At 64.5% G+C, this 55865-nt stretch carries 55 protein-coding genes (1 of these 55 running past the window's edge); 13 read left to right on the top strand and 42 right to left on the bottom strand.

Annotation, left to right across the window (positions count from 1 at the left end):
- The 3 genes from acs to pip form a co-directional block, all read right to left on the bottom strand.
- Entirely contained in the window at positions 1-1974 is a 1974-nt protein-coding gene (gene acs / locus ACP150_RS07850; protein ID WP_424966029.1) for an acetate--CoA ligase, read from the bottom strand.
- Between the two features lie 398 nt (positions 1975-2372).
- A complete protein-coding gene (locus ACP150_RS07855) occupies positions 2373-3761 on the bottom strand; it encodes an ABC transporter substrate-binding protein (RefSeq protein ID WP_424966030.1) in 1389 nt (462 codons plus the stop codon).
- Between the two features lie 49 nt (positions 3762-3810).
- A complete protein-coding gene (gene pip / locus ACP150_RS07860) occupies positions 3811-4797 on the bottom strand; it encodes a prolyl aminopeptidase (protein ID WP_424966031.1) in 987 nt (328 codons plus the stop codon).
- Between the two features lie 64 nt (positions 4798-4861).
- On the opposite strand from pip, the gene ubiG reads away from it, so the two are divergent.
- A complete protein-coding gene (gene ubiG / locus ACP150_RS07865) occupies positions 4862-5611 on the top strand; it encodes a bifunctional 2-polyprenyl-6-hydroxyphenol methylase/3-demethylubiquinol 3-O-methyltransferase UbiG (RefSeq protein WP_424966032.1) in 750 nt (249 codons plus the stop codon).
- A gap of 127 nt (positions 5612-5738) precedes the next feature.
- Here the strand turns inward: ubiG and ACP150_RS07870 are convergent, their stop codons facing one another.
- The 19 genes from ACP150_RS07870 to bchF all read right to left on the bottom strand — a co-directional run bounded on the left by ACP150_RS07870 (position 5739) and on the right by bchF (position 26458).
- The gene (locus ACP150_RS07870) at positions 5739-6329 is read right to left on the bottom strand and encodes a VPLPA-CTERM sorting domain-containing protein (protein WP_424966033.1); all 591 of its coding nucleotides are present in this window, start codon (positions 6327-6329) and stop codon (positions 5739-5741) included.
- A gap of 154 nt (positions 6330-6483) precedes the next feature.
- Positions 6484-7716, bottom strand: a complete 1233-nt coding sequence (locus ACP150_RS07875; protein WP_424966034.1) for a glycerophosphodiester phosphodiesterase family protein — start codon at positions 7714-7716, stop codon at positions 6484-6486.
- Between the two features lie 89 nt (positions 7717-7805).
- Positions 7806-9629 carry an ABC transporter ATP-binding protein gene (locus ACP150_RS07880; RefSeq protein WP_424966035.1) on the bottom strand — a complete coding sequence of 608 codons (1824 nt, stop codon included), beginning with the start codon at positions 9627-9629 and terminating at the stop codon, positions 7806-7808.
- A gap of 74 nt (positions 9630-9703) precedes the next feature.
- Positions 9704-10111: a c-type cytochrome gene (locus tag ACP150_RS07885; protein ID WP_424966036.1), complete on the bottom strand. Its 408-nt coding sequence runs from the start codon at positions 10109-10111 to the stop codon at positions 9704-9706.
- Positions 10112-10194: 83 nt separating this feature from the next.
- Positions 10195-10635 (bottom strand): c-type cytochrome, encoded by a 441-nt coding sequence (locus ACP150_RS07890; RefSeq protein ID WP_424966037.1) that lies wholly within the window; start codon positions 10633-10635, stop codon positions 10195-10197.
- Between the two features lie 92 nt (positions 10636-10727).
- A complete protein-coding gene (hemA, locus tag ACP150_RS07895; RefSeq protein WP_424966038.1) occupies positions 10728-11942 on the bottom strand; it encodes a 5-aminolevulinate synthase in 1215 nt (404 codons plus the stop codon).
- 207 nt (positions 11943-12149) lie between these two features.
- Positions 12150-12935, bottom strand: coding sequence for a putative photosynthetic complex assembly protein PuhE (gene puhE / locus ACP150_RS07900; protein WP_424966039.1), 786 nt, complete (start codon positions 12933-12935; stop codon positions 12150-12152).
- Positions 12935-14056 (bottom strand): magnesium-protoporphyrin IX monomethyl ester (oxidative) cyclase, encoded by a 1122-nt coding sequence (gene acsF, locus ACP150_RS07905; RefSeq protein ID WP_424966040.1) that lies wholly within the window; start codon positions 14054-14056, stop codon positions 12935-12937. Before acsF ends, puhE begins: the two co-directional genes overlap by 1 nt.
- Positions 14053-14349: a hypothetical protein gene (locus tag ACP150_RS07910; RefSeq protein WP_424966041.1), complete on the bottom strand. Its 297-nt coding sequence runs from the start codon at positions 14347-14349 to the stop codon at positions 14053-14055. The genes acsF and ACP150_RS07910 overlap by 4 nt, the downstream gene beginning before the upstream one ends.
- A gap of 2 nt (positions 14350-14351) precedes the next feature.
- Positions 14352-14831: a photosynthetic complex assembly protein PuhC gene (puhC, locus tag ACP150_RS07915; RefSeq protein ID WP_424966042.1), complete on the bottom strand. Its 480-nt coding sequence runs from the start codon at positions 14829-14831 to the stop codon at positions 14352-14354.
- Positions 14832-14843: 12 nt separating this feature from the next.
- Positions 14844-15512, bottom strand: coding sequence for a photosynthetic complex putative assembly protein PuhB (puhB, locus tag ACP150_RS07920; protein ID WP_424966043.1), 669 nt, complete (start codon positions 15510-15512; stop codon positions 14844-14846).
- A gap of 24 nt (positions 15513-15536) precedes the next feature.
- Positions 15537-16307, bottom strand: coding sequence for a photosynthetic reaction center subunit H (gene puhA, locus ACP150_RS07925; RefSeq protein ID WP_424966044.1), 771 nt, complete (start codon positions 16305-16307; stop codon positions 15537-15539).
- A gap of 24 nt (positions 16308-16331) precedes the next feature.
- Entirely contained in the window at positions 16332-17777 is a 1446-nt protein-coding gene (locus ACP150_RS07930; RefSeq protein WP_424966045.1) for a PucC family protein, read from the bottom strand.
- Complete coding sequence (gene bchM, locus ACP150_RS07935) at positions 17774-18457, bottom strand: magnesium protoporphyrin IX methyltransferase (protein WP_424966046.1); 684 nt, start codon at positions 18455-18457, stop codon at positions 17774-17776. The genes ACP150_RS07930 and bchM overlap by 4 nt, the downstream gene beginning before the upstream one ends.
- Positions 18458-18539: 82 nt before the next feature.
- Complete coding sequence (bchL, locus tag ACP150_RS07940) at positions 18540-19439, bottom strand: ferredoxin:protochlorophyllide reductase (ATP-dependent) iron-sulfur ATP-binding protein (protein WP_424966047.1); 900 nt, start codon at positions 19437-19439, stop codon at positions 18540-18542.
- A 31-nt stretch (positions 19440-19470) separates the two neighbouring features.
- Positions 19471-23058 (bottom strand): magnesium chelatase subunit H, encoded by a 3588-nt coding sequence (locus ACP150_RS07945; RefSeq protein WP_424966048.1) that lies wholly within the window; start codon positions 23056-23058, stop codon positions 19471-19473.
- Positions 23048-24631: a ferredoxin:protochlorophyllide reductase (ATP-dependent) subunit B gene (gene bchB / locus ACP150_RS07950; RefSeq protein WP_424966049.1), complete on the bottom strand. Its 1584-nt coding sequence runs from the start codon at positions 24629-24631 to the stop codon at positions 23048-23050. The genes ACP150_RS07945 and bchB overlap by 11 nt, the downstream gene beginning before the upstream one ends.
- Positions 24632-24689: 58 nt before the next feature.
- On the bottom strand, positions 24690-25973 hold the full coding sequence (locus tag ACP150_RS07955; protein ID WP_424966050.1) for a ferredoxin:protochlorophyllide reductase (ATP-dependent) subunit N: 1284 nt from the start codon (positions 25971-25973) through the stop codon (positions 24690-24692).
- Positions 25970-26458, bottom strand: a complete 489-nt coding sequence (gene bchF / locus ACP150_RS07960; protein WP_424966051.1) for a 2-vinyl bacteriochlorophyllide hydratase — start codon at positions 26456-26458, stop codon at positions 25970-25972. The genes ACP150_RS07955 and bchF overlap by 4 nt, the downstream gene beginning before the upstream one ends.
- 125 nt (positions 26459-26583) lie before the next feature.
- Between bchF and ACP150_RS07965 the strand changes: the two genes are divergently transcribed.
- The 6 genes from ACP150_RS07965 to ACP150_RS07990 all read left to right on the top strand — a co-directional run bounded on the left by ACP150_RS07965 (position 26584) and on the right by ACP150_RS07990 (position 33087).
- Positions 26584-27576: a cobalamin B12-binding domain-containing protein gene (locus tag ACP150_RS07965; RefSeq protein WP_424966052.1), complete on the top strand. Its 993-nt coding sequence runs from the start codon at positions 26584-26586 to the stop codon at positions 27574-27576.
- A gap of 43 nt (positions 27577-27619) precedes the next feature.
- On the top strand, positions 27620-29050 hold the full coding sequence (ppsR, locus tag ACP150_RS07970) for a transcriptional regulator PpsR (RefSeq protein ID WP_424966053.1): 1431 nt from the start codon (positions 27620-27622) through the stop codon (positions 29048-29050).
- A gap of 104 nt (positions 29051-29154) precedes the next feature.
- Positions 29155-30060, top strand: coding sequence for a chlorophyll synthase ChlG (gene chlG, locus ACP150_RS07975; protein ID WP_424966054.1), 906 nt, complete (start codon positions 29155-29157; stop codon positions 30058-30060).
- Between the two features lies 1 nt (position 30061).
- Complete coding sequence (locus ACP150_RS07980; RefSeq protein ID WP_424966055.1) at positions 30062-31363, top strand: BCD family MFS transporter; 1302 nt, start codon at positions 30062-30064, stop codon at positions 31361-31363.
- Between the two features lie 12 nt (positions 31364-31375).
- Positions 31376-32560, top strand: a complete 1185-nt coding sequence (locus ACP150_RS07985; RefSeq protein ID WP_424966056.1) for a geranylgeranyl diphosphate reductase — start codon at positions 31376-31378, stop codon at positions 32558-32560.
- On the top strand, positions 32557-33087 hold the full coding sequence (locus ACP150_RS07990; RefSeq protein ID WP_424966057.1) for an isopentenyl-diphosphate Delta-isomerase: 531 nt from the start codon (positions 32557-32559) through the stop codon (positions 33085-33087). The genes ACP150_RS07985 and ACP150_RS07990 overlap by 4 nt, the downstream gene beginning before the upstream one ends.
- Before the next feature lie 136 nt (positions 33088-33223).
- On the opposite strand, the gene dxs is transcribed toward ACP150_RS07990, so the two are convergent.
- From dxs to ACP150_RS08060, 14 genes are all read right to left on the bottom strand, one after another.
- On the bottom strand, positions 33224-35152 hold the full coding sequence (gene dxs / locus ACP150_RS07995; protein ID WP_424966058.1) for a 1-deoxy-D-xylulose-5-phosphate synthase: 1929 nt from the start codon (positions 35150-35152) through the stop codon (positions 33224-33226).
- A 192-nt stretch (positions 35153-35344) separates the two neighbouring features.
- Positions 35345-36451, bottom strand: a complete 1107-nt coding sequence (pufC, locus tag ACP150_RS08000; RefSeq protein ID WP_424966059.1) for a photosynthetic reaction center cytochrome PufC — start codon at positions 36449-36451, stop codon at positions 35345-35347.
- Positions 36451-37443, bottom strand: a complete 993-nt coding sequence (gene pufM, locus ACP150_RS08005) for a photosynthetic reaction center subunit M (RefSeq protein WP_424966060.1) — start codon at positions 37441-37443, stop codon at positions 36451-36453. Before pufM ends, pufC begins: the two co-directional genes overlap by 1 nt.
- Positions 37444-37446: 3 nt before the next feature.
- Entirely contained in the window at positions 37447-38286 is an 840-nt protein-coding gene (gene pufL / locus ACP150_RS08010) for a photosynthetic reaction center subunit L (protein ID WP_424966061.1), read from the bottom strand.
- 141 nt (positions 38287-38427) lie between these two features.
- Positions 38428-38577, bottom strand: coding sequence for a light-harvesting antenna LH1, alpha subunit (gene pufA / locus ACP150_RS08015; protein ID WP_424966062.1), 150 nt, complete (start codon positions 38575-38577; stop codon positions 38428-38430).
- Positions 38578-38591: 14 nt separating this feature from the next.
- Positions 38592-38741 (bottom strand): light-harvesting antenna LH1, beta subunit, encoded by a 150-nt coding sequence (gene pufB / locus ACP150_RS08020; protein WP_424966063.1) that lies wholly within the window; start codon positions 38739-38741, stop codon positions 38592-38594.
- A 122-nt stretch (positions 38742-38863) separates the two neighbouring features.
- Positions 38864-39088 (bottom strand): cytochrome PufQ, encoded by a 225-nt coding sequence (pufQ, locus tag ACP150_RS08025; RefSeq protein WP_424966064.1) that lies wholly within the window; start codon positions 39086-39088, stop codon positions 38864-38866.
- A gap of 14 nt (positions 39089-39102) precedes the next feature.
- Positions 39103-40569, bottom strand: coding sequence for a chlorophyllide a reductase subunit Z (gene bchZ / locus ACP150_RS08030; RefSeq protein WP_424966065.1), 1467 nt, complete (start codon positions 40567-40569; stop codon positions 39103-39105).
- 76 nt (positions 40570-40645) lie between these two features.
- A complete protein-coding gene (gene bchY, locus ACP150_RS08035; RefSeq protein WP_424966066.1) occupies positions 40646-42235 on the bottom strand; it encodes a chlorophyllide a reductase subunit Y in 1590 nt (529 codons plus the stop codon).
- Positions 42228-42407 (bottom strand): hypothetical protein, encoded by a 180-nt coding sequence (locus ACP150_RS08040; protein WP_424966067.1) that lies wholly within the window; start codon positions 42405-42407, stop codon positions 42228-42230. Before ACP150_RS08040 ends, bchY begins: the two co-directional genes overlap by 8 nt.
- On the bottom strand, positions 42394-43401 hold the full coding sequence (locus tag ACP150_RS08045) for a chlorophyllide a reductase iron protein subunit X (protein WP_424966068.1): 1008 nt from the start codon (positions 43399-43401) through the stop codon (positions 42394-42396). Before ACP150_RS08045 ends, ACP150_RS08040 begins: the two co-directional genes overlap by 14 nt.
- Positions 43398-44336, bottom strand: a complete 939-nt coding sequence (bchC, locus tag ACP150_RS08050) for a chlorophyll synthesis pathway protein BchC (protein WP_424966069.1) — start codon at positions 44334-44336, stop codon at positions 43398-43400. The genes ACP150_RS08045 and bchC overlap by 4 nt, the downstream gene beginning before the upstream one ends.
- Before the next feature lie 138 nt (positions 44337-44474).
- Complete coding sequence (locus tag ACP150_RS08055) at positions 44475-45599, bottom strand: methyltransferase (protein WP_424966561.1); 1125 nt, start codon at positions 45597-45599, stop codon at positions 44475-44477.
- 9 nt (positions 45600-45608) lie between these two features.
- A complete protein-coding gene (locus tag ACP150_RS08060; RefSeq protein WP_424966070.1) occupies positions 45609-46487 on the bottom strand; it encodes a polyprenyl synthetase family protein in 879 nt (292 codons plus the stop codon).
- Between the two features lie 112 nt (positions 46488-46599).
- On the opposite strand from ACP150_RS08060, the gene crtD reads away from it, so the two are divergent.
- Both crtD and crtC read left to right on the top strand, forming a co-directional pair.
- Positions 46600-48171: a 1-hydroxycarotenoid 3,4-desaturase CrtD gene (gene crtD / locus ACP150_RS08065; RefSeq protein ID WP_424966071.1), complete on the top strand. Its 1572-nt coding sequence runs from the start codon at positions 46600-46602 to the stop codon at positions 48169-48171.
- Positions 48168-49010, top strand: a complete 843-nt coding sequence (gene crtC, locus ACP150_RS08070) for a carotenoid 1,2-hydratase (RefSeq protein ID WP_424966562.1) — start codon at positions 48168-48170, stop codon at positions 49008-49010. The genes crtD and crtC overlap by 4 nt, the downstream gene beginning before the upstream one ends.
- Here crtC and ACP150_RS08075 read toward each other — a convergent pair.
- A complete protein-coding gene (locus tag ACP150_RS08075; RefSeq protein WP_424966072.1) occupies positions 49007-49621 on the bottom strand; it encodes a LysE family translocator in 615 nt (204 codons plus the stop codon). The two genes, crtC and ACP150_RS08075, sit on opposite strands and share 4 nt — an antisense overlap.
- A gap of 123 nt (positions 49622-49744) precedes the next feature.
- Between ACP150_RS08075 and ACP150_RS08080 the strand changes: the two genes are divergently transcribed.
- On the top strand, positions 49745-49930 hold the full coding sequence (locus ACP150_RS08080; protein ID WP_424966073.1) for a PLD nuclease N-terminal domain-containing protein: 186 nt from the start codon (positions 49745-49747) through the stop codon (positions 49928-49930).
- Here the strand turns inward: ACP150_RS08080 and ACP150_RS08085 are convergent.
- The 4 genes from ACP150_RS08085 to ACP150_RS08100 all read right to left on the bottom strand — a co-directional run bounded on the left by ACP150_RS08085 (position 49874) and on the right by ACP150_RS08100 (position 53620).
- Positions 49874-50383, bottom strand: coding sequence for a MarR family winged helix-turn-helix transcriptional regulator (locus ACP150_RS08085; protein ID WP_424966075.1), 510 nt, complete (start codon positions 50381-50383; stop codon positions 49874-49876). The genes ACP150_RS08080 and ACP150_RS08085 overlap by 57 nt on opposite strands.
- A 79-nt stretch (positions 50384-50462) precedes the next feature.
- Complete coding sequence (gene tspO, locus ACP150_RS08090) at positions 50463-50951, bottom strand: tryptophan-rich sensory protein TspO (protein WP_424966076.1); 489 nt, start codon at positions 50949-50951, stop codon at positions 50463-50465.
- A gap of 6 nt (positions 50952-50957) precedes the next feature.
- On the bottom strand, positions 50958-52046 hold the full coding sequence (crtB, locus tag ACP150_RS08095; protein ID WP_424966077.1) for a 15-cis-phytoene synthase: 1089 nt from the start codon (positions 52044-52046) through the stop codon (positions 50958-50960).
- Positions 52043-53620 carry a phytoene desaturase gene (locus ACP150_RS08100; RefSeq protein ID WP_424966078.1) on the bottom strand — a complete coding sequence of 526 codons (1578 nt, stop codon included), beginning with the start codon at positions 53618-53620 and terminating at the stop codon, positions 52043-52045. Before ACP150_RS08100 ends, crtB begins: the two co-directional genes overlap by 4 nt.
- A gap of 113 nt (positions 53621-53733) precedes the next feature.
- On the opposite strand from ACP150_RS08100, the gene grxC reads away from it, so the two are divergent.
- Genes grxC through ACP150_RS08115 form a run of 3 tightly spaced genes read left to right on the top strand, consistent with a single transcriptional unit; the run spans position 53734 to position 55261 of the window.
- Entirely contained in the window at positions 53734-53991 is a 258-nt protein-coding gene (grxC, locus tag ACP150_RS08105) for a glutaredoxin 3 (RefSeq protein WP_424966079.1), read from the top strand.
- Positions 53991-54824, top strand: a complete 834-nt coding sequence (locus tag ACP150_RS08110; RefSeq protein WP_424966080.1) for a carbon-nitrogen hydrolase family protein — start codon at positions 53991-53993, stop codon at positions 54822-54824. Before grxC ends, ACP150_RS08110 begins: the two co-directional genes overlap by 1 nt.
- Entirely contained in the window at positions 54821-55261 is a 441-nt protein-coding gene (locus ACP150_RS08115; RefSeq protein WP_424966081.1) for a MarR family winged helix-turn-helix transcriptional regulator, read from the top strand. Before ACP150_RS08110 ends, ACP150_RS08115 begins: the two co-directional genes overlap by 4 nt.
- Positions 55262-55264: 3 nt before the next feature.
- Here the strand turns inward: ACP150_RS08115 and bchO are convergent, their stop codons facing one another.
- Positions 55265-55865 carry the 3' portion of an alpha/beta fold hydrolase BchO gene (bchO, locus tag ACP150_RS08120; protein ID WP_424966082.1) on the bottom strand. Its footprint extends 281 nt past the window's final position, so only the last 601 of its 882 coding nucleotides appear in the window; its start codon lies beyond the right edge, outside the window; it ends in the stop codon at positions 55265-55267.

Consider the following 55865-nt stretch of genomic DNA (forward strand, 5'->3'; position numbering starts at 1 on the left):
TCACCCCTTATTCATTCTGTTTTCGATGAGGTCGTCGACGACGGAGGGGTCTGCGAGGGTTGATGTGTCTCCGAGGGCGCCGAAGTCGTCTTCGGCGATTTTGCGCAGGATGCGGCGCATGATCTTGCCGGAGCGGGTTTTCGGCAGGCCCGGGGCCCATTGGATCAGATCCGGCGCGGCGATCGGGCCGATCTCGGTGCGGACCCAGGTGCGCAGCTCCTTGCGGAGCTCCTCGGAGGGCTCTTCGCCATTCATCAGGGTCACGTAGCAATAGATGCCCTGGCCCTTGATCTCGTGCGGGTAGCCGACCACGGCGGCCTCGGCGACCTTGGCATGGGCCACCAGCGCGCTTTCGACCTCGGCGGTGCCCATCCGGTGGCCCGAGACGTTGATCACGTCATCGACCCGGCCGGTGATCCAGTAATAGCCATCCGCGTCCCGGCGGCAGCCATCGCCCGAGAAGTAGTAGCCCTTGTAGTCCGAGAAGTAGGTCTTCACGAAGCGCTCATGGTCGCCGTAAACCGTGCGCATCTGGCCCGGCCAGCTGTCCTTGAGGCAGAGCACGCCCTCGCATTCGGTCGCGGTGATCTCTTCGCCCGTGGTGGGCTCGAGCACGACGGGCTGGACGCCGAAGAAGGGCGTGGTGGCCGAGCCGGGCTTCAGGGCCGTGGCCCCGGGCAGCGGCGTCAACAGGTGACCACCGGTCTCGGTCTGCCACCAGGTGTCGACGATCGGGCATTTGCCCTTGCCCACATGGTCATTGTACCAGTTCCAGGCCTCGGGGTTGATCGGCTCGCCCACGGTGCCCAGCACCTTGAGCGTGCTCAGATCGCATTTCTCGACAAACTCCGGCCCCTTCGCCATCAGCGCGCGGATCGCGGTGGGGGCGGTGTAGAACTGGGTGACCTTGTGCTTGTCGCAGACCTCCCAGAAGCGGGACGCGTCCGGATAGGTGGGCACGCCCTCGAACATCACCGTGGTGCCGCCATTGGCGAGCGGGCCGTAGACGATGTAGCTGTGGCCGGTGACCCAGCCCACATCGGCCGTGCACCAGTAGATATCGCCCTCATGCACGTCGAAGACGTATTTCTGCGTCATCGCCGCATAGAGAAGATACCCGCCCGAGCTGTGCACCACGCCCTTGGGCTGACCGGTGGAGCCGGAGGTATAGAGGATGAACAGCGGATGCTCGGCCTCGACCTCGACGGGCATGTGGTGGTCCGAGGCCTCCAGCGCCATCTCGTTATAGTCGAAATCGCGCCCGTCGACCCAGGTGGTCTGACCGCCGGTGCGCTTGACCACCAGCATCTTGACGCTGTCCTTGGTGTGCAGCAGGGCCGCATCCGCATTGGATTTGAGCGGGGTCTGACGGCCGCCACGGGGGGCGTAATCGGCCGTGATGACAACCTTGGCATCCGCACCGTTCACACGGGCGGCCAGGGCGTCGGGGGAGAAGCCCGCAAAGACGATCGAATGGATCGCGCCGATCCGCGCGCAGGCGAGCATCGCATAGGCCGCCTCGGGGATCATCGGGAGATAGAGGATGACCCGGTCGCCCTTGCGCACGCCCATCTCTTCAAGAACATTGGCCATCTTGCAGACCGAAGCGTGCAAGGCCTTGTAGGTGATGTGCTGGGCCGGCTCGGCGGGATCATCGGGCTCGAAGATGATCGCGGTCTGATCCCCGCGCGTGGCCAGATGCCGGTCGATGCAATTGGCCGCCACGTTCAGCGTGCCATCCTCGAACCATTTCACATGCACATCATCATGCGCAAAGGACGTGTCCTTCACCTTCGTATAGGGCTTGATCCAGTCCAAAGACCGACCATGCTCCCCCCAAAACCCCTCAGGATCAGAAACCGACGCTGAATACATCGCGTCATATTTGGCGGCATCGATGTGAGCCGACGCGGCGAACTCCGCCGGTACGGGTTTCAAGATTTCACCGCCATCGATTGGTTTTTGCTCGGTCATCTGGCTCATCCCCTCCTGAGACACTGCGTCCACAATTCCTGACACAGGCGTAACATGGTTTTGAAGCTCACAACAAGCTCCTGTTTTTGGTCAGTTTTTCTGTGAATAAATTCCGGCCTTTCACCCGTTTTTGTAAATTATTTTGCGCAGCTGTGAATTTGGCTGCAATTCGAAGGGCTTGGAAGAAAAGTAAGCGCGGCGAAGGCTTTGCAGGCTCGGATCGAAATACGGCGCGTTGCCGCAGTTAGGGCTAACGCGTCGGGCGATTAAGTCGCACGTAAGGATTTCTGGGTATGCCGCCTGACGGAAACGAGGTTGATTTCAATCAATCGATTTCAGGCTGGAAACAGTTCCGAGACCGGGGAAAAGCGAATCTGTCAGGTTCGCGAGACGGCCGCTCAGGCTCGCCACCAGCGTTGGCCCATGCGGGTGTGACCCGTGGCCCAGGGCTGCGCCTGCGGTTCAGGCCGACCGATCCAGTCCGCAACCACCAGATTGGCCTCCGACAGGATCGGGACGTATTCCTGCGCCGCCGCTGCGGGTCCGCAGGGCGCCGATATCGGCTGCGCCGCCCCGCCGAACAAGGACAGCAAGGTCCAGGCATGGGTCGCTCGCGTGGTCAGCCGCGCCACATGGAGATCCGCGACCTCCCCTGACGTGGCAAGCCGCATTGGCACTCCGAGCTCGGACATCTGCTGACCGATCCGGGCGACAAGGCGCGCGCCCTGCTCCCCCAGATCGCCATCAATCGAGAGGGTCAGCCCCTCGGGTGTCAGCGCGCCCAGCGCTTGCCTCGTCGCCTCGGGATCCGCACTCTGCGGACCGGGCATCGCTGCAAGAGACAGACCCGGGTCGCCCGCGATCAGGGCTTGGCGGTCGATCCCAGCATGGAGCGCCTCCATGACCGGGCGCACCCGCGCCGGGGCGCAGCCCGCGCCGGGCGAAAACCGCAGGGCATCCGTCGCCGGGATCGCGATGGTCTGGGCGCGATGGGTCCGTTCAAGCCGCTCCGACAGCCGCGCGGGCAGGCGGTCGACCACATCCACGCGGCCCTCGGCAAAGGCCCGCGCCCGGTCTTCGGCCCGCGGCAGAACGAGGATCTCCACCGTATCGAACCAATTCCCCTGCGCAGTCCGCGGATGGCCGGGGACACGTTCAACCAGCAGCCGTGCCGCGCCATCAAAGCTCGCAACCCGGTAAGGACCGGTGCCGGCGCCCGTGCGGAACACCTCCGCCGCGCCGCTGCGGGGACCCATGATCAGGGCGGGATCGCTCAGAAGATAGGGGAAATCCGCGTTCGCCCGGTGCAGCCGCACATCGAACCGGTGCGGCCCGCGCAGGCGCATCTCGGCGATCAGACTGCGGATACCGTGGCCCGCATCCCCGGGCGTCTTGTGCAGATCCAGCGACGCGATGGCGTCGGCAGCCTCGAAGGGCTGCCCCCCATGGAACCGCGCCTCGGGGTCGAGATCGAGGGTCCAGACACGGCCCGCCTCGGACGGGGTCCAACCGGAGGCCAGCGCGCCGCGCAACAGGCCATCGGGCGCGATCTCTGTCAGGGTGTCGAAGACCAGCCCGGCGCCGGAGACCATCTGGAACAGGCCCGGCCCAAACCGCGGATCCCAAAGCTCGGGCGCGGGCCCGCCGCTCAGCCCGATCCGCAACCGCCCGCCGTGCCGCGCGCCCGCAGCCACGGGCATCCCCCCCGCCGCCAACAGGGCAGCGGCAAGACCGGTTTGCAGGAGTTTGCGTCGGGTGCTGTGATCCATCTCTACCAGGCCAGGCAATCGTTACCGGGACATATAACGCCTTTTCAAACGATTCCGATAGATCACTTCAGCCCGCCGGGCGTCGCCCGTAGCGCAGGCGGTCCATCACGCGGACCAGCTCGGCACTGATCCCGGCCTCGGACAGGGCATGTCCGGCCAGCGGGATCATCCGCAGATCAGTCTGCGGCAGGGCATCGGCGATCTTCCAGGCCGAAACAGGCGGGCAGATCATGTCGAACCTTCCCTGCACGATGGTCAGGGGCACATTGGCGATCCTTGGCAGATCCCGCAGGATCTGACCGTCTTCGTCCAGAAAGCCCTTGTTCAGGAAATAGTGGTTCTCCAACCGGGCAAAGGCGCGGGCGTATTCCGCGGGGCTCTCGCCTGTCAGGCCCTCGGAATGGATCGAGGCCAGGGCATTCTCCCAGGCCGACCAGGCGCGGGCGAACTTGGTCTCTTCCATCATGTTGCCGCTGAAGAGCCGCTTGTTATAGGCCGAGATCAGATCGCCCCGCTCCTCTTCGGGCACGAGCGAGACGAACCGTTTCCAGACATCGGGCCAGAACTGCGCTGCCCCGCCGCCATAGAACCAATCGAGTTCCGCCTGCGTCATCAGGAAGACGCCCCGCAGGATGAGTTGGGTCACCCGCTCGGGGTAGGTCTGGGCATAGATCAGCGCGAGGGTCGCGCCCCAGCTGCCGCCGAACACGTCCCAGCCAGGAATCTCGAGTGTTTCGCGGATCGCTTCGATATCATCGACCAGATGCCAGGTCGTGTTGGCCTCGACCGAGGCATGGGGCCGTGAACGTCCGCAGCCGCGCTGGTCGAACAGGATGATGCGATAGGTGTCGGGGTCGAAATAGCGCCGCATCGCCGGGCTGCAGCCACCACCGGGCCCGCCATGGAGTACAACCACCGGCACGCCCTGAGGATTGCCGCACTGCTCCACATAGATCCGATGCCCGCCCGAGACCGGCAATACTCTCTGGTCATAGGGGTCGAGGGGCGGGTAGAGGTATTCCGCCGCGCGTTTTTGGCTCGCCGCTCTCGTCATTGCTGCCCTATATACTAATCGTCTCCACCCGACCCATCCTTCGCAAGTTGCAACAGAGAAGTCCATGACAACCGTGACAGATACCGTCGATGCCTCCGAAGTCGCCAAATTCGAGGCCATGGCTGCGGAATGGTGGGACCCGATGGGCAAGTTCCGCCCGCTGCACCTAATGAACCCGATCCGGCTGGATTACATCACCCGGCAGATCGCGGCGGAGTATGGCTGTGATCTGAGCACGCCCGCGCCGTTCAAGGGGTTGCGGATTCTCGATATCGGCTGCGGCGGCGGGCTTTTGTCAGAGCCGATGGCGCGGCTCGGGGCGACGGTGGTCGGGGCGGATGCGGCTGCGGGCAACCTGCCGGTCGCGCGCCTGCATGCCGAGCAATCCGGGCTCGAGATCGACTACCGCCACACCACGGCGGAGGATCTGGCCGCGGCGGGAGAGCAATTCGATGCGGTGCTCAACATGGAAGTGGTGGAGCATGTGGCCAACCCGCTCAGCTATCTCACCGCCTGCAATCGCTTGTTGAAACCCGGCGGGATCATGTGCTGCTCAACCCTGAACCGCACCCCAAAAAGCTTTGCCCTGGCCATTGTCGGGGCGGAATACATCCTGCGCTGGCTGCCCAAGGGCACCCATGATTGGCGCAAGTTCATCACGCCTGACGAGCTGTTCAAACTGTTATCCGAGGCCGGGTTCCAGCCCGTGGACAAGAAGGGGTTCGTGTTCAACCCGGTTGCCCAAAGCTGGTCCATGTCCGAACGGGATCTGAGCGTGAACTACGTCACCGCCGCGCTGCGCCCGGCTGATTGACCGCGCGAGGTGCGCGCCCTGGCGAGGCCAGTTTGGGGTCCGATGCGCGCGACACAGTAAAGACCGAGAGCTGCGCATAACCGGTTGCCTGACCCCGGAACGGGATCAGGCCGTTTTCCAAGGGGCTTTAGCCGCGTTTGCGACGCAGCAGGCCCAGCGCCAGAAGCCCGGCCGCCAAAAGCGGCAGACCCGCAGGCAGTGGGACCGGCGCGACCTCTTCCCCGTTGAACAGAACCTCGCGGATCTCGATCCGCGAATTGTTCAAAAGGCTCAGCACGTCCAGCTCCACCTTGCTGACGCCGAGAACCTCACCAGCGAAGTCATAGGTCTCGCCTGCCACCTGCCCGACCGGCGCGTTGAACACGGCGGAGGTCGAGATCAGCGCATCCGTCGCATCGAAGAAGCGCAGCTGAAAGGTCTCGACTCCTTCGGCCAGCACGTTCAGGTCGTTGAAGAGGGTGAAGCTTTCCAGATTGTAGGTCCCGATCAGGTCCAGTGTGATGGTGCCCGTAACACCCGTCCGCCCGGCAAAACCGTTGAAGTTGGAGCTATCCCCGTCGACGATGTCGGCGATATCTGCACCGAACCCCGCGCAGATGGCCTCACAAACGGGGACATCGGTGGAGGCGGTGATCTGGCTGGGACCCTCGATCGTGGCCGCGCTGGCGGCTCCGGAGACAAGTATCAGCAAGGCGGCGGCAATGGGGGCGAAACGCATGAAGAGACCTCCTAAAATCTTCTACGGGCGATTCTAGGGCTCAGCCACAAACCTGACAAGAATCAGGCGCCGCACCGCCACGATAGGCAAGCCTGGCACAGACAATCCCTCGCCTGTCGCCAAGCAGGGGATGATCTGGAAACGATGGCGTCGGTCAGTCGAGCCCCATGCAGCTCGCGTAATAGGTCACCGTCGCGGGCCAGTCGGAGAAGATCCCTTCGACCTTCACATCCTGCGCCAGCACATCGATCAGCTCGTAGATCACACCATCGCTCGTGGTGAGATCGGAGATGGACTGGTAGTACCAACCGCCTCCTGCTGCCAGCGGGCCAGAACGTTCAAGGGTCCAGGTGATGATCTTCAGCCCGGCGGCCTTGGCCTCCAGCGCGAGGGTGGACGGGACAATCCCATCATCCTCGGAAGAGGTCACAAGCATCCAGGTCGGCGGGGCAATGTAGGTGATGCCCATCGCCTTGAGCTCTTCCATGGTATTGGGCCAGGTGGCCGGATCCATGGGCGAGTAGCCATCCAGCCTGTATTCATCCATCAGATAGACCGCCTGTGCGCCGAACTCGGGCTCGGCCTCGATCCAGTAGAGGATATCCGACAGGTTGAAGCTCTGTAGCCAAACATCCGAGGGCGGGATCCCGGCCGCCTTGTACGCGTCCACCAGCTTCTGTGCGTAGGCCTCCTGGGTGAAGCCCTTGAAGGGCATGTCCACCGACGGGCTCTTGAGTTCGGGCGTGAACTTGGCACCGAGGCTCTTGAACAGCGCGATGGAATCCGCATGGGTCATGATCCCCGTATCCTCGCCCGCATAGAGATCCGTCCGCCATCCCGCAGTGCCGTCGAGATACTCCTCGACCGTGGTGGCGGCAGGATTGGCCGCGTCCATCTTGGGCGTGAGCTTGCGGAACTCGGCCAGCGTGATCTCCGACGTCCGGCATTCCGCCGCCGCCGGGGCCTCCCCCCGGGCCGGGGTGAACGGGACGACGCAGGTCTCCGCCAGCGGTGTCGCGAGGATGTTGGTGGTGGTGTGCAGGTCGTTCTGCGCATGGCGGCAGACAAGCTCGAGATCGCGGGTGAAGGTCACATCGCATTCGAGGATCCCCGCCCCCATCCGTGCGGCGGCCACATTCGACGCCACCGTGTGCTCGGGGAACTGCAGGGGCGCGCCGCGATGCCCGATGGAGAACAGCGTGCGCCGCGGCGTCTGCCCCATGCAGGCCATCAGCTCTTGCTTGAGCGGACCCTCGACCATCTGGTCGATCAGGTAAAAGGGGCGCGGGCCGAGCTCGATGACATCGCCCTGCCCGGTTGCGGCCCTCTCGGCGGCGGCCGAACCAGCCCCCAGCATGGCGAAAAGAAGTGTTGCGCTGCGCAGCATGTGAACCCCCGGTCTGGATGCGTTGCCCCGGTTTGAACGCTTGGCTGTGACGCTGGGGTGACGCCCCGGTGACGTCTGCGCGACAGGCGCTATTTCGAATAGCTCTGCTTTTGGCTTTCGAAGAGTTGCGCATAGAGGCCGCCCTCGGCCAACAGGTCTTCATGGGTGCCCTGCTCGACCATCGCGCCGCTTTCCAGCACATAGATCCGGTCCGCATCGATCACAGAGGACAGACGGTGCGCGACCATGATTGTGGTCTTGCCCTTGGCCAGACGTCCGAGGGCGCGCTTCACCCGGTCCTCGGTCTTCTGGTCCAGCGCCGAGGTGGCCTCGTCCAGCAGGATGATCGGCGCATCGCGCAGGAAGGCCCGGGCGATGGCGATCCGCTGCTTCTGCCCACCGGAGAGCTGCGAGCCCTTGGGCCCCACGGGCAGGTCACCGCGCTCGGCGATGATCTCGGTCAGCTCGGCCGCATCGGCGGCAGCCTGCACCTCGGCATCGCTGGCCATGGGTTTGACGTAGCGGATGTTCTCGAGGATCGAGCTGTTGAAGATCACGATGTCCTGCGCCACCACCGAGAACGCACCGCGCAGGGATTCGATCCGGATTTGGTCCACCGGGAGACCGCCGATCTGCACGCTGCCCTCCGCCGGATCATAGAGCCGCCCCAACAGGCTGAGCACCGTGGTCTTGCCGGACCCGGTCGGCCCGACAATCGCTGTCACCTCGCCCCCGCCAAAGGTCAGGGAGAGATCCCGAAAGAGCGGGCGATCCGGCTCGTAGCCGAAGGTCACCTTGTCGAAGACGAGATCGCCGCGTGTGTCGAAACTGTCCACGGCGTCGGGCGCATCGACGATCGTCGGGCGTTCCTCGTAGAGCCCGCGCACCCGCGCCAGCTGCACCAGTGCGGCCTGCAACGACACGGTGAACTGGGCGATCCGCCGTCCCGGATCAAAGATCAGCACGAGCCCGATCAGGAAGGCGATGATCCCGGCCCCGTCCACATCGAAATTGGCGCTGAGCGCCATGTAGCCACCGCCGCCGATCACCAGCACATAGGCGAAGGCCGCCGCGAAATCGATGCAGGGCAGGATCACCGCCTGGGCCATGTTGCGTCGGATGGTCAGGCGGCGCAGGCGCTTGGTCGAGCGCAGCAGGCGCTCCTGCTCGACCCCTTCCTGCCCGGCGATCTTGACCGTGCGCATGCCGGACATGGTCTCGTCGATGGTGGCAAGATATTCCTGCATCGCGGTCTCGGTCTCGGCCTGCACGATTTTGACCTTGCGGGACACGAACTGCATCGCACTGATGATTACAGGCAAGACAAGGGCCGCACTGAAGAACAGCAAGGGCTGCTGCCAAGCGAGATAGGCCGAGACAATCACCACCGTCGCCAGATCGCGTCCGGCCTTCACCGAGGTCTGGCCAACGAAACGTCCGATACTCTCGACCTGGCCCACAAGCTTCTGGATCAGGTTGGCGGAGGGTGTTTTCTCGAAAAAGGCGAGGTCGAGCTCCATCAGGTGTTCGATCAGGTCCTGGCGCAGCTTGGCCACCGCATCGGCGGCGATCCATGTGCTCATCCGGGGCACCACGTAGCTCATGACACCGCGAAAGACGAAGACCCCGAAGACCGCAAGGCAGACCATTACCAGATCGCGGACCGAGCCGCTCTCGAAGATCACGCGCAGCCCGCTTTCGGTGAGGCGGAGGAACTGCTGATAGACCGCGCCCTGCGCGATGACCATGAAGAAGACCAGGATCAGCCAGGGCAGCTTTTCCCGCAGATAGCCCGTCCAGAACCAACGGATATTGGCCTTGTCCTGAGGGGAGAACATCTTTTCCTTCGGCTTGCGGGACTTGGGGGTCCCGCCGGAAGGCGCTGGGTGCTGTGTCGGACTGGGCTCTGCCATGGATCGGCTATCGCCAAGGGGGCCTCAACTGTCAAGCCGCGCAAGGTCGCGCCCGGCCTCCGGCAGTGCCCTGCTCATTGGGTGGAGAGATAGGCGAGGATGTCCCGCGCGTCTTGCGGGCTGCGCACGCGGACGAGCATCCGGCCCCGCGCGGTCGGATCCCCGAGATAGGCGCGCAGGAACCCCACCGGGTCCTGCAGATAGGCGGTGAGGGTTTCCGCGTCCCAGACAAGGCCAGCCGCCCCGGCGGCCCGAAGCGCGTCGGAATAGGCCACACCCTCCTGTGCGGCGGCCCTGCGGCCCAGCACGCCGTGCAGGTTGGGCCCCGCACGCGGGCTGTCGACCCCGGGCTCGGCGATGTGACAGGTAAGGCAGGGCCGAAAGGCCCGCTCCCCGGCCTCCGCATCACCCTCCATGGCCCGGATCGGGGCCGCGGTGATGGCCAGCATCATAACAAGCGCGGATCGAATGAGGGTGACCAAGGGGCTCTCCACCGGCAGGGGTCCCAAATGCAACACGCCCGGCGCAAGGGCCGGGCGTGCAGTCTCGGATCAGGTCGCGGCGATTACTCGGCGAGCGACTTGAGATAGGCGTAGAGGTTGATCGCGTCTTCTTCCTTACGGACCTTGAAGGACATCTTCGAGCGCGCCTTGGAGTCGCCGGAGACTTCGCGGATCTTCGCGGTGGGGTCCTGGACATAGGCGACAAAGGTCGCTTCATCAAAGACCAGACCGCCTTCGCCCGCAGCCACATGGCCGTCGGAGTAACGGAAGCCTTCGACCTGACCGGCGGTCGCACCCGCGACACCGTAGAGGTTCGGGCCTGTCTTGGCCGCGCGGCCTGCCAGGGTGTTGCCGTCGGCATCCTGAACAACGTGGCAGGACTGGCACTGGCGGAACGCCTTCTCACCGGCGGCGGCGTCGCCGCTGGCGGCAGTGTGTCCGTCCGCAAACGCCGGAGCGGAGAGCAGGGCCAACGTGGCGGCAGCTACGAAAGTCGTTTTCATGTTTCCCTCCCGAGGGGCAATTAAACCGTATGGCGGCAATACGCCCGAAACAGGCGTAAAGTTCAACCACACTTATGGACTATAGCCCGGCCCTAGGCGACGGCCTGTGCAATAGCACATTGCTTCCACAAAATTTCGAGAGCGCTCACCAAGTGCTGCAAATCCGCCTCGGTGTGGTTCGGCGACGGGGTGAAGCGCAGGCGCTCGGTCCCCTTCGGCACGGTGGGATAATTGATCGGCTGCACGTAAATGCCGAACTGATCCATAAGGATATCCGACAGTTGGCGGCATTTGACCGGATCCTTGATCATCACCGGAATGATGTGGCTCGGATTGTCCAGATGCGGGATCCCCGCCCGGTCGAGCATGGCGCGGAACTGGGCCACGCGCTCTTTCTGCATGTCGCGCTCGACGCTGCTTTCCTTGAGATGCCGGATCGAGGTCTGGGCGGCCGCCGCAACCGCCGGAGGCAGCGCGGTGGTAAAGATGAAGCCGCTGGCAAAGGACCGGATGAAGTCGCACAGCAGGGTGGAGCCGGTGATGTAGCCGCCGACCACGCCAAAGGCCTTGCCCAGTGTCCCTTCGATCAGGGTGACACGGTCCATCACGCCATCGCGCTCGGCGATCCCGGCGCCACGCGGGCCATACATGCCCACCGCGTGCACCTCGTCGAGATAGGTCATCGCGCCGTGCTTGTCGGCCACGTCGCAGATCTCGGCGATGGGCGCGATATCGCCATCCATCGAGTAGACGCTTTCGAAGGCCACGATCTTGGGACAGTTCGCCGGCAGGGCCGCGAGCTTGGCGTCCAGATCCGCCACGTCGTTATGTTTCCAGATGACCACCTTGGCGCGCGAATGGCGCATCCCTTCGATCATCGAAGCATGGTTGAGCTCATCCGACAGGATCACGCAATCCTTGAGACGTGCGCCCAGCGTGCTCAGGGCCGCCCAGTTCGAGACATAGCCGGAGGTGAACAACAGCGCGGATTCCTTGCCGTGCAGATCCGCGAGCTCGTCTTCCAGAAGCCGGTGATGGTGGTTGGTCCCCGAAATGTTCCGGGTGCCGCCCGCGCCCGCGCCGCACTGGCCGATCACCTCTTGCATGCGGCCCACCACCTTGGGGTGCTGGCCCATGCCGAGATAGTCGTTCGAGCACCAGACGGTGATCTGCCGCTTGCCATCTTGGCCATGGCACTGGGCTTTGGGGTGTTGACCGCATTCACGCTCTAGCTCGGCGAAAATCCGGTAGTTGCCTTCGTCCTTCAGCTGATCGAGCTGCTCGGCAAACAAGCGGTCAAATTCCATGGGCGTCCTCACTCCGTCTTACCCGAAAATCTTACAAGTTGGACACTTTTAGTGTCAATTAAAACTTACACACCCAAAGGTACCGGTTTCACGGAAAAAATCGCGACCACTCTGGCCGCGCCCCGTCAGGCGCGTGTTAGGCAGGATGTCAGAAGGGGTGGACCGGACCGGGGCGGCGAATCGCGCTCGGGCGTCAGGGCTGTCGGATCAGCCCTGCTTTTCCTTGGCGGCGGGCATGAGCCAGCGCCAGAGCTTCTCGTCCGGCAAAGGCACGACCATCAGCCAATGTTCCAGAAGCGCCAGCGCCGTGAATACCGCCAGCAGGGTAAACCCGACCGCGGCGGCAGCAGTATCGGCCGCGTAGAGCCGCTCGATCCAGCAGGTCATGGCGAAAGTCAGCGCTGTCACCGAATAGGGAAAGAGCCAGTTGATCGGACGAATCCGGAAATGACTGGGCAGATGCGCCAGCGGCTCTGGCAGGAACTCCGTATTGATCTTCTTGACCCCCAGAAACAGGTTCAGCTTGGCGCTGATCCGGGCCACGAAGAGCACCGCGAAAGTCCAGAAGCCGAACTTGTTCTCGGCCCCCCAAGCGGTGATCCCCATCACGATGACCACCGTCAGTAGCAGCATCTCGTGATAAGCGATGGTGCCCCAGGCGCGGAAGAACCGCTCCCATTCCGGGCAGCCCTTGGGGCAGACATAGCTGTTCGGGCCGGTGATCACCCCGGCCAGAAAGGCATGCTCGATCCAGCCCCACAGGAGGAGGGCCGAGCCAAAGGCGATCCAGACCCCGGCCACGCTGGGCTGCGTGAGGGTGCTGGAAAACCCGTAGATCCCGACAAAGAAGGCCGGGGCCGTCAGGATGACCGACCGCAGATGGGCGTGAGGCCCCCTGCGGTCAGCGTTCTTCACGATGCACAGGATCGCCCCGGTGGCGAACCACCAGACAAACATGGCGCAGAGCGCGACGATCCAGGGCGATGCGAACATCAGTAGGCGGGCTCGAGGCGGGTTTCGCTCGGCACGTCATGCTTGATCGCCGGGATGGTGTAGAGAGACACGAAGGCCAACGCGGCCCGCGCGCCCGCCGACGCCTTGCCGAGCAGCCCCCCAAGGCCGCCCTTGGCATTCGCCGCCGCCATATCGCGGGAGGCTTTCTCCATGCGCTTGAGGTTGGGCATCCAGCGCGGGTGATCGATATCCAGCGTGATCGGATAAATCTGCTTGGAAATCTCGGAGGTCTTCTTGAACACCTCCTGCCCGTACCAATCGGTGTCCACGCCCAGTGCCTCATGGAAGGCGGGCCGCTGATGGTCGCGCACATACATGGTGGAATAGACCGCCGTCAGGAAGAACTTGATCCACAAGACATTGCGGCCCCGGGTCAGTTTCGGATCGCTCTTCATGAGCAGGGCAAAGGCCTCGCCATGGCGGAACTCGTCATTGCACCACTCTTCGAACCACTTGAAGATCGGGTGGAAGCGCTTGTCCGGGTTCTCCTGCAGGTGGCGGAAGATCGTGATGTAGCGCGCATAGCCGATCTTCTCGGACAGGTAGGTCGCGTAGTAGATGAACTTCGGACGGAAATAGGTGTATTTCTTCTGCTGGGTCAGGAAGCCGAGATTGACCGCGATGCCCGCCTCGCGCAGCGCGTCATTGATGAAGCCCGCATGGCGTGCCTCATCCCGGGCCATCAGTTGGAAGAGCTGGGTGATGTCCTTGTTGGACCCACGGCGCTTCATCTCCTTGTAGAGCACGCAGCCCGAGAACTCGGCGGTGCAGGAGGAGATCAGGAAGTCGATGAACTCCTTGCGCAGCTCCGGCTCCATCCCGTCCCAGTCCACCGTGTCCCAGTCGGCGTTCTTCTTGAAATGGCCCTTGTTCGGGTCGGCCACCATTTCGGCGATGAGCGGATCCCACTCGTCGCGAATGCTCTCAACCGAGATCGCATCCATCTCGTCGAAATCCGTGGTGTAAAAGCGCGGTGTCAGCAGCGTGTCCTGCATGGCCACATCGGTGGCCTTTTCGGACGTCATCTGGTCGTCGACGACACCGTGATTGGAGACGGGGGAGTGGTGGCCGTTCAGGCGCTCCGGGGTCTGGACGTTCATAGCGTGACCTCCTCAGAGAATGAAAATTCGCAAAGTTCGATAAACTCGAGATCGCCGGTCATCCGCGTCCACAGACGCTCCAGACCGCTGGCGCGGGTGATGACGGCTGTCCGGTCCTCAGAGACGATCTCGCCATAGGGCGCCATGATCTCAGGGCCCTGAACCAGCACCGCGTCGCCGGGATAGACCACGGCGCCATTGTTGAACTTCACATGCGCCGACAGCTCTTCGAAGCGGTGGCTGATGGACACCGTGCAGGGTGCCGTTTCGCGTGTCTTGGTGAACAATCCCATGATCAACCCTCCTGGATCGGGGTGTAGAGCAGCCGCTCGAACGCGGCGGTGTTATCCTTGCCAAAGCCGATCAGCTGGGCTTCCCAGCCGGTGGCCTCGTCGATCAGCGCCAGGTGACCGTCCTCGTAGCGGACGATGCGCACGGGCGCGGTCTCGGAGACGCCGACCTTCATCCGCTCGCGGGCGAGCGCACGGGTCATGCCGGCGATGAAACCACCCTCCTGCGGGCTGAGATCGGCAATCAGGCGACCTTCGCCGTCGAGCACGCGGGCTGCGCCGCTCATCTCGCCGAAGATCTGGATTTCACGCTCTTCAAGGATCGGTTGATCCGGGAACTGGGCCTCAAGAGGCCTGTCCGTCACGCGCGCATAGGCGACGATCGCCAGGCACGCGAGCACCAGAAAGAGCATGGCACGCAAGAGCAGCGTCGGGATCATCTCCCGGTCGCGCCTCGCAAGCTCATGGGTTGCGGGGTCGTTCATCGCGAAGGGTCCTTATTCTGCGGGCATCGCAACCGCGCCCGATGCGGTCTGCGCATCAGCGGTTGTCGAGCCGGTTTCAGAGGAGGTCTTGGAGAAGACAGCGGATTCCGCTGCCTCGGCGATCAGGCCCGCGACACGGGCCGCCTCCGGAATGCAGCGCAGGGCCGGTTCCGGATTGCGGATATGCCAGGGGCGAATATGGGGCCAGCAGTTGATATAGCTCATCCGCGTCTCGCCCGTGAGTTTCAGGGCGATGGTCCCAGTGCCGGATTTGCGCAGGTCGAGGTCGGCCGACCCGATCCAGCGATAGGGAAAGTTGTAGGTGATCGTCAGGGCCGCGCCGATCCGCATCGCGATCCGGCGGTTGGTGACGGTGTAGACGGTGGTCACCGCCTGGGCCCATGCGATCGCGGTCAGGATCGCACAGACGATCAGGCCAAGGATCAGAAACGGAACGGACCCCTTGATGCTCGTCAGCGTATCGTATTGCGCCATCAGCGCGACCGAGCGCCAGGCGCCGAGGAACACGAAGTACCCCATCACCCATTTCAGCGCGAGGCTTTCCTTGGCGAGGGCCCACCAGTTCGGCTTGCCCTGCCAGAGGATCGTCTCCCCCTCCGGGGGGAGCTCAGGGAGCCCTTCAACAGGCTCGACATGGAAATCGTCGTGATGGTCTGTCATCGCGAGAGGCTCCCTTCGTTGGTCCTAGATTTGCGGCTCGAGGCGGGACTCGTCGGCATAAAGGGTGCCGCCCGCGTAGTAGCCCATGATCTTGTCTTCCTCGAGCAGGGTGACCTGATGCGAGGATTTGGTCTTGGGCACGCCCTTGAAATGCTTGCCATAGATCGAGCGGATCTTGACCCGGTCGGACTTGATCCGGACCATCTCGCGCGGGACGAGGCGCTTGCCATCCCCCCAGGCGCCGTCGAGCTCAATCTCGAGGAAGCGGACGAGCTGCTCTGCCTCGTCGATCCACATGTCCGAAATCAGGCCCACGATCTCGTCATCACCGGCCTGAACCGGCAGGCCGCGCGGGTCGATCCCCGCAGAGACGCTGAAGCCTTCTGCGGCGGACATAGGCACGATTTTCGGATGGCCATGGGCATCAAGCTCGGGCGTGTCGCGCCGCGCCGCCCAGCTGGCCGGACCCACACCATCCGTGAGGGGATCGCCCGTGGGCTCCATCGGAAACCCGTTGCCCTCGGCGGTCTTGCGCAGGGCAAGTTTGTCGCGCTTCTGGGCGTCGGGACCCGGCAGGGTCACCTCGCCCCGGCCATGCTGCAGCTTGAAGGTCTTCTCCTTCGGCAGCGGGAACGGGCCCTGGTTCGCGGCGGTCTCGCCATCGTCATCCTCGAGGGGGTAGCCCTCGCGCATGTTCTCGGTCTGCAGATAGTAGATCAGCAGCGCGAAGAACCCGTAGAACAGCCAGATGGACAGGCTGGCGAGGTCAAAATTGCCGAAGAATGTCTCTTCCATGGAGGTATCCTTTCGTATCCGGCGTCAGGTCGGGAAATCGGCGAGCCCGATCTTGCCGGTCTCCCCTGTTGGATGGTCGTTACGGGTCGGTGCCCGGGTCCGCACAAGCGGGCCGAGCGCGATGAGAGTGATGAAGATCAGGCCGATCTCGATGTGGTAGACCACCGAGTAGCCCGTGGCCGGGTCGTTGAGCGCCTCGCCCCAGGCCCCGGTGGTGACAGCTGCGTTGATCGTGTCCCGCAGGGTCCCGCCCAGCGCGACACCGACACCGGCCGCCGTGGCCTGCGCCGCACCCCAGGCGCCCAGCGCGAGGCCGCGTCCGGCGATCCCCTCGGCGGGCAGGGTCATGGCTGCCGTGAGGGTTGCGACCGAGAACAGCCCACCGCCGAGACCAATAAGGCCCGCGCCTGCGAAGAACAGCGCGTCGGAATTCATCGGCGCCGAGAAGATCACCGCCGAAAAGGCCAGGAGCCCCATCAGAAGCCCGCGCCCACCCATACGGAACGGGTTGATCCCCGCCGCAAGCCAGCGCGCCGCCATGGCAAAGCCGATCAGCGCGCCCGCGGCCCACATGGCCGTCAGGAAGGTGGTGGCCGAAACGCTGAGGCCGAGGATCTCGCCGCCATAGGGTTCGAGCAGCACGTCCTGCATGTTGAAGCCCAGCGTGCCGAGGAACACCACGACGAGCAGGCGTCCCGCCCGCCCTCCGGCGGCAAAATCGTCCCAGGCATCGCGGAAGGACGGGCGCGGCTCGGCGCGCTCCTCCGCGCTCAGCGGGATGACGATCTCCTGCTTCCACAGGGCAATCAGGTTCAGGATCAGCGTGGCCCCCGCCGTGGCCTGCACGACCTGGATCAGCTTGATCGGGGTGAAATCGCGCAGAAGCCAGCCGATCACCACCGCCGAGACGCCCATGCCCACAAGGAACATCACATAGAGCAGCGCAACGACCCGGGGCCGGGTTTCATCCGTGGCCCGATCAGATGCAAGCGCAAGCCCCGCCGTCTGGGTCATATGCAGACCCAGCCCGGTCATCAGGAAGGCCAGCGCCGCCAACACCTCGCCCGCGAAGGGGATCTCGATATAGACGTCGCCGCCCAGCACCAGAAGGCAGGAGGGCATGACCGCCAGCCCCCCGAACTGCCACAGGGTGCCGAACCACATATACGGCACCCGCTTCCACCCGATGGCGGATTTGTGGGTGTCCGAGCGAAAGCCAAGGATCGCCCGGAAGGGCGCGACCAGCACCGGAATGGCGATCATGATCGCCACCAGCATCGCCGGCACCGACAGCTCGACGATCATGACCCGGTTGAGCGTCCCAAGCAGCATGACCGTGGCCATGCCGACCGAGACCTGAAACAGGCTCAGGCGCAGCAGCTGACCGAGCGGGAGCTGATCGCTCGCCGCATCGGCAAAGGGCAGGAACCGCCCTGCCAGCCGCTTTGTCTGTGCCTTGGTGATGATCATGCCCGGTACTCCAGACAGGTGGAAATGTAGAAGCCCGAGGTCACCCGTTCGACCTCGCGCAGCGCGCCCGGTGCGCCCTTCTGCGCGGCAGCCTTTGACAGCTTGGCAGGGGCGTGCGGGATCATGGTCGGGGAGCGGTCGCCCCGCGGGAAGAGCTTGCCGACCCCCCAGAAGGTCATCAGGAAAGGCGTGCGCGGGGCCACGGTGAAGATCACCGAGCGGCGCACGCGGGGGCAGAACCGTGCCAGCGAGGATCCGATATCCTCCGCTTCGTAGTAGATCAGACTGTCCATCGCGACGACATGATCGAAATCACCCAGCTCGGGATTATGCATGTCCCCGGACGTGAACATGACCTGGTCGCGATAGGCGTCGGGCAGGCGTTTCTCGGCGATCTCCACCAGGCTCGGCGAGATGTCGATGGCCACGACCTCGGCCCCGCGCGCCGCCAGCTCGGCGGTCATCTGACCCGCGCCGCAGCCCGCATCGAGTACGCGCTTGCCCGCAAGATCGTCGGGCATCTGCGCCAGCATGATGTCGCGCATCCGGTCCCGGCCCGCGCGCACGGTGGCGCGCACCTTGGAGACCGGCGCGTCCGAGGTCAGACGCTCCCATGTCTTGGTGGCGGTCCGGTCGAAGTAATCCTCGACCCGGTCCAGAGTCTGTTCGTAAGCCGCCATTACCGGTGCCTCCGCAGGGGGCTTTGGGCGCGCGAAAGGGGGGCGATCCCCCCTTGGTGCAGTTTCATGCAGACGTCAGGCATCAATCGAACCCCAGAAGCTCAAAGATCTCGCGATCGGGCAGCGGCGCAGGGGCCAGCGGCTCGGTCCCGTTCCACAGGGTCTCGGCCAGACGGATATACTCCTTCTGCACCGCGACGATGTCTTCCTCGGCATCCATCTCGAACAGGGTCTTCTTCTTGAGCCGCGAGCGGCGGATCGCGTCGAGATCGGGCATATGCGCGATCCGGTTGAACCCGACCGTCTTGCAGTAGCGATCGACCTCGTCGGTCTCACGGGACCGGTTGGCCACGCAGCCCGCCAGACGCACCGAGTAGTTCTTGGACTTCGCCTGAACCGCCGCGATGATCCGGTTCATCGCGTAGATGCTGTCGAAGTCGTTCGCGGTCACGATCAGTGCGCGATCAGCATGTTGCAGGGGGGCCGCGAATCCACCGCAGACCACGTCACCAAGCACGTCGAAGATCACCACGTCGGTGTCCTCGAGCAGGTGGTGTTGCTTCAGAAGCTTCACCGTTTGCCCCACCACGTACCCTCCGCAGCCTGTGCCGGCGGGCGGCCCCCCTGCTTCCACGCACTTCACCCCATTGAATCCTTCAAAGACGAAGTCTTCGGGCCTCAGCTCCTCTGCGTGGAAATCCACCTCTTTCAGGATGTCGATCACCGTGGGGACCAGACTTCCTGTGAGGGTAAAAGTACTGTCATGCTTGGGGTCGCAGCCGATCTGCAGCACGCGCTTGCCAAGCTTGGAAAAAGCCGCCGACAGGTTCGAGCTGGTGGTCGATTTGCCGATCCCGCCCTTGCCATACACGGAAAAAACCTTGGCGCCCTCGATCTTCATCGAGGCGTCCTGATGCACTTGCACGGACCCTTCGCCGTCCTGACCCTTGAGGACCGGGGGAGCTCTATCCAATGGACTCATGTCGTCGTCCCTTTCTGTTGCGGCCGCGTGGTCATTCCGCCGCGATGTTGATGCCTTCGAGCGCGTCCTCGATCTCGTCCGCTGCATCCTGCAGGGCGGCGAGCGTGTCGGCGTCCGGTTGCCAGTAGTCCCTCTCGAACGCCTCGATGAGGCGGTTCGCCATACGGGCGCTTGCCTGCGGGTTCAGGTCCGCAAGTCGTTTGCGCATCGCGTCGTCTAACACGAATGTCTCGCTCAGCCGCTGATAGACCCAGGGCTCCACCTGACCGGTGGTGGCCGACCAGCCGAGCGTGTTGGTGACCTGCGCCTCGATCTGGCGCACGCCCTCATGGCCATGCTTGAGCATGCTCTCGAACCATTTCGGGTTCAGGCTGCGCGAGCGGGTCTCGAGCGCGACCTGATCCTTGAGCGTGCGGACCTTGGCCGAACCGCGGGTCTGATCGCCGATATAGACCGCCGCCTCGTCGCCCCCCTTGGCGCGCTTCACCGCGCGGGCGATGCCGCCCAGCGTGTCGAAATAGTGATCGACCGTGGTCACGCCGAGCTCGACCGACTCGAGGTTCTGATAGGCGATGTCCACATCGCGCAGGGTCTTTTGGAGCAGCGCCGGGTTTGCCGCCGACTTGCCCGAGCGGCCATAGGCAAAGCTCTTGCGCGCCTCATAGGCATCGGCCAGTTCGTCTTCCTCGCCAAAGGCCGAGCTGTCCACCAGCGCGTTCACATTGGACCCGTAGGCCCCTTCGGCATTGGAAAAGACCCGCAGCGCGGCGGTTTCCAGATCGCAGCCCATCTCTTCGGCATAGGCCAGCGCATGGGCGCGGATATAGTTCCACTCGACCGGCTCATCCTCGGCGGAGGCACAGAGATAGGCCGCCTCGGCCAGCATCTTGGTCTGCAACGGCAGAAGATCGCGGAAGATCCCCGACAGGGTCATGACCACATCGACGCGCGGGCGTCCCAGCTCGATCAGCGGGATCAGTTCCGCGCCACAGAGACGGCCATAGCCGTCGAATTTCGGACGTGCGCCCATCAGCGCCAGCGCCTGGGCAATCGGGCCGCCGTCGGATTTGATATTGTCCGACCCCCAAAGCACCAGCGCGACCGAGCGCGGCAGGGTGGCATGGGTCTCGAGCAGCAGTTCCGCCTGTTTGGCGCCGTCCTGCATGGCGAAGAGCGTGGGCATCCGGAACGGATCAAAGGCGTGAATGTTGCGCCCGGCGGGCAGCACCTCGGGCGCCCGGATCAGGTCGCCCCCCGGCACCGGCGCGATATAGCGTCCGGACAGCGCCTTCATTAGCCCGTCCAGCTCCGCATCCTGCTTGAGAAGCTCAGCAATCCGCGCCCGCGCCTCGGCATCCTGACCAGGCATCACGTCCAGGTGGGCATTGATCTCGGCATCGGTGGGCACGCGCCCGACCACATGTAGACCATCGGGGATCAACGCATCCTCGGTTTCCAGCAGCTTGAGCCAGAGCGTGTCCGGATCGGAGCCGTCCAGATCCACCGCCTCGGCCTGCTGCGCGATCAGCGCGGCAAGCTCTGCGCGGTCATCCTCGTCAGGCGCCATGGCGCGGAAGCGCGCGAGGCTGTCCTTGAGCTCCGCCAACCCCTTATAGAGGCCGGATGTCGCCAGGGGCGGGGTCACATGGGTGACCGTCACCGCGTTGGACCGGCGCTTGGCCAAGGTCGCCTCGGACGGGTTGTTCGACGCATAGAGATAGACATTCGGCATCTCGCCGATCAGCCGGTCGGGCCAGTCGCGCGCCCCAAGCCCCGCCTGCTTACCCGGCATGAACTCCAGCGCGCCGTGCATCCCGAAATGCAAGACCACATCGGCCTGGTAGGTGGACTTGAGCCACATGTAGAACTGGGTAAACGCGTGGGTCGGAGCAAAGCCGCGCTCGAACAAAAGGCGCATCGGGTCGCCCTCGTAGCCGAAGGTCGGCTGGACCCCGACGAAAACATTCCCGAACTCCTGCCCGAGGATAAAGACCCCGCGCCCGTCCGACTGGATCTTGCCCGGGGCGGGGCCCCAGACCTCTTCGATCACCGAAAGCGGCGGCGTATTGGCGACGATATGATCGGCGCTCACATGGGCGGCGACATTCGCCTCCTGCCCGTATTTCTTGGCATTCCCCTCGAGAACCGCCGCGCGCAGGGCGTCGACATTTTCTGGCACCTCGACGCTGTAACCCTCGGCCTTCATGCGGATCAGGGTGTTGAACAGGCTCTCGAACACGCTCAGATAGGCTGCCGTGCCCACCGCGCCCGCATTGGGCGGGAAGCCGAACAGCACCACGGCCACCTTCTTGGCGGCATTCTCGCGGCGGCGCAGGCGCGCAAGGCGCAGGGCCTTCTCGACCAGCACGTCGATCCGTTCCAGGCAGGGGGCCATGGCCTTGACGTCATTGGGCGCGGCACAGCGGTACTGACAACCGGTGCAGCGATCCTCGCCATGGCGGCCCGCAAAGACCGTGGGATTGGTCGCCCCGTCGATCTCGGGCAGGGCGATCAGCATGGTGGTCTCGACCGGGCCAAGCCCGCTGGGGGCGGCGGCCCATTGGCCAAGCGTCTGAAACTCCAGCGGATGAGCCGCGAGATAGGGAATATCGAGCCCCGTCAGAACCTCGATCGCCGCATCGCTGTCATTATAGGCGGGCCCCCCGATCAGCGAGAACCCGGTGAGCGAGACCATCGCATCGATCTGGGTGGCGTCCTCGGGGCGGAAATAGCGCGAGATCGCCGGGCGCGCGTCGAGCCCCCCGGCAAAGGCCGGGATGACCCGGATGTTGCGCGCTTCGAACGCATCGATCACCGCCTCGTAATGGGCGCTGTCCCGGCTCAGGATATAGCTGCGCATCATCAGCAGGCCGACCGTCGCCTCAGGCTGCGCCGGACCGGGCAGCTCGGAAATGTCGGTGAAGACGCGCTCCGGATGGGCCGGGTGGAACAGACCCACCTCCGGGTATTCGACCGGCGGCAGGGCCTTGATCTCGGACCAGCCGGGCCGGGCCGCATAGGCGCTGATGAGCATGCGCAGCATTTGCTCGGTATTCTCATCCGAGCCATCCAGCCAATACTGCATGGTCAGGAAATAGTTGCGCAGATCCTGGGCCTTGCCCGGCAGAAACCGGAGGATCTTGGGCAGGCGCCGCAGGATCTTCATCTGCCCCTCGGAGGACGAGGTCTTCTTGGTCTTCGGCTTGAGCTTCTTGAGGATCGCCATGGCGCCCGAGGCCGGCTTCGACAGATCCACATCGCCCATGCGAGTGAGGTTCACCAGCGCCTGATCCGCGATCACGCAGACCATGGCGTCGCAATGATCGCGCCGTGCTTGCAGGTCCGGCAGGATCGCCTGGATCTGTTCGTCGAGGAAGATCAGGTTCACCACCACGATATCCGCCTCAGCGATGGCCGCGCGGGTTGCCGCTAGGCTGGCGGGGTTCTCGGACCACTCTCCGGCCGCATGGACAGACACTTTCAGTCCCGGGAAATCCACCTGCAACGCGGCATTCACCCGCGCAGCAGGGCCCAGCACATGGCTGTCCAGCGTGATGATCACGAAGCGGTAAGGCGTCGGACCATCGGGCTGAGGGGTCAGGGAACCACTATCGAGCATAATGCGCCTTGGCCTCATAAAGGGTATCGACACTGATCTCGGTCACACCCTGTTCGAGCGCGTATTTCTCGGTGTTGCGCTTGGCCTTGCCCCGCACGAAGAACGGGATCTTCTTGAGCTCTTTCTCCGCATCCGCGAGCCAGACCGCGACATCGCTTCCCGTGGCCTCGGGTGCCCGTTCCTCTGTCATTGTTCCCGAAATACTCCGGGGGGTCTGGGGGGCTGGCCCCCCAGCCGTCTCAACCTCATCCAACGGTTTCGGCGCATGGCCTCCATGGTGGGACGGACCCGCCGCATCATGGAACTCGAAGTCCTCGCGGAACATTGCCAGCAGGTGCTCTTCGAGCCCCATGACCAGCGGATGGATCCATGTGTCGAAGATGACGTTTGCGCCCTCGAAGCCCACTTGCGGCGAGTAGCGCGCCGGGAAGTCCTGCACATGGACCGGGGCCGAGATCACCGCGCAGGGGATGCCCAGACGCTTGCCGATATGACGCTCCATCTGGGTGCCGAGGATCATCTCGGGCGCGGCCTCTTCGATGGCGGCCTCGACCTCGAGGTAATCATCGGTGATCAGCGGGGTGATCCCTAATTCCTTGCCCAAGGCTCGGATATCGCGGGCAAACTCGCGGTTGTAGCAGCCAAGACCGACGACCTCGAACCCCATCTCGTCGCGGGCGATGCGGGCGCAAGCCTTCACATGGGTCGCGTCCCCGAACAGGAACACGCGCTTGCCGGTCAGGTAGGTGCTATCGACGGATTTGCTCCACCAGGGCAGGCGCAACCGGCTCTCATCCGGGCGCGTGGTCAGGCCCGTGAGCGCCTGAACCTCGGCGATAAAATCGCGGGTCGCACCGACACCGATGGGCACGATCCTGGTATAGGGCAGACCCAGCTCCCGCTCGAGAAAGCGGCAGGCCGCTTCGCAGGTCTCGGGGTAGAGCATGACGTTGAAATGGGCCGCGCCCAGCCGGGCGATATCGGACGGGCTGGACCCCATGGGGCCCACCACATTCACATCCACACCCATCTCCGAGAGCAACCCGGTCAGCTCCTCGACATCATCGCGATGGCGAAAGCCGAGCCCCGTGGGGCCCAGGATATTGCAGGACACCCGTGCGGTCTTCTCAACCGGCTTTGCGAGCGCGCGGACAATCTGGAAGAAGGTCTCGTCGCAGCCGAAGTTTTCCTTGCGCTGATAGCTTGGAAGTTCCAGCGGGATCACCGGCACGGGTAGGCCCATGGTCTCGGCCAGACCACCCGGATCATCCTGGATCAGCTCGGCGGTGCAGGAGGCCCCGACGATGATCGCCTCGGGCTTGAACCGCTCATAGGCATCGCGGCAGGCATCCTTGAAGAGATAGGCGGTATCCGCTCCCAGATCGCGGGCCTGAAAGGTGGTGTAGGTCACCGGCGGGCGGTGGTCGCGCCGCTCGATCATCGTGAAGAGCAGATCGGCGTAGGTATCGCCCTGGGGTGCGTGCAGCACGTAATGCAGCCCCTTCATCCCCGTGGCGACGCGCATGGCCCCCACATGGGGCGGGCCCTCATAGGTCCAGACGGTGAGCTTCATGACAGGCCTCGCGTCGTGAGTATTTGAAGAACAATGAGGGAGGGGGTGCCGCGCAGGATCATTCCGCAGCCTCCAGCTTGAGCAGGTCACGCCGCCGGATCGGCCGCGCGAAGAGCCCGGCGAGATCGCCCGCCTGCTCGTAGAAATGCACGGGCGAGAACACGAGCTCGATGGCCCATTTCGTCGTCAGCCCCTCGGCCTCGAGCGGGTTGGCAAGGCCCAGCCCGCAAACCGTCAGGTCCGGGCGCGCGGCGCGGCAGCGGTCGAGCTGCTTGTCGACATCCTGGCCTTCCGAGATGGTCGGCCCGCCTGCGAGCAGATCGAGATCCGCCCCGACGAGGCCCTTATGAATGTAAGGCGCGCCCACCTCGATGGCGGTCATGCCGCATTCGCGCGTCAGGAAGCGCGCGAGGGGAATTTCGAGCTGACTGTCCGGGAAGAAGAAGATCGATCTGCCCTTGAGCGTCTCGGCCGCCGCCGCGATGGCCTTGCGGGCGCGGGCGCGGGGGGCCGCGGTGACGGCCTCGAAAGTCTCGTCCGAGACGCCAAACTCATCGGCGATCGCGCGCAGCCACAGGGTCGTGCCCTCTTCGCCAAAGGGGAAGGGCGCGTCGATCCGGCGGGCGCCGCGCCGTTCGATGGCGGCGCAGGTTTCGCCCAGGAAGGGCTGCAGCGGCGCATAGACCGTGTTCGGGCCCAGTCCCGGCGTCTCATCGGCGCGATGGGCGGGCAGGACGCGGATCGGGCCGATCCCCATCTTGGTCAGCAGGCTGAGCGCCTGATCTTCGACCACATCGGGCAGCGCGCCCACAAGCAGCAACTCGCGCGCCTCGGTCTCCGGCAGGACCGGCACCATGGATTCCAGACAGGCATCTTCGCCTTGGGTGAAGGTCGTCTCGATCCCGGAGCCGGAATAATTCAGCACCCGCACATGGGGCGCGAATTTCTGGGTCAGGCGCTCGGCGGCGCGGCTCAGGTCGAGCTTGATCACCTCGGACGGGCAGGAGCCCACGAGGAAGAGCTGGCGGATATCCGGACGGCGCGAGAGCAGGCGTTCCACCTCGCGGTCGATCTCGTCCTGGGCATCGGCGAGTCCGGCCAGATCGGTTTCCTCGAGGATCGCCGTGCCAAAGCGCGGCTCGGCGAAGATCATCACGCCGGCGGCGGATTGCAAAAGATGCGCACAGGTCCGCGACCCCACCACGAGGAAGAACGCGTCCTGCATCTTGCGATGGAGCCAGATGATGCCCGTCAGGCCACAGAAGACCTCGCGCTGGCCGCGCTCCTTGAGGACCGGGGTGTCCCGGCAGCCGGGAGAAACCTGAGAAACGGGTTTGTTCATGCCATCGCCTCCGATTGCAGGCGTGCCATGCGAAGCTTCCAGAGAAACTGCCCCGCATTCACGACATAGGTGACATAGGCCAGCAGCGCGATGACCATCTGCCCATCCGGGGAGACGGAACCGCTCAGAAGCGCCCATATATAAAGTGTGTGAAGGGCGATGACGACGAAGCTGACGACATCCTCCCAGAAGAAGGCCGGGGCGAGCAGGTACTGTCCGAAGACCACCTTTTCCCAGATCGCGCCGGTCACCATGATGGCATAGAGGAACGCCGTCTTGATCAGGATCGAGACCGTGGCGATCACGTATCCCTCGCCGGTCAGCATGAAGCGCAGCACGAATGCCAGCGAGACCGCGAAGGCGACGAACTGAAGCGGCGCCAGAATCCCCTGAATCAGTGTCCAGACGGTTTCATCGCGGCGTTTCTTCTGCTCGGGCGTGTAGAGCCCGCCCTTGTTTTCTTGGGTGTTCGGACCGGTCTGCATCCGACGACTCCCCCTCCGGCAAACGATTGTTCACCCGAATTTACATATGGGGAGTTGCAAGTGTCAACTTAAACTTACACAATGACAGACAACCGGTGAGATGAATGACTGGAAGCGATTCGCCCATGAAGGATCATATATTCAAAGGAAAAAATGCCAGCGACTCGGGCGTGGACGCCGAAGTCGCCGCATTTCGCGCGCTGGTGTCCAGAAACTTTGACAATTCCGGCGTTCTGACAGATACTGCCCCTGGGTTAGCGTCTGCCCCAGATGCGCTTAGGGACGATCTCGAAACCGAGGGGCAGAGCGGGGTTGCTGTGGACAGCGCTTTCGACATTGCAGGACCGGCACAGACCGGGTCCAACATTCACCTCTCGCCGGCCGAGGTTCAGGCGCTCGCGTCGCAAGCCTTGGACGTTCTGGCGAATGACACCGATGACTCGAATGGCGGCGCACCGCTTGCGCAACTTCTGGCCCTGACCGAAGCCTATATCGCCATGGACGAGCAATCCCGGCACGACCTTCTGGCCCGCATCATGAAACGGGGGGTCAGCTCTCAGGATGTGATCGAGGCGATCATCCCGGCCGCTGCCCGCTATATGGGTGAGCTTTGGGCGTCGGACAAACTGAGCTTTGCGGATGTCACCATCGGCGCCGCCCGGCTGCAGGAAACCGTCCGCACCATCGGCGTGCGCCGGGTGGAACGCGTCGACCCGGATCCCGAAGGCCCGTCGATCATGCTGATCGTGCCGCGAATCGAACAGCACACCCTCGGCGTCTTTGTCGTGGCCGAGCAATTCCGCCGCATGGGCGTACGCGTGCATATGACATTGGGAAACAACCAGGCCGAGATTCTGCGGCTGGTGCAGATACATCACTTTGCCATGGTCGGCGTCACCGCTTCTTGCCGCAGAACGCTTGCATCGGTACGCGATTTGGTCAAAACAATTCGGACTGGCGTGCCGCGCATCGTGCCAATTGTGGTGGGTGGTCCTGTTACAGAATCTGGCCTCGATATCATTGCGATGACCGGGGCCGACTACGTAGCTGCAAGCGCCGAAGAGGCGCTACGGCTTTGCGAGATCGAGACGAACCAACAGCGAAGACTTGAATCGTAACCGTGCAGATCCCGGAGAGGACCCGGGGCGACAGGAGAGATTGATGAACACGCGGGAAAGAGATTTCTGGGATGACCGGTCGGCGCCGCGCATTGCGCCGGAGCATTTCAATGAAATCGTCGCCACCGCAGCAGACCTCGCCATTGTTCTGGACCTGAAAGGCACGGTCCAATCGCTCGTCGTGAACCCGCTGAACCCGACAATCGGACGGCTCGATCATTGGCAGAAACGCGATATTCGGGACTTTTTGGCCGAGGACAGTCTGTCCAAACTGGAAAAACAACTGGCCGCCTATCGCGAAGGCGAGGCGCCGGCGACCGATGCCATCGAGGTCAATCATTTCGACAATGCGAATTGGGAATTCCCGATCCGCTATACCCTGCACCGCACGGGCGACAATGATCTGATCCTGATGCTGGGCCGCGACCTGCGCCCGGTGGCCGAGCTGCAGCATCGTCTGGTCAAGGCGCAGCTGGCGCTGGAAAAGGATTACGAGAACCACCGCGATTACGAGACCCGCTACCGGGTCGTAATGGAATCGACCCGTGACCCGCTGGTCATGGTCGATGCCTCCAGCGGTCGGATCACGGATATGAACTCCGCCGCGGCCCAGGCTCTGGGTGCGGATGCGGATGCGCTTGTGGGCAATCTCTTTGGCCACGAGTTTGACGGGATGAAACGCGGCGAGCTGCTGGACCAGATGATGTCCTCGGCCACCTCGGAAAACCGCAAGCAGGTGCGCGCCACGACCAAGCGCTCTGGCAAGGAGCTGGAAATTCAGGTGCGCCTCTTCCGCGCCTCCGGTGACAAAACGTTGCTGTGCCGCCTCGAAGGATCCGGCACGCAAGAAGTCATTGGCGAGGAGCTGAGTGAGATCTTGTCCCTTCTTTATCGCGAGGGGTCGGACGCGGTGGTCTTCACCGACCCGACCGGCGTCATCCGCAACGCCAATGAAGCCTTCCTGAACCTCACCGATGTGGGGCAGGTCGGGGATATCAAGGGCAAGTCGCTGGGCGATTTCCTCGCGCGCGGCTCGGTCGATCTCAAGGTCATGATGGACAATGCCTCGCGCCACGGCGCGATGCCGATCTACTCGACACGACTGGAGAGCGCCTATGGCTCGCAGCTCTCGGTCGAGATGTCCGCCACCCATCTGGAGGCGCGTCATAATGGTGGCTTCGCCTTCGTGCTGCGCGATGCCTCCCGGCTCGAAGTGGTGCGGGACGCGACCCCGATGGCGGGCGCCGTCTCGGGTGAGGCGATGCAGAACGTGATGGAACTGGTCGGCTCCGCGCCGCTCAAGGACATCGTGTCGGCCACCACGGATGTGGTGGAGAAGATGTGCATCGAAACCGCCGTGGGCCTGACCCGCAACAACCGTGTGGCCGCGGCCGAGATGCTCGGGCTGTCGCGCCAGAGCCTTTACGTCAAGTTGCGCAAATACGGTTTGCTCAACAAGGGCGGCGAAGACTGAGCGGGCGGCACGCGCCCGCCACTTCTCGAAAAAAACTGGTGTAAACCCTGCCTGACAGTCTGTCCGGGCTTGCTGCGACTCGCGTTGTCGTGTTTGATTGACACATGAGTGTCAGCGTCGATTTACAGCCCCGCAAACTGCCCGAGCCCTCGGCCGCTCTGGAGCTGATCAAACCCATCACGTGGTTTCCGCCCATGTGGGCCTATGCCTGCGGTGTGGTGGCCAGCGGGGCGTCGGTCACGGATCATTGGGGCCCGCTCGTTCTGGGCGTGCTGCTGGCCGGGCCGATTGTCTGTGGCATGAGCCAGGCCGCGAATGACTGGTGCGACCGCCATGTGGACGCGATCAACGAGCCGAACCGCCCGATCCCGTCGGGACGTGTCCCGGGCCGTTGGGGTCTGTGGATCGCCCTTGCCATGTCAGCGCTCGCGCTGCTGGTCGGGCTGACCCTGGGCCCCTGGGGGCTCGGTGCCACGGTGGTCGCCGTTCTGGCCGCCTGGGCCTATTCCGCCGAGCCGGTCCGCCTGAAGAAATCGGGCTGGTGGGGGCCGGGCCTTGTCGGGCTCAGCTATGAAAGCCTGCCCTGGTTCACGGGCACGGCGGTGATGGTCACCGGCGCGCCGAGTTGGCCTATCGTCATCGTCGCGATCCTCTATGGGATCGGCGCTCATGGCATCATGACACTCAATGATTTTAAGGCGCTGGAGGGTGACCGCCAGATGGGCGTCAACTCCCTGCCCGTCACGCTCGGCCCGGAGCGCGCGGCCAAGCTGGCCTGCGTCGTCATGCTGATCCCGCAGCTCGCGGTGATCGCGCTTCTCTTCCACTGGGGGCTCGGCAACCGGGCGCTGGTGGTCACGGGCCTCGTGGTGCTGCAGCTTTGGGCGATGCGCGAGATGCTGGCCGACCCCAAGGGCAAGGCGCCCTGGTATAACGGCACCGGCGTTCTGTTTTACGTGACGGGGATGATGGTCACGGCCTTCGCCCTGCGCGGGATCGGGGGCGTCTGACATGCTCGGCTGGATCTCGATCATCCGCATGGGGCTGGTGCAGCTCTGCCTCGGGGCGATAGTCGTACTGACAACCTCGACCCTGAACCGGCTCATGGTGGTGGAGCTGGCCTTGCCGGCTGTCCTTCCCGGTCTGCTCGTGGCGCTGCATTACGGCATTCAGATCACCCGCCCGCAATGGGGCTACCGATCGGACACGGGCGGCAAGCGCACCCGCTGGATCATCGGCGGGATGGCTGTTCTGGCCGCCGGAGGGCTGAGCGCGGCCTATGGCGTTGTCCTGATGGAGACCGCCTTTATCGCCGGTCTGCTGGTGTCGATCCTCGCCTATGCGCTGATCGGCGTCGGTGTCGGAGCCTCCGGCACCTCGCTGCTGGCCCTGCTGGCCACGGCCACAGATCCACGTCGGCGGGCGGCGGCGGCCACGATCACATGGCTGATGATGATCGCCGGAATTGCGGTGACGGCAGCCACGGTCGGCAGCTTCCTCGATCCTTATTCTCCCGCGCTCCTGCTCAGGATCGTGGCCATTGTCACGATCGGCGCTGTCCTGCTCACCAGCCTTGCGGTCTGGGGGATCGAAGCGCGGGTCACGGTCCCGCCCGTCGAGAAAGCCCCCCTGCCCTTCATGGATGGCATGCGCGAGGTCTGGGCCGAGCGTAAGGCCCGCAATTTCACGGTCTTCGTTTTTCTGTCGATGACCGCCTATTTCATGCAGGAGCTCATCCTCGAGCCCTATGCCGGGCTCGTCTTCGCCTTCACGCCGGGGCAGTCGACCTCGCTGAGCGGCGCCCAGAACGGGGGCGTGTTCCTCGGGATGGTGCTCGTGGGGGTTTGCGCCACGGGGCTGCATCTCGGCTCGCTCCGGGCCTGGGTCATCGCCGGGTGCATCGGCTCTGCCGGAGCGCTGGCCCTGATCACCGGGCTCGGCCAGATCGGCCCGGCCGCACCATTGGTGCCCGCCGTCGTGCTGCTGGGCTTTTTCAACGGCATGTTCGCCGTCGCCGCCATCGGATCCATGATGCAGCTCGCCGGAGAGGGCCGCGAAGCCCGCGAGGGCACGCGCATGGGCCTCTGGGGTGCGGCGCAGGCCATCGCCGCCGGGTTCGGCGGTCTGGTGGGCGCGGCAAGCGCCGATCTCTTGCGGCAGATCCTGCCCAATGACGCCGCAGCCTTTGGCTCGGTATTTCTGTTCGAAGCAGCCTTGTTCCTCGTCTCGGCCCTGATGGCCTGGCGTGTGGTGGACAAGGCACGCAAGACACGCGCCCCGCAGACCGGCGGCGCCTTGGTTCCCGGGGAATGAGGGGGAGATGGAATGACCTATGATGTGATCGTTGTGGGCGGAGGCCCGTCGGGCGCGACCGCGGCCGAGGACCTGGCACGCGCCGGCAAGAAAGTCGCGCTGATCGACCGGGCTGGGCGGATCAAGCCCTGTGGCGGGGCGATCCCGCCGCGCCTGATCGAGGATTTCGACGTTCCGGACAGCCAGATCGTGGCCAAGATTAACACCGCGCGCATGGTGTCGCCCACCGCGCGCCACGTGGATATCCCGATCGAGAACGGCTTTGTCGGAATGGTCGATCGAGAGTTTTTCGACGAATTCCTGCGCGAACGCGCGGCCAAGGCCGGGGCGGACCGGCACACGGGCACCTTCGTGCGGATCGAGCGGTCCGAGCAGGGCACATGGGTCGTCTATCGCGACAAGGCCACGCGCGAAGAGGTGTCCTTGCGCACCAAGCTGATCATCGGTGCCGATGGCGCGCGCTCGGACGTGGCTCGGGCCGAAGTGCCCGGCGGCGACACGATCCCCTATGTCATCGCCTATCACGAGATCATCAAAGCCCCCGAGGGCATCTCCGAAAACTACGACCCCAAGCGCTGCGACGTGATCTATGACGGCGTGGTCTCGCCCGATTTCTATGGCTGGGTCTTCCCCCATGGCAAATCCGCCAGTGTCGGCATGGGCACCGGGGTGGATGGCACGGACCTCAAGGCCGCGACGAAGCTGCTGCGCGAGAGCGCGGGCCTGATGGAATGCGAGACCATCCGCAAGGAAGGCGCGCCCATCCCCCTCAAACCGCTGGACAAATGGGACAATGGCCGGGACCTCGTGCTTGCCGGGGATGCCGCGGGCGTGGTTGCCCCCTCCTCGGGCGAGGGGATCTACTATGCCATGGCCGGGGGTCGGGTTGCGGGGGAAGCCGCGCTCGAATGCCTGCGCACCGGGCAGGTCAAGGCGCTCGCCAAGGCGCGCAAGCGCTTCCTCAAGGAGCATGGGACAGTTTTTCGCGTTTTGGGCGCGATGCAGGACGCCTATTATCGGTCGGACGAGCGCAGGGAGCGTTTCGTGTCGCTCTGCCATGACGTGGATGTGCAGCGCCTGACTTTCGAGGCTTACATGAACAAGAAACTGGTGCGTGCCCGGCCCATGGCCCATCTGAAGATCGGGGTGAAGAACCTGGCCCATCTGAGCGGGCTGATCTCGCCGGTGTCGGTATGAGGGACTTCGTCCCCGCCTGGGTCGATGGGGCGCTGAGCCCGGTGGGCAAGCTGGAGGCGCATCAACGCGGCCTCAAGCACAAGGCCGTGTCGGTTTTCGTGATGCGCGGGACCGAGACGCTGATCCAGCGGCGCGCCCTGTCGAAATATCACACGCCCGGGCTTTGGGCGAATACCTGCTGCACCCATCCCTTGTGGGATGAAAGCCCGGTGGATTGCGCCATGCGCCGCCTGAAGGAGGAGCTGGGGATCACCGGGCTCTATCCGGCCCATCGCGACCGGGTGGAGTACCGCGCCGATGTGGGCAACGGGTTGATCGAGCATGAGGTCGTGGATCTCTTCATCGCCGAGGCGACCCCGGATCTGGTGGTGGCGCCCAATCCCGACGAGGTTTGCGATTATGCCTGGATCGATCTGTTCGATCTGAGTGCCGAGGCCAAGCGCCGGCCCGAGAAGTACACGCCTTGGCTGCGGATCTATCTCGAGGAGCATTCGGAACGGATCTTTGGCGCGCTCAGCCCGAGCTGAGCCAATCGCCTCTGACGGCAGATCAAAGCCCGGTGCGTCTTTCGACACACCGGGCTGATTTTTTGCCTCCGGCGGGGATATTTAGAGACTTAAGAAAGCCAACGCGCGGGGGGATCCTGCGCGCTGTGTTGTCGCGTCAGGCGGAGGTCGCTTCGAGCAGCGCGGTCTCCGCCCCCATCAGGTGCAGCGCCTGTCCGGCGATATGACCTGCGGTCAGCTTGGCATCCGCGTACATGTCATCCGGGCTCGCCTGATCGATGAAACGGTCCGGCAGGGTCATGGTGCGGATCTTGAGCTTGCCATCGAGACGCCCGGTTTTCGCGAGCCAATGCAGGACCATGGCGCCAAAGCCACCCTCAGCCCCCTGTTCGACCGTGATGAGCGCCTCGTGGCTGTCGGTCAGATCGGCGATCAGCTGCGTGTCGAGCGGTTTGGCGAAGCGCGCATCGGCGACGGTGACTGAGATGCCTCGCGCGTCGAGCTCTTCGGCGGCCTTCAGGCATTCCGAGAGATGCGCGCCCAGAGACAGGATCGCGACCGAGCTGCCTTCGCGGATCACCCGGCCCTTGCCGATCTCGAGGATCTGGCCCCGCTCCGGCATTTCCGTGCCGACCCCCTCGCCGCGCGGATAGCGGAACGCGATGGGGCCTGCGTCATGAGCCGCGGCGGTGGCGACCATATGGACAAGCTCGGCCTCGTCGGCGGCGGCCATCACGGTCATGTTCGGCAGGTTCGCCAGATAGGCCACGTCATAGGCGCCCGCATGGGTCGGGCCATCGGCCCCCACGAGGCCGGCGCGGTCGATGGCAAAGCGCACGGGCAGGTTCTGCAGCGCCACGTCATGGACCACCTGGTCATAGCCGCGCTGCAGGAAGCTGGAGTAGATCGCGCAGAAGGGTTTCATGCCCCCCGCCGCAAGCCCCGCCGCGAAGGTCACCGCGTGTTGCTCGGCAATCCCTACATCGAAGACGCGCCCCGGAAAGCGCTTGCCCATGATGTTCACGCCCGTCCCGCCCGGCATCGCCGCCGTCACCGCGCAGATCCGCGCGTCGCGCTCGGCCTCGGCGGTCAGGGTCTCGCCGAACACCTTGGTATAGGCGGGCGCGTTGGGGGCGGATTTCTTCTGTTTGCCCGTGGCGACGTCGAACTTGGCCACCCCGTGGTAGCAATCATCGGACAGCTCGGCGGGGGAATACCCCTTGCCCTTCACCGTGCAGGCATGGATCAGAACCGGGCCGCTGGCCTTGGCCCGGGCGGCGCGCAGCACCTGCAGGAGCTGCGGCACGTCATGCCCGTCGATCGGGCCGATATAGTCAAATCCCAACTCTTCGAACAGCGTCGCGGAAGAGCCATGCTCCCCGGTCACAAGTTCCCGGGCCCGTTGAGCGCCCTCGCGCAGGGGGCCGGGCAGGCTGCGTTCGAACCCCTCGGCGATGTCCTTGAGAGCGTGGAGCGGACCGGTCGAGGCCAGATCGCTGAGATAGGTGGACATGGCGCCCGTGGGCGGCGCGATGGACATCTCATTGTCGTTCAGGATCACGAAGAGGCGGCGCCCCTCATGCCCGGCATTGTTCATCGCCTCATAGGCCATGCCGGCGCTGATCGAACCATCGCCGATCACGGCAATCGCATCACCCGTGGCCCCGCCGAGGTCGCGCGCCGTGGCAAAGCCCAGCGCGGCGGAGATCGAGGTGGAGCTGTGGGCAGCACCGAACGGGTCATACTCGCTCTCGCTGCGCTTGGTGAAGCCCGACAGGCCCCCCTTCTGGCGCAGGGTGCGGATGCGGTCGCGGCGCTCGGTCAGAACCTTATGCGGATAGCATTGGTGGCCCACATCCCAGATCAGCTTGTCGAAGGGGGTGTTGAACACCGCATGGATCGCCACTGTCAGCTCAACCACGCCGAGCGAGGAGCCCAGATGCCCCCCGGTCTCGGAGACTGCCGAGATCACCTCGGCGCGCAGCTCATCCGAGAGCGTTGTCAATTCTCGATCCGTGAGGGATTTCAGGTCGGCCGGGCAGGCCACCCGGTCAAGCGTGGGGGTCTGGGGGCGGGAATTGGGCATGGTCGTCTCCTCCTTCGCGGTCTGGTGCGAGATCATGCGCGAGCGGTCTCGCGCGGACCGATCCGGGGGGCGCCAATGCCGGTCAAGCGGCGCGGGTGGATCGGGGGTGGACCGACGGTCGAGCCTGCGGGTCCGGAGTCCGGGCCCCCTGCTGGAAAAGCGAAGGGGCCCGGCGGGGGAAGGCCATGAGGCCTATTCGTAGACGGGCGGACCCGAGGTCGCGAGTTCCGGCCAATCGGTGATCACGTTCGTCCCCTGCAGCGGGCGCTGATAGCCCTTGTGGCAGGTTTTGCACGCGGCCTTGGGCGCATCCGCATGGAGCGGGCCAAGACGTTCGGGCGGATAGACCCCTTCGAGCGGCACGAGGTAGTCGTTGTTCAACTCCTGCACCATCTGGATCCCGAGGCTTGCAGTGGCCCATTGCGGCGTCACTTGCGCACCATCGTAGAAGGCCCGGCTGTTGTGACAGAACACGCAGTTCCGACCCAGCGAGTTGGAGAAGTAGTTCATCAGGCTGAACGTCCGCTCCGTATGCTGCCAGGTGGGATCACCCGGCTCGTTCTGGACCCGGCTGTCGAGATCATGCACGGCGATGGTCTCGTAGTTCAGAAGGTACTGCTCCAGAGCATCGGAGGGCAGCGAGGTGAATTGCGACTGCGCCGTGGCCCGGTTCTGCACCGCAGACCAGCCCGAGGTGTTCTCGTTCACGGGGTCGATCCGGAACCAGATATCCGACGGCACATTCTCGCCCCGGTGACAGGTGTAGCAATTGACCCCGACAACCTCGACGGCATTCACGTGACCGTCCCAGTTCTCGTTAATGTTCTGGGTCATCTGGATCATGCTGCGGGCGACAACCTTGGTATAGAGGTCATCATCCGCATATTCCCCGTCATCCGCGCCGGAGTGGCAGTATGCACAGCCCTGCTCCGGTGCGACCCATTGGGTCATCGCGTTCATCAGCCGGTTGAAATTCGCATCCGTCAGATCGCCGAGCACCTGGACATTCTCGTAGATGTCCCCGGCGAGCTCTTCCCCCTCTTCGGGAATGAAGGGCTCGTCGGTGTAGTAGTCTTCGATCGTGGGATCCGGTTTATCCAGCTCCAGCTCGAACTTGGCCACTTTCATGCCCGTGCCACGGGGGCCGGTCTGCATGCTGTCCGTCGCCAGGGGCTGACCCCAGCTGACGAAGAGGGCTGCGAGGAACACCGCGCTACCAGCGACGCCGACGATGATGGCGGGCTTGTAGATATCCGTGGGGTTCTTCGCGTTCCACTCAGAGAACCATTTGGGGAACATCAGTTTGCCTCCTCTTGGCCAATGAAGCCCTCATAGGTGGTGTAGGCCTCGTAGCCGTAGTCCTGGGTGTAATCGGGCGCAAAGTTGTGCTCGACGGCCCAGAGGAACCAGTTGTCCACCACGGTGCCGGTCAGCAGGATCCCGATCCCGCCGGTGATCGGCGTGAGAACTGCGAACCACCAGGCCCAGCGGTGAATGCCTTCCATCGTGGCATTGAACCCCATGGTCCAGCGCCAGAAGAGACCCGCGCGCTCGGATGCCGTACCGCGATCATAGATCTGCTCCAGCTCGCGGTCGCCGCCGAAACGGGTGACCGCCAGAATGGTCGCGCCATGCATCGCAAAGAGCAGGACAGAGCCATAGAGGAACACGATCGAGAGACAGTGGAACGGGTTGTAGTAGAGGTTGCCGTAGCGGATCGAGAAGGCCGTGGTCCAGTCGAGGTGCGGGAAGATACCGTAAGGCACCGCTTCGGACCAGGAGCCCATCAGGATCGGACGGAAGAGTCCGAGCACGAGGAACAGCCAGATCGCGGCGGCAAAGGCCCAGGCGACGTGCTTGCCCATCTTGTGCATCTCGGCGAGCTGGTAGGAACGCACCCACCAGGCCAGCACCGAGATCAGCAGGAAGAAGCTGGAGATGATGTACCAGCCCCCGTCATCAAGCGGCGGCATGCGCAACCCGTATTCCGGCGAGGGCGGCTCAAGCGCCAGCCAGAAGAGCTGCCGGATGAATTCCGGGATGCTGTAGCCGACCTGGCTGAGCATGTTGAAGCCGACAATGTTGAACCACAGGGTCCCGGTGATCAGGCTGATGACGCCGAACCACCCCAGATAGACAGGCCCGAGCTGGGCATTGCCGATCCAACCGATGAGCTGCGAGAAGGAGGTCCCCTTCGTGCGCAATTCGGTCATGTTGTTTTCATTGTCGACGCCGAGCTCTGCGGGGCCCTGCACTTGGACTTGGGTGAAAATGTTCTGATATTCGGGCATCGCTTACATCCCCACTTGGCTGGGCCAGATCGGCAGCTCGAGCCACCAGTTCCACCATTCAGGCCATCCCTTGGTCCAGACGGGACCGGAGATGATGATGCAGACGGCGGACCAGAAGCCGGCATTCAGCGCCAGAAGCAGACCCACACGGTGGATGCCCAGGGTACCGATCGAATAGCCGATGAAATCGCGGAAGAAGGTGTCTTCGTTATCCGGACCTTTGACTTCCTCTCCCTTGGGCGGGTTTGCGGCGGACAAGACCAGCGCCCCGTGGAGAGCCAGCGCCAGGGTCGTGGTGAAGAAGAACGTCACCGCGATCATATGGGCCGGATTGTAGTGGAAGTGCAGATAGGCGTAGCCGGTGTTGGACACCCAGTCGAGGTGGCTGAAGATCCCGTAGGGAAATCCATGTCCCCAGGCGCCCAGAAGGAGCGGCCGGAACACCACGAGGGTCACATAGGCAAAGATCGCGAAGCTGAACGCCACGGGCACATGCAGGCCCATGCCGAGCTTTCGGCAGATCTCGACCTCGCGCAGCGCCCAGCTGACGAATGCGCCGATGGCGCAGAAGGTGATGATCTGCCACAGACCGCCTTCCATCAGGGGGGCCATGCCGAGGCCGTATTTCAAGTCGGGTGGCGCGATGTTGATCAGCCAGGGATTGAAGGTGCCCTGTTGGGACGCTCCCCAGAAAATCATTACCGTGCCTAATAGGGCGAAAAATGCTGTCGTGACTCCGAAAAAGCCCACGTAGAACGGGCCTACCCAGAAGTCGAACAGATCGCCGCCGATCAGCGTCCCTCCACGGACGCGATACTTTCTCTCGAAGCTGAGCAAAGCCATCGTCTGTCTCCGCAAGTGGCGGCTGCTGTGCTGGTCGCGCTCAGCCGTCAGTTGTCATTAAGGTATTCATATGCTGCGGCCGATCCGGGGGCCCGCCCGCAGCAGATTTGTAGTGGTCCCTGGTCAGAGACCCGGACGCGATCACATCGCGGCCAGTTCAAACCAGTTGAAATGCTCGGTGCTGAGCAGGACGAGGTGAATCATCGCCGCCAGCAGGAACAGGAACACGCCCTGAGCCACGAACACGCGACGCGGGTCGAAGATCAGCCAGATCTTGTAGAACTTGGACATTTTTCAGTGCTCCCTTAGAACCAAGGACGCCAGATGAACGTGGCGAGGTGAGCGACAATGGCGACGGCCGAAAACAGCCAGAGCCCGCTCATGTAAACCGAATGCAGCTCTTGAGCCTGCTCGTCGGTTAGACCTGTAAAGGACAGGTCGGATTTATCAGCCATGTGCATTCCTCCGGAAAGTTATTGCTGATACCGCGAACCCCGCGGCCGGGCCCCGGCAAGGGCTCATCCCCTGCCGGCATATCCAGCCCTCAGGCGAGGGCCGAAACTCGGGATCTTCCGGCTCACGCCGAAAAGATCATGGGCGTGATGATCCGGGCCTGGGTCCAGGCGCGGGCAATCGGCCCTTTTTTCTGAAAGCTGCCGCTCTTGATGGACGCGAGGGTCCAGCTGAGGATCGCAACCGGGATTGCGGCGGCAAAAATGATCGCAAAATAGGTGTAAAACTCAGCTTTCGGCATCTTGTGGGCGCGGTGTTCCACCGGTCCGTTCGTTGTCTGGTCCGCCATTGTCGTTCCCTCCCTTAAGTCGCGTCCTCAAAGCCTGCGGGTTGCAGGGCCTTGACGGTTTCAATGACGACCCGCTCGTCACCTTGCTCCAGCGCTGCCTTCTCGGCGGCATCGCGCAGGGTCTTGGCGGCGGAAATACGGGTCAAAATCGGGTGCTCGGAGACGATCCGGTCCAAGAGCCTCTGGGCATCATCATCCCAGGGGAAATCGCGCCGGAGCGTCGTCGGTGTGGCCGCCGCACTATCCATCTCGCTGCCGAGCGGCAGGATGTGGAACAGTGCGTCGAACAGGCTGTTGCAGACCTCCTGGATCAGGTAGGTCGCGCCCGCATAGCCCATCATCGGGGTCCCCGTGGCGCGCCGGATGGCGGCACCGGGGAAGCTTGCGGGGATGAAGGCCGGTTTCGGGCCGAAGCCGCCCGCCATCTCGGCCAGATACATCTTCTCGTTGATCGAGCCCATGACGACCAGCGGACGCTTGGTGTGCATCATCTCGCGCACCTCGTCATTATCGGTCTTCTTGCCCGCGACCCGACCCACGGCAAAGGCGCAAGGCAGGCCCATATCCGTCTCGAGGAAGTTGCGGATCCCGCGGGCATAGGTCTCGTTCGCCACGATCGCGAAGCTTGCCGTGGCAAAGAAGTCCTGCGTAACCGAGCGCCAGAGATCCCAGACCGGCTTGATCGTGGAATGCTTCTCGGTCTCGATGAAGGGCTCCGGGTCGAGACCCAGCAGATCCCCGAGTTTCCGCAGGAACTTCGTGGTGCTCTCGATGCCGATAGGGGCCTGCAGATAGGGTTTGCCCAGCACCTCACAAAGGCCACGGCCAAACTCGCGATACATGCAGATATTCACATCCGCATTCACGAGGCCCCGCATCTCGGCCAGATGGGCGCCCAGAGGATGGACCATGTTGATCTCGGCCCCGATCCCCTCGACCAGACGCCGGATCTCGGCGAGATCCGAGGGCATGTTGAAGGTGCCATACATCGGCCCGAGGATGTTCACCCGGGGCTTGGCCCCCTCCTCGCGCTTCTTCTCCGGGGGCATACGCCCCTTGGTCATCCCGAACTCAGTGAAGATCCAGGTCATCGCCCGGTCGGCGGCCTCCCACTGATCCTCGTCGATGGTGCGCGGCAGAAACCGTTGAATATTCGTGCCTTGCGGGGTCACGCCCCCGCCGATCATCTCGGCAATCGAGCCTGTAACCACCACGGCAGGCAGCGCCGGGTCAAGCGTACCCCAGGCGCGCTTCATCGCGCCCTCGGTGCCATCGCGGCCCAGCTCTTCTTCGCCGAGCCCGGTGGTCACGATGGGCAATTCATGGGGCGGGAGCGCATCTGTGTAATGCAGCACCGAAGTCACCGGCAGGTTCTCGCAGCCCACCGGGCCATCGATCACCACTTGCAGACCCTTCACGGCGGTGAAGGCGTACACGGCGCCCCAATACCCGCCTGCGCGGTCATGATCCTGGATCAACATGGGGCACCCCCCTTCATTGTTCCAAAAATACTCCGGGGGAGGCCGAAGGCCGGGGGCAGAGCCCCCCAGTCCAAGCTCAGCATTTCACACCTCCGTTCGCCGCGACGCGGGCCTTCTCGGCACGCTCCAGCTTCTTGAGGTTCGTCGCGCGGAAATCGGGGCGGAGGTTCGGATCCCCCTCCCAGACCCCGGCCGTGTCGCCATGGCCGACGCCTTCGAAAAACGCGCGCATATGATCCATGCGGTCCTTGTTGCCCATGGCCGCGTTCACGACCTGCGCCAGGGACCCCGCGCCCATCACCCCCATCAGGGGCCGCGCGGAAATCAGGTTGGTGAAATAGAGGCTGGGGATGCCCAGTTCCTTGCCCTTCTGGACGACCGGAGTCGTGCCGATGGCAAGATCGGGCTTAACAGCCTCCATCGCCGCGCAATCATCCTCGAGCGAGGCGCGATACTGAACCTTGACGCCCCGCGCCTCCAGCCAGTCGCGGTCCGGCTCGGACCATTTGGTGCGCGGACAGGCGGTGCCCACATAGGGCACCTCCGCCCCGGATTCGATCAAGAGACGCGCCACCAACAACTCGGACCCTTCATACCCCGAGAGGGTAATCGTGCCTTTGATGGGGGTGGCTGCCAATGCGCCCTTGATCGCCGGGAGGAATGCGTTCTGTGCCTCGGCGATCTTCTCGGCAGAGACGCCGAAACTGTCACCGATCGCGGCCAACCAGGCAGCCGTGCCGTCATGGCCCACAGGGGCCGAACCGACGACAGACCGCCCGGCGGCTTCGAACTCGCGAATGGCACTCGTATAGAACGGGTGGATTGCGGCGGCCGTCCCGCAATCCAATGCAGAATATAGCTCGCGCCACTCACGGCAGGGAACGACCGGACCTGCCGCCAGACCGAGTGGCGCGAGCATTTGGCCAATCCCGATAGGATCAGCCGGGAACATCTCACCGAGCAGAGCTACGGTGGGACGATCCGCCTTGCCCGAAGCCGGGGCCTGAACAGGTCCGGCTTCGATCTCTGCGCGGGCGTAATTGAGCATTGCGCCCGCGAGTATGTCCTTGGCTTCGGCATGGGTCGGCACGCCGAAACCGGGCACGTCAATGCCCACGATGCGCACGCCGTTGATCTCGGACGGGAGCAGCCGCAAAGGCACCCCCGACGCGGTCGGAACACACAGGTTCGTCACAACGATGGCATCGTATTTCTCCGGGTCCGCCATCTTGTGAACAGCGTCCCGGATGTCCTCGAACAACTTGCCGGTCACAAGCGTCTCGGAATTGAAGGGGACGTAGCCGACGGATCGGCGCGCCCCGTAAAAGTGGCTCACAAAGGTCAGGCCATAGACACAGCAGGCCGAACCCGAAAGCATCGTGCCCACGCGGCGCATCCGCAGCCCCACACGCAGCGAGCCAAAGGCCGGGCACATGGATTGCGGTTTGTCATGGGGCCCTTGCGGGTAATCGGCGGCGTATTGGTCGAGGATCTCGGACATGCCCGAGGCCCGGGCCGCCGCCTCCATCTGCGCGCCGGGGGCATGACAGCCCATGCCATCGGGCGTTGCAGTCACGCCTTCGGGCACCGGCTCGCGCGCGGTACCCTCGTGAATTTCAACCTCATCCGCACTGTCGTAGCGGGTCTCGAGCGGGGGTTTATCCATCGCGGCCCCCTTTCGGCAGGCCCAGCCGCGTCACCGGGCAGGGGCTCAGCGAGGGGCGGCGGGGCGGAACCGGTGTTTCGGCGAAACACTGCGCGACGGCCTCGGGCAACTCGGCAAGACGCGCGAGGCCCTGGTCCAGATCATCCATCTTGGCCATGTCAAACATCGTCATAGACCACTTCGAGGGACTCTTTGGGCTTGGCATTCTTGCCGCGCATATCCGCGTCCGTTGCGGGTTCGAGCACGAAATCCGCGCCGGTTTCCTCAGCCGAGAACAAACCGAGCAGACCATCCTGGCTCAGTGCAGTCGGCCGCAAGGGCGGGGCCTCGGCGACATTCTCGCCAAGCTCAGCAAAGAGATCGCCCCACGGTCCGGCGGCAGTGCCGACGATCTGGTAATTGGCGGATTTCTTGCGCAGATCCTCGTCCTGCGGGATTGCTGCGAGGATCGGGATATCGACCTCCTTGGCGAAGGCCGCAGCCTCGCCCGTGCCGTCATCCTTGTTGATGACAAGCCCCGCGACCCCGACATTGCCGCCAAGCTTGCGGAAATACTCCACCGCCGAGCAGACATTATTGGCGACATACAGGGACTGCAGGTCGTTGGAGGCTACGAGTATAACTTTCTGGGCCATATCCCGAGCGATAGGCAGGCCGAAACCGCCGCAGACCACATCGCCGAGAAAATCCAGGAGCACATAGTCAAAGTCCCAATCGTGGAACCCGAGTTTTTCCAGAAGTTCAAAGCCATGGATAATCCCCCGTCCGCCGCAGCCACGGCCCACTTCGGGGCCACCGAGTTCCATTGCGAAAACGCCGCCGCGCTTGAAGCAGACATCGCCGATACCGACCTCTTCGCCCGCGAGCTTTTTCTCGGTCGAGGTCTCGATGATCGTCGGGCAGGCCTTGCCGCCAAAGAGCAGCGAGGTGGTGTCCGATTTCGGGTCGCACCCGATCAGCAGCACGCGCTTGCCCTGCTCGGCCATCATGTGGCTGAGATTGGCGAGGGTGAAGCTTTTACCGATGCCGCCCTTGCCATAGATCGCGATGATCTGTGTCTTCTTGGTCGGCTCGCCCCGGGGCACTTCGAGCGTCGGCTCTTCGGCCGCCTCGTCGCGCAGGCGCTGGTCGTAGTCTGGTTTCAGGTTTGGGATATCAAGAGTCATGCGGTCGCACTCCAATCCAGGATCATCTTCAGGCAAGCCGGGTCTTCGAACGCCGTCTGGTAAGCGTCTGCACAATCGGTTGCCTTGGCGGTGTGGGTGATTAACCCGTCGAGAGAGAGCGCCCCGGAATCGATCAGGGCGCGGGTTGCGATGAGATCATCGCGGTCCCACTCAGCGGCGATGCGCAGGCGGGCTTCTTTCATGAACGCGGGCGGAAACGGGAAGGAGATCTGGTCGTAGAACCCGGCGAGCACGATCTCGCCCCCCTTCTGGATCCGCATGATGAGGCTGGCGATCAGGTCGGCCTTGCCCGACGCGTCATAGATCGACCGGTAGTCGCGGCGCGTGTCGCTGTCGGGATGGATAACCTCGTAGCCCTGGGCGCCGCCTTGGCGGGCCTCGTCGATTTCCCAGACCGTGGGCGCGGGGGCCCCGGCGGCAATGGTCAGACGGGCGAGCAGGCGGCCCAGCACGCCGTGACCCACAATCAGGTCCGGCACGGATTTGTTGAGCCCGGCCATGGCATGGCGGGCGGTCGCGGCCAGCGCCAGCAGGGCGCCTTCGGCTTTCAGATCGCGGTCGATACGCACCACCCGAGCGGCATCGGAGACGAGCATGTTCGACGCCCCGCCAAACAGCCCCCGCACCTCGCCATAGCAGTTGGCCCCCGGCACAAAGACCCGATCACCGGGCTTGAAGGTGGTGTCCGAGCCGGCCTCGACAACCTCACCGGCGGCCTCGTAGCCGGGGATCAGCGGGAAGGAGAAGCCGGGAAAGGGCGGCATATTGCCTGTCCAGAACAGTTTTTCGGTCCCGGTGGAGATGCCGGAATGATCGATGGCCACGACGATGTCGGTCTCCGTGGGATCGGTCAGCCCCACCTCCTGCAAGCCGAGCGCGCGCGGTCCGGTCAGTACGACTGCTGTGGCGTCCATGGTGAAGTTCCCCGTGTTCTAGGCTGCGACGCGCGAGCGGACTCAATGTCGCAGTTCGTAGCTGACTGTAAGATTACGCTTACAGCTATATATGTCAACTAAATTAGACACTCGGAATGCGGGTGTGTGCGGTGCGCCTTACGCGGCTTTGGTCGCAGTCACGACGCCGGTCACGAAGGGCCGGTAGGTCTTGTGACACTGGACCTGCTGGAACCCGGCCTGCGCCAGATGCGCCTTGATTTCCTCGGCAGAGCGGGCTTTGCCGGTCTGCATGGCCATGGTGTAGAAGGCGAAATAGGCATCCCCGACCCGGCTGGGATCGGCGCCACCCGCCATGGGCTCGGACACGATCACGCGCCCGCCCGGCGGCAGCGCGGCATGGACCTTGCCCAGAAGGCTCGCAACCGTCGAATCGGCGTGGTCATAGAGGACCCGCACGAGCGAGATCACATCCGCCCCGCCCGGCAGCGCCGGGTCATCGCGGAACGACCCGCCACGCATATCCGCCCCCTCGGGCAGGTCGGCTCCGGACACCACCGCAGGCAGATCGAACAGACGCAGCCGCAGGTCCGGGTATTCGGCCCGCACCGCCCGCAAAAACGCACCGGTGCCGCCGCCCACATCCATCAGGCGATGGGCCCCGTCGAGGCGAATCGTGCGCAGGGTTTCCTCGGCCACGAGGCCCTGACTGTCCGCCATCAGTTTGGAATAGCGCTCGGCGATCTCCGGATCATTCGTCCCGCTCTGGCCGAAGACATAGGGCCAGAAGCGCGCCAGCTCGGTCTCGGTCCCGCCGCGCAGAAAGGCCATCGGATCCGCGAGGTCCCGGTAGAGCACATCATGGTGGCGAATCATCTCCGTCAGCCCGGGCACCCCGGGCAGGGCCGCGCCGAGACGGCCGAGCTGATAGCTCCCGTCCTTGCGCCGCTTGAGCAGCTTGAGCGCGGTCGCGGCCTGGCACAGGGCCTCCATCTGCCGGGGCTCGAGCCGCGTGCGCGCGGCGAGACGCCAGGCGGGCAAGGGCTCCTTGGCCAGCAGGCTGGGCATGTCGAGGGTGACAAAGGCGTGCAGGACCTGGCTGTACACAAATCCCGAGACCAGATCGAAGAGCTCTTCGCCATCCTTGCGCGCAAGGCGGCGGGTGCCGGGCATGGCACTGGCCCAGGATTGAAAGCTCGGGGAGCCGGCAACGCCGACCCACCACCGGTAAAAGGCGTGCCTGTCCGGCAGGAAAGGAAGGCGGCTGAAACCGCCGGAGGACATGGTCATGGGTCAGGCCGTGCGCGCGCTGGCGATGTTCGGCAGGACCGGGGTCAGACGCTCGGCAGTCTTGCGCACCATCTCGCACAGGGCGGCCTCGCCCGGGCAGGACGGGATCGACGAGATCGCGCCGGACAGAATGTCATCGAGGCGGCGAATCGCCCCCTGCACCCCAAGCTCGGTCACCGCGTTGGGACGGGCATGGATCGCGTCCTGCCCGGCGGGCTTGCCAAGGGTTTCTTCGTCATAGAGCGCATCGCGCAGGTCATCGGCGACCTGAAAGGCTTCGCCGATCCGCGCACCGAGCTCGGTCCAAGCCTCCGGATCCTCACCCGCGGCGGCGGCCCCCATGCGGGTGGCGGCCGTGAACAGCGCCCCGGTCTTGGCCCGGTGATAGGCGGACAGGTCGACGACCGGCTCGCTCTCCCAGGCCTGCCCGGCGCAGATGCCGTGGGGCATCCCCGAGAAGCGCGCAAGCTCGCGGATCAGCTGCCCACCACGGGCCGCATCCTGCATCGCTGCAACGCCGATTTCCTCGAACGCCATGATGATTAGCGTGTCCCCGGTCAGCACCGCGAGCGGCTCGGAGAACGCCTTGTGAATGGTCGGCTTGCCCCGGCGTATATCGGCATTGTCAAAGGCCGGCAGGTCGTCATGGACAAGGCTGCTGCAATGGATCAGCTCGATCGCCGTGCAGGCGGCGTCAGTCAGCCCCGGCGCATCATCGCCGCAGGCCATCGCCACATTGAGGCAAATCGTCGGACGGATCCGTGCGCCCCCGGGCTTGACCGCATACTCCAGTGCCGTCGCCAGCTTGGGCGGGCAGGACCCCGCGCGGCTGCGGATCAGGGCCACATCAAGGGCGGCTTCAATGCGCGAGTTTGGGGTCATGGCACGGCTCCAGGGCAGAATGTCACTTGCAAATGACACAAGACTGTAAATTACACTGGACAGTTTGCGGCGAGCTGTCAACAATCAAGGACAGGATTTGAACGGACCCCTTATGTATAGCACATCGGACAAGGTGATTGTGATCGGCGCCGGAATGGGCGGGCTGGCTTCGGCCATTCGGCTGGCGCATTCGGGTTGCGATGTCACCCTGCTCGAGGCCCAATCGGGGCCGGGCGGCAAGATGCGCACCCTGCCCAGTGCGGCGGGCCCGGTGGATGCGGGACCCACGGTCATGACCCTGCGCCCGATCTTCGAGGCGTTGTTCGACGATGTGGATGCGCGCCTGTCGGACCATGTGACCCTGCACCGCGAGACCGTGCTGGCGCGCCATTGGTGGGCCGATGGCAGCACCCTGGACCTGCACGCGGATCCCGAGAGCTCGGTCGATGCTGTCCGCGCCTTTGCCGGACCGCGAGAGGCGGAGGCCTTCGCCGCCTTCAGCGCGCAGGCCGCCAAGCTCTTTGCCGCCTTTGACCAGCCGATGATGCAGGAGCCGAGCCCGGATCTGGCCGGTCTGACCCGTCACGTGCTGGCGCAGCCCTCGCTGATCCCGGCCATGGGCCCGCTGACGACGCTGGCCAAGAGCCTGTCGAAACGGTTCCGCGACCCGCGTCTGCAACAGCTCTTTGGTCGCTACGCGACCTATGTGGGCGGCTCGCCCTATGCGGCCCCCGCCGTGCTTGCGCTGATCTGGCAGGCCGAGGCGCAGGGCGTCTGGCGGGTGGAGAGGGGCATGCACGCTCTGGCACAGGCCCTGGCCAAGCTCGCCACCGAGAAAGGGGCCGAGCTGCGCTATGACAGCCCCGTCGCCCGCATCGAGACGCAATCGGGTCGCGTGTCAGGGGTTCACCTGACCGATGGCACACGGCTGCAGGCGGATACGGTGGTCTTCAACGGTGACCCCCGTGCGCTGCATCTGGGGCTGCTTGGCCCGGCACCACGCCCGGCGGTGCCCGCACCCGGGGTGCAGGACCGCTCGCTCTCGGCCTATGTCTGGTCCTTCGCGGCCACGCCCTCGGGCCGGGATCTGGTCCATCACAACGTGTTTTTCGCCGATGACCAGCAGGTGGAGTTCGACGCACTGGCCGCGGGGCAGATGCCCCCGGACGCGACGCTCTATATCTGCGCCGAGGATCGCGGGGCCGGGCTCGCGCCCAATGGCCCCGAGCGGTTCGAGGTCATCATGAACGGCCCGCCTGTCCTGAACGAGGCCAGTGCGGGGAACGACGAAGAGGAGTTCCGCAAATGTCAGACGCAAGTGTTCAACCGGTTCGCGGCCATGGGTCTGGACTTCTCGGAGCGGCCCGGACGCAGCGCCCTGACGATGCCGCGGGACTTCGCGCGCCTGTTTCCCGGGTCGGCCGGATCCCTTTACGGACGGAGCCCGCATGGGCTGATGGCGGCGTTCCAGCGCCCGCAGGCCCGGACCAAGCTGCCGGGCCTCTATCTGGCGGGGGGCGGGGCGCATCCGGGGGCGGGGATCCCAATGGCGACCCTTTCCGGGCGGCACGCGGCCGCGGCGATTCTGCAGGACCGAACTTCAACATCGACGTCCCGGCGGACGGCTACGCTTGGTGGTATATCGACGGGGTCAGCGCCTGCGGCACCCGCGCGATCTCCATAATCGCGTTCATCGGGTCGGTCTTCTCACCTTGGTATCGCTGGTCCGGACGCAAATCGCCGGACAACAATGTCTGCATCAACGTGGCCACCTATGGCCGGGGCGGTCGCTGGACCATGACCGACCGAGGCCGCGACGCCCTGCGCCAGACCGAGGACAGTTTCACCGTGGGGCCGAGCGGGCTGCACTGGGATGGCACGACCCTCACGGTGGATATCAACGAGGTCTCCACCCCCCATTGCCAGCGTGTTCAAGGCACGGTGAAGATCCACCCCGCCGCCGTCACCGGGGTCGAGGTGCCGCTGACCGCGGATGGCACGCATATCTGGCGCCCCTTCGCCCCCACGGCAGAGATCGAGGTCGATCTGGGACGCTCCGGCTGGCAATGGCGCGGCCATGGCTATTTCGATGCGAATTTCGGCACCCGCGCGCTGGAGGCGGATTTCGGCTATTGGACCTGGGGGCGGTATCCGACCAAGACCGGCACGGCGTCCTTCTATGATGTGGCGCGCCGCGATGGCAGTGATCTGGAGGTCGCGCTGAGCTTTGACCGCACGGGCGGCGTCTCGGTGATGGATGCCCCGCCCAAGACCCGGTTCCGCCGCTCGAACTGGCTCGTCAAACGCGAGACGCGGGCCGATCCGGGCACCACGCCGCGACAGGTCAAGGCGATGCTCGACGCGCCGTTCTACAACCGCTGCGGGGTCGAGACGACTCTTCATGGCGAGCGGGTCTCGGGCGTGTTCGAAGCGCTGGATCTCGACAGGTTCCGGGGTCCGTGGCTGATGCCAATGCTGGCCGTGCGCGTGCCGCGCCGCCCGGGCTGGAACTTCGGCGACTAGCGCTGGCTCGGCGCGGGGCTGACCAGCAAAAGCGCACCAAAGACCATCATCATCGCCCCCGACCCCCGCTGCATCCAGGACAGGCGCGGCCCGGCCACCCGCGCGGCGGACCGTCCGGCCAGCGCATAGGCCGAGATCGCCACCGCCTCCAGCAGCAGAAAACACCCGCCCAGTAGGGCATAGCTCTGCCAATAGGCTTCGGTCGCCACGAATTGCGGGAAAAAGGCGGCAAAGATCAGGATCGCCTTGGGATTGCTGAGCGCAACCAGCGCCTCGGCCCGGAACGCGGCGGCGGGCGTGACCCGCACGCGGCGGGGGTCGATCCGCAGCCGCCCTGCCCCGCGCCAGAGACGCCAACCGATCCAGATCAGGTAGATCGCGCCGATCAGCTTCACCCCTTGGAACACCGCCGCAGACGCCGTCAGCAAGAGGCCCAGCCCCAAGGCGCTCGCCGCGATCATCGGCACAAAGACCAGAAGCCGCCCCAGCGCCGCGCGCCCGGCAAAGAGCACCCCGCCCTGCGCCCCATGGGTCATGGCCAGCAGGTTGTTTGGCCCAAAGGCGAGGTTCAGGGCAAAGCACGCGGGAACAAAGATGAGCCAGTCGATCATGGGGGGCCTCCTGACGCGATCTAGGCGGAGAAAGGCCGCGGAGGCAAGCCGACCCGTTGGCCCCCTGCGCCCGATCCGTTACACCCGTGTCAGCCGCAACCGAAACGCGAAGGAGACGAAGCGATGGGCATAGAGATAGCGGGCCTTGGCGGGTTCATCATGCTGGTTCTGTCGATCTGGGCCATCGTATCGATCGTCGGGTCCAATTCGAGCACGGGTTCCAAGGTGATCTGGTGCCTCTTCGTGGTGATCCTACCGCTTCTGGGTTTCATCATCTGGCTGTTCTTCGGCCCCCGCGCCAAGCGCTGACGACGGCTTGTCCAGCCAGGCGGCGGCATTCGCCTCGATCCGGGCGAGCTGGTCGAACAGGGCCTCGGCCTCGGCTTCGGTGAACCCGTCGAGCAGGACCGTATTCACGGAATTATAGATCTCATGGGTCGGGCGCAGGGCCTCGCCCCGCTCGGTGACATCCACCGTGACGGCGCGGCGATCCTCGGTGCTCTGGCGGCGGGTCAGGAGCCCGCCGGTGATCATCCGATCCACGAGGCGCGAGGTGGCGGGCGGCGCGTTCCCGGTGAGCTCGGCCAGCGCCTTGACCCCCAGCGGGCCGTTCAGCCACAGACAGTTCAGCACCGCCCATTGCGCAAGGCTCAAACCGTGGGGCGCCAGCAAGTGCGTGCAGACGGTATTGCCCGCCCCGGCGGCGAAATTCAGCGCCCGGCCAAGGGATTTCGGGGCGTGGTAGCGCTTGGGATCGCTCATATCGGTTTTTATGTAAATTATTGACCTGTAAGCCAAGCCTATACGGAGGCGGTGCGCGAGAAAACCGGTCGTGCCGCGATCAGGTGGCGGCGGGACGCGCGGCGGCGGCGGCCTCGGGGTTGAGCCGCCAGACAGCCCCGTTCAGCGAGGCAGCAATCGTCACCCAGAGCAGGTAGGGCGCAAGCATCAGCCCCGCGATCGTGTCGAGTTGCCAGGCCGTGACCATGGCGCCAAACACCGCGAGCCATAGGAACAGGATGACCACCATCCCCGCCTTGATCCGCTGCAAGCCGAAAAAGATCGGCGTCCAGAGCGTGTTGAGCGCGATCTGAAACGCCCAGAAGGCCATGGCCATCTCGCTGCCCTCCATCGGGGCGACGCGCGCGGCGGAGCCCGCGATCACCAGATAGAGCAGCGACCAGACCACGGGAAACACCCAGTTCGGCGGGTTCCACGCGGGTTTGCGCAGCGCGTCATACCACTTTCCGGGCGGAAACATGGAGCCAGTCGTTGCCGCAGCCGCGCAGGCGCCGAGAAAGACGGTGAAGAGGAGCCAGTCAAATTCCATATCAGGTTAACTAGGCCGGCCGCCGAGTGGTTCCATGCCGCGGGTGGCGCGGTCGCGGGCCTCAAGCTGGGCAAACAGTCCCAGAAGGCTGCCCGAACGCCCCTCGCCCCAGGCCGAGCGGTCCGCACTGCGCGCCCCGGCCTCGACGAGAAACGCAGTCTCCGGCAGGGGGGTGGCGTGCAACACGGCCGAACGCGGCATGACCGTTGTCACCCCGCTGCGCAGCACAGAGAGCGACAGCCAGCCGAGTTTCTGCAGCTTGGAGGTATGCGCCCGCAGGTTGATATTGTCATAGCCTGCCCGCGCAACCTCGGCCCCGATCCCGGCATAGATGTGACGCGCAGCGAAGATCCCCGGACGCGCGCCCAGCGGCAGGGCCGCAACCCCGGCCTCGGACCGGTCATAGAGCCGTCGTGCCTCGGCCAGCAGGCGGCGCGTGACCGTGGTCAGCGCCTCGGAAGTGGTCGGGTTGGCGAGAAACGAGTCGGGGTCGAGCCCCTCCTCGGCCATCATCGCGCGCGGCAGATACAGACGCCCCTCGGCGGCGTCCTCGCCCACATCGCGGCAGATATTCGTCAGCTGCATCGCCACGCCCAAATCGCAGGCCCGCGCCAGCGCATCGGCGTCGCGCACCCCCATCAGGACGGTCATCATCGCACCCACCGCCGCCGCAACCCGGGCGGAATAGGCGCGCACATCGGACAGGGTGTCATACTGCCGTTCCATCGCGTCCCAGGCAAAGCCCTCGATCAGGGCCTCGGGCAGGGCGCGGGGCATGTCATGGGCCTCGATCATCGCGGCAAAGGCCCGGTCCGCGCAGGCATTCCGGGGCGTCCCGCGATAGGCGAGATCCAGTCGATCCTTCAGGTCCAGCACCGCGGCGGGTTTTTCCTGGTGGTCGTCCACCGCATCATCGGCCAGACGGCAGAAGGCGTAGAGCGCCAGCGCCGGGTCCCGCACCTTGGTCGGCAAGAGCCGCGAGGCCGCATGGAAAGAGAGCGAGCCATGGCGGATCGCCTCCTTGCAATGCTCCAGATCCGCGGGGCTGTACCGCAGCGGCAGTTCCAGATCGGCGGGCGTCGCGTCGAGGCTCATTCCGCGGCCTGCTTGAGCGGCACGGCATCCACCGGCATGGGCGGCGCCATGGGCACCATCTTGGCCAACACCTCGGCCGAGCTGATCACTCCGGGCACGCCGGCACCGGGATGGGTACCCGCCCCGGCGAGAAACAGCCCCTCCGCCTCTTCCGAAACGTTATGGGGCCGGAACCACGCCGATTGCAGGATCCGCGGTTCGATCGAAAAGCCTGAGCCATTCGGTGACAGGTATCGGTCACGGAAGGTTTCGGGCGTGAAGACGACCTCGGTCGTGATGCGGCGCGAGATGCCCGGCATGGTTTTCTCGAGCTCGGCCAGAACCTTCGCCTTGTAGCGGGGGGCCTCGGCCTCCCAGTCGACGGGGTTGTCATGGCCGAGATGGGGGACAGGCGAGAGCACGTAGAAGGTGTCATCCCCCTTGGGCGCCACGCTCGGATCGGTGAGTGAAGGCCGGTGGAGATAGAGGCTCATGTCATCGGCGAGCCGCCCGTTGATGAAGATATCCCGCAAGAGACCCTCATACCGCGGCCCGCTCAGGATGGTGTGGTGCCCCACATCGGGCCACTCGCTCGCCGTCCCCTTGGTCCCGAAATACCAGACGAACAGCCCCATGGACCAACGCCGCGACTTCAGCTTGGCCGGGGTCCAGCGCTTCTTCGAGGCGTTGCGCATCAGGTGGTCATAGGTATGGCCCGCATCCGCGTTCGACACCACGATATCCGCATGGGCCACCTCGCCACTGTCGAGGCGGATGCCGCGCACCTTGCCATCGGTGACGAGGATCTCGTCCACTGTCTCGCCGAGGCGCAGCCAACCGCCCTGCTCGGCCACCACATTCGCCATGGCCTGCGCAATCGCCTGCACACCGCCCATGGCGTAATGGACGCCGTATTCCTTCTCGAGATGGCTGACGAGCGCATACATCGAGGTGACGTTCATCGGATCCCCGCCGATGAAGAGTGGATGGAACGACAGCGCCATCTGCAGCCGCTTGTCCTTCACCCGGCCCTTGGCAAGGCCGAGGATCGACTGATCGGCGCGCAGCATGGCAAAGGTGGGCAGGACCTTGATCGTCTCCCAGGCCTTGTGCATGGGCTTGGCCACCATGCCCTCGAACCCGACCACATAGCGGCGATGGGCGTCCTTGAGGAACTTGCGATAGCCCTTGAGATCCCCGGGCGCGAGCCGCTGGATCTCGGCCTCCATCGCCTCGGTGGATTGCCGCGCCTTGAGGCTGGACCCGTCGGGCCAGCGGATCTCGTAGAACGGATCCATGGGTTTGAGCGTGACATCATCGTGGAAGTTCCGCCCGCAGGCAGCCCAGAGGTCCTCATAGACCTGCGGCACGGTGATGATCGTCGGGCCAAGATCGAACCGGTGTCCGTCCTGACTGATCGAGGAGCCGCGCCCGCCCGGCATGTCCAGCCGGTCGAAGACGGTCACGGCATAGCCCTTGGCCCCAAGCCGCATGGCGGCGGCGAGCCCGCCCAGTCCTGCGCCAATGACGATGGCGCGTTTGCGGGGGCCCGAGATGGCTTCGGCGGCGGTGATTGGATCGACTCGTGTCATCATGATCTGACGATACCGCTGTCTAGTTTAATTGACAACATCCGCGTCAACCTCCGGGATCTTTTCTGTGCCGGGCCGGCGGCTTATATGAAGGGGAACAATTCCCGGAGATCTCCATGCAACCCGTTGAAATCTATACTTCCCCCCTGTGCGGCTTTTGCCATGCCGCCAAGCGCCTGCTGTCACAGAAGGGCGTCAGCTTCGCAGAGGTGGACGTGCTCGCCGCCCCCGCCCGCAAGCCCGAGATGATCCAGCGCGCCGGTGGCCGCACCAGCGTGCCGCAGATTTTCATCGGCGAGACCCATGTGGGCGGCTGCGATGACCTCTATGCGCTCGAGCGCGCGGGCAAGCTCGACACCCTGTTGGCCGGCTGATGCGCGCCGGCCTGCTGCAGATGACCTCGGTCGACGATCCGGCCGCCAATATCGTGCAGATCAAGGCATTGGCGCGGCAGGCCGTGGCGGAGGGGGCGGAGTTCCTGCTCTCGCCCGAGGTGAGCAATTGCATCTCGAACAGCCACAGCCACCAGCGCGCGGTCCTGCGCCCCGAGGCGACGGACCCGATGCTGGCCGAGATGCGGGAGTTTGCCGCCGCCGAAGGGGTGTGGCTGCTGCTCGGATCGCTTGGCCTTCTGTCAGAGGATGCGGATGGGCGCTTTGCCAACAGGTCTTTCCTGATCAACGCGCAAGGCGAGATCGCCGCGCGCTATGACAAGATCCACATGTTCGATGTGACGGTCTCGGAGAGCGAAACCTATCGCGAGAGTGACAGCTACCGCCCCGGCGGTCAGGCGGTCGTGGCGGACACGCCCTTTGGCCGGGTCGGGATGGCCGTCTGCTATGACCTGCGGTTTCCGCATCTTTTTCGGGATCTGGCCCGGGCCGGGGCCGAGATCCTGACGCTTCCTGCCGCCTTCACCCAGGTCACCGGCGAAGCCCATTGGCACCCGCTGCTGCGGGCCCGCGCCATCGAATGCGGGGCCTTCGTGCTCGCCCCGGCGCAGACTGGCGCGCATCCGACGGCACCGAACGGGCCGCGTCGTACCTATGGGCACAGTCTGGCCATCGACCCCTGGGGACGGGTGCTGGCCGATGCCGGAACCGCCCCCGGTGTGACCTGTATTGACCTCGATCTCGGGGAAGTTGCCGCAGCGCGGCGAAAAATCCCTTCCCTCACCGCAGATGCAGCTTATGCTGCGCCGCGATGAATACAGTTGACGACGCCCTTGCGATCTCTCTTTTGTCCGAGCTCTTCACCACGGATCAGCTCGCCCGCGCCCGTCTGGGCAAGGCCCTGCCCAAGGGCATGGAACTGAGCCATTTTTCCGTGTTGAACCATCTCGCCAATACCGCCGCCGAGAAGACGCCCGCGCAGCTTGCGCGCAGTTTTCACGTCACCAAGGGCGCGATGACGAACACGCTGGGCAAGCTCGAAGCCGCAGGCCATGTGCATATCCGGCCCGATTGGGATGATGCGCGCCGCAAGCTCGTTGCCGTCAGCCCTGCGGGACGTGCCGCCCGGGATCAGGCGCTGCAGGTAATCACGCCGATCATCTCGGAAATGACCTCGACGCTGGGATCGGAGAAGGTCCGCGCCGTGCTGCCGATCCTGCGCGAGCTGCGGATCCGGCTGGAGCAGGACTAGCGCTCAGGCCCGCTGCGCCTGCGGCGCGGAAACCGCGTCGAGAAACCCGGTGATCTCGGCGGCGATCAGGTCGGGGCGTTCCTCATGCATCAGGTGCCCCAGATGGGGCAGGCACCGCGTCTCGGCCCGGGGCAGTTTGCGCGCCGCATCCTCCGAAACCGCCGGAGCCACCGCCTTGTCCCGCGCCCCGGTCAGCAGAAGGGCTGGCGTGTCGATCCCCGGCATCTTCTTGCCCAGCGGGCGCAGATCCCATTGGGACATCATCGCCAGCGCACCCGAAACATGGGCTCGGTCCCGCACCAGACGGTAATAAAGCATCAGCTGCCGCTCGCTGAGCTCGGATCCCGTGGCGGTGATCAGCTGGGCGACACTGCGCGGCGTGGTGGTGTTGGCAAAAACCAGCGAGGTGAACGGGTTGAGCGCCAGCAGCTTGGCCAGCATGGGAAAGAGCCAGCCCGCCACCCCGTCAAACTCGGCAAAGGCCCCGTTCAGCGCGATGAAACCACGGGGCGGCTCGGGCAGCTTGTCGATCAGATCGAGCCCGACCGCCGCCCCGGCGGAATGCCCGATGATCCCCTGCGGGAGCAGATCCTCGCGCCGCAAG

The organism is Dinoroseobacter sp. S375, assembly GCF_049800775.1.
GTDB lineage: Bacteria > Pseudomonadota > Alphaproteobacteria > Rhodobacterales > Rhodobacteraceae > Dinoroseobacter.

Coding starts and splice junctions, on each gene's coding strand:
- acs (WP_424966029.1), bottom strand. CDS start 1,974: ATGACCGAGCAAAAACCAATCGATGGCGGTGAAATCTTGAAACCCGTA.
- pip (WP_424966031.1), bottom strand. CDS start 4,797: ATGACGAGAGCGGCGAGCCAAAAACGCGCGGCGGAATACCTCTACCCG.
- ubiG (WP_424966032.1), top strand. CDS start 4,862: ATGACAACCGTGACAGATACCGTCGATGCCTCCGAAGTCGCCAAATTC.
- ACP150_RS07870 (WP_424966033.1), bottom strand. CDS start 6,329: ATGCGTTTCGCCCCCATTGCCGCCGCCTTGCTGATACTTGTCTCCGGA.
- ACP150_RS07875 (WP_424966034.1), bottom strand. CDS start 7,716: ATGCTGCGCAGCGCAACACTTCTTTTCGCCATGCTGGGGGCTGGTTCG.
- ACP150_RS07880 (WP_424966035.1), bottom strand. CDS start 9,629: ATGGCAGAGCCCAGTCCGACACAGCACCCAGCGCCTTCCGGCGGGACC.
- ACP150_RS07890 (WP_424966037.1), bottom strand. CDS start 10,635: ATGAAAACGACTTTCGTAGCTGCCGCCACGTTGGCCCTGCTCTCCGCT.
- hemA (WP_424966038.1), bottom strand. CDS start 11,942: ATGGAATTTGACCGCTTGTTTGCCGAGCAGCTCGATCAGCTGAAGGAC.
- puhE (WP_424966039.1), bottom strand. CDS start 12,935: ATGTTCGCATCGCCCTGGATCGTCGCGCTCTGCGCCATGTTTGTCTGG.
- acsF (WP_424966040.1), bottom strand. CDS start 14,056: ATGAACGTCCAGACCCCGGAGCGCCTGAACGGCCACCACTCCCCCGTC.
- ACP150_RS07910 (WP_424966041.1), bottom strand. CDS start 14,349: ATGGGATTGTTCACCAAGACACGCGAAACGGCACCCTGCACGGTGTCC.
- puhC (WP_424966042.1), bottom strand. CDS start 14,831: ATGAACGACCCCGCAACCCATGAGCTTGCGAGGCGCGACCGGGAGATG.
- puhB (WP_424966043.1), bottom strand. CDS start 15,512: ATGACAGACCATCACGACGATTTCCATGTCGAGCCTGTTGAAGGGCTC.
- puhA (WP_424966044.1), bottom strand. CDS start 16,307: ATGGAAGAGACATTCTTCGGCAATTTTGACCTCGCCAGCCTGTCCATC.
- ACP150_RS07930 (WP_424966045.1), bottom strand. CDS start 17,777: ATGATCATCACCAAGGCACAGACAAAGCGGCTGGCAGGGCGGTTCCTG.
- bchM (WP_424966046.1), bottom strand. CDS start 18,457: ATGGCGGCTTACGAACAGACTCTGGACCGGGTCGAGGATTACTTCGAC.
- bchL (WP_424966047.1), bottom strand. CDS start 19,439: ATGAGTCCATTGGATAGAGCTCCCCCGGTCCTCAAGGGTCAGGACGGC.
- ACP150_RS07945 (WP_424966048.1), bottom strand. CDS start 23,058: ATGCTCGATAGTGGTTCCCTGACCCCTCAGCCCGATGGTCCGACGCCT.
- bchB (WP_424966049.1), bottom strand. CDS start 24,631: ATGAAGCTCACCGTCTGGACCTATGAGGGCCCGCCCCATGTGGGGGCC.
- ACP150_RS07955 (WP_424966050.1), bottom strand. CDS start 25,973: ATGAACAAACCCGTTTCTCAGGTTTCTCCCGGCTGCCGGGACACCCCG.
- bchF (WP_424966051.1), bottom strand. CDS start 26,458: ATGCAGACCGGTCCGAACACCCAAGAAAACAAGGGCGGGCTCTACACG.
- ACP150_RS07965 (WP_424966052.1), top strand. CDS start 26,584: ATGAAGGATCATATATTCAAAGGAAAAAATGCCAGCGACTCGGGCGTG.
- ppsR (WP_424966053.1), top strand. CDS start 27,620: ATGAACACGCGGGAAAGAGATTTCTGGGATGACCGGTCGGCGCCGCGC.
- chlG (WP_424966054.1), top strand. CDS start 29,155: ATGAGTGTCAGCGTCGATTTACAGCCCCGCAAACTGCCCGAGCCCTCG.
- ACP150_RS07980 (WP_424966055.1), top strand. CDS start 30,062: ATGCTCGGCTGGATCTCGATCATCCGCATGGGGCTGGTGCAGCTCTGC.
- ACP150_RS07985 (WP_424966056.1), top strand. CDS start 31,376: ATGACCTATGATGTGATCGTTGTGGGCGGAGGCCCGTCGGGCGCGACC.
- ACP150_RS07990 (WP_424966057.1), top strand. CDS start 32,557: ATGAGGGACTTCGTCCCCGCCTGGGTCGATGGGGCGCTGAGCCCGGTG.
- dxs (WP_424966058.1), bottom strand. CDS start 35,152: ATGCCCAATTCCCGCCCCCAGACCCCCACGCTTGACCGGGTGGCCTGC.
- pufC (WP_424966059.1), bottom strand. CDS start 36,451: ATGTTCCCCAAATGGTTCTCTGAGTGGAACGCGAAGAACCCCACGGAT.
- pufM (WP_424966060.1), bottom strand. CDS start 37,443: ATGCCCGAATATCAGAACATTTTCACCCAAGTCCAAGTGCAGGGCCCC.
- pufL (WP_424966061.1), bottom strand. CDS start 38,286: ATGGCTTTGCTCAGCTTCGAGAGAAAGTATCGCGTCCGTGGAGGGACG.
- pufA (WP_424966062.1), bottom strand. CDS start 38,577: ATGTCCAAGTTCTACAAGATCTGGCTGATCTTCGACCCGCGTCGCGTG.
- pufB (WP_424966063.1), bottom strand. CDS start 38,741: ATGGCTGATAAATCCGACCTGTCCTTTACAGGTCTAACCGACGAGCAG.
- pufQ (WP_424966064.1), bottom strand. CDS start 39,088: ATGGCGGACCAGACAACGAACGGACCGGTGGAACACCGCGCCCACAAG.
- bchZ (WP_424966065.1), bottom strand. CDS start 40,569: ATGTTGATCCAGGATCATGACCGCGCAGGCGGGTATTGGGGCGCCGTG.
- bchY (WP_424966066.1), bottom strand. CDS start 42,235: ATGGATAAACCCCCGCTCGAGACCCGCTACGACAGTGCGGATGAGGTT.
- ACP150_RS08040 (WP_424966067.1), bottom strand. CDS start 42,407: ATGACGATGTTTGACATGGCCAAGATGGATGATCTGGACCAGGGCCTC.
- ACP150_RS08045 (WP_424966068.1), bottom strand. CDS start 43,401: ATGACTCTTGATATCCCAAACCTGAAACCAGACTACGACCAGCGCCTG.
- bchC (WP_424966069.1), bottom strand. CDS start 44,336: ATGGACGCCACAGCAGTCGTACTGACCGGACCGCGCGCGCTCGGCTTG.
- ACP150_RS08055 (WP_424966561.1), bottom strand. CDS start 45,599: ATGTCCTCCGGCGGTTTCAGCCGCCTTCCTTTCCTGCCGGACAGGCAC.
- ACP150_RS08060 (WP_424966070.1), bottom strand. CDS start 46,487: ATGACCCCAAACTCGCGCATTGAAGCCGCCCTTGATGTGGCCCTGATC.
- crtD (WP_424966071.1), top strand. CDS start 46,600: ATGTATAGCACATCGGACAAGGTGATTGTGATCGGCGCCGGAATGGGC.
- ACP150_RS08075 (WP_424966072.1), bottom strand. CDS start 49,621: ATGATCGACTGGCTCATCTTTGTTCCCGCGTGCTTTGCCCTGAACCTC.
- ACP150_RS08080 (WP_424966073.1), top strand. CDS start 49,745: ATGGGCATAGAGATAGCGGGCCTTGGCGGGTTCATCATGCTGGTTCTG.
- ACP150_RS08085 (WP_424966075.1), bottom strand. CDS start 50,383: ATGAGCGATCCCAAGCGCTACCACGCCCCGAAATCCCTTGGCCGGGCG.
- tspO (WP_424966076.1), bottom strand. CDS start 50,951: ATGGAATTTGACTGGCTCCTCTTCACCGTCTTTCTCGGCGCCTGCGCG.
- crtB (WP_424966077.1), bottom strand. CDS start 52,046: ATGAGCCTCGACGCGACGCCCGCCGATCTGGAACTGCCGCTGCGGTAC.
- ACP150_RS08100 (WP_424966078.1), bottom strand. CDS start 53,620: ATGATGACACGAGTCGATCCAATCACCGCCGCCGAAGCCATCTCGGGC.
- grxC (WP_424966079.1), top strand. CDS start 53,734: ATGCAACCCGTTGAAATCTATACTTCCCCCCTGTGCGGCTTTTGCCAT.
- ACP150_RS08110 (WP_424966080.1), top strand. CDS start 53,991: ATGCGCGCCGGCCTGCTGCAGATGACCTCGGTCGACGATCCGGCCGCC.
- ACP150_RS08115 (WP_424966081.1), top strand. CDS start 54,821: ATGAATACAGTTGACGACGCCCTTGCGATCTCTCTTTTGTCCGAGCTC.